Below are 45927 nucleotides of genomic sequence, written 5' to 3'. Positions count from 1 at the left end.
TGTAAGCAGGGCTCTTGCATTTCCTGCCCTCGACCCACGCCCCCGCCCCTCGCTGCCGGCGCCACGCGCCACGCGCCTGCTGAACAAGGAGCTAATCTTAGGCAGGTGTAAGGCTTTTGGGCTGGCGAGTACCCTTACTACGCCCCTGACGAGCTTCTGAAGGTCTCACTAGGAGCGTAGTAAGGATGCTCTTAATAGACGAGTTGTCGCAAGGCCATTTCAAACGCGCGCTGGGCAAAGCCGGCGGGCGCAAGATGCCACCTGCTCAGTCAATAATCCCGACGATGTATGCATCTTAAGTAGCCAGGTAATAGGCAGCAGCGCCTACATTGCCCCAGCCTTGAATGATGACACGCTTGCCAGCCACTGCCTGGCCTGCCCATAGCGCATAGTAGTGGCGTACAGCCTCAGCGACACCGTAACCGGTGATAAGGTCTGCTATGGTACACTTATGGGCCAAGCTAGGGGGGTAAGCAGCATCTTCGAGCACTTTAATCACATCTTTGCGAAGTTGGCCGAGCTTTTGAATTTTCTGGGGCTCGGTGGCGTGGTAATGGCCCTTTACAACACCTTCCCGCGGGTGCCAGAGTCTATACTCTTCGGTGAGAGGAATTACCTCGTGGATTTCATCCACGTTGAGGTCACCGCCAGTGCCATAGTAGGCTTTCAATAGCGGAAAGACGGCCTTGTACCAACGTTCGAGCACGCCGCGCTTGCATGGGTCTTGCGGGTCGAATTTGATGCCTGATTTGGCACCACCGATGGCTGGGCCCGATACCGTGAATTTTACTTCCATTGTCTTGGCTAGGCTCTCGACTTCGCGCTTATCGAGGCCCTTGCGCATGCGGGTGCCTCCCCCGGCCGCGCCGCCGCGCAGCGAGTTGATGACTACCCAGCCTTCTGCCTCGGTTTCGGGGTCTTGCCATTCAAAAACGATTTCAGGGCACTTCCACTCAAATTGAGCCAACAAGTTTTTCATATAACCAGAGCGCGTACTAAAAAGCGGGCCGGCTAGGGTAGCCAGCCCGCACGCTAGGAGTGGGACCAGAGTGGGAGGTTGGGGCAAGCTTGTTATTCGGGGCGTTCGAGGCGCTGGTCGGGGCTAGCGGCGGTAGGGCTGGCAGGTTCGAGCCACGACTGATAATAATTACCGTCGTCTAGCCGAAGCGCGGCTTCCGTTAGCATGAGCGGGCGGAAGGTATCAATCATCACGGCCCACTCGTCGGTGCCGGTTTTGCCGATGCTGCGCTCATAGGCGCCCGGCGCGGGGCCGTGCGGAATACCGCCGGGGTGCAGCGTGATATGACCTTGGGCGATGTTATTGCGCGACATGAAGTTGCCGTCTACATAGTACAGCACCTCATCGGAGTCGATGTTGGAGTGGTGATAAGGCGCCGGAATGGCCTGCGGGTGATAATCAAACAGACGGGGCACGAAGGAGCATACCACAAACGCTTTAGTTTCGAACTGCTGGTGCACGGGTGGCGGCTGGTGCACCTTGCCCGTGATGGGCTGGAAGTCGCGGATATTCATCCCGTAGGGATAATTATACCCGTCCCAGCCTACCACGTCGAATGGGTGGCTAGGGTACACCAACTCATGCAGTATGCCTTGCTTCTTGATTTTGACCGTGAAGTCGCCTAGTTCGTCGTGCGTTTCCAACTCTTCGGGCAGCTTGTAGTCGCGCTCTGAGTAGGGCGCGTGCTCTAGGAGCTGGCCAAAGTGGTTGCGGTAGCGCTTGGGCGTATAGATGGGGTGAAACGACTCGGCGATAAAGAGCCGGTTGTCTTCCGTATCAAACTCAATCTGGTAGATAATGCCGCGCGGCACCAGCAAGTAGTCGCCCGGCTCGAAGCAGATGTTGCCGAGCTGCGTGCGTAGCTTGCCGGTGCCTTTGTGGATGAATAGTAGCTCATCGGCATCGGCGTTTTTGTAGAAATAGGCCGTGAGCGAGTGGCGTGGTGCGGCCAGCACGATGTGCACGTCGCTATTCACCAGCACCGGCGTGCGGCTAGCCAGATAGTCATCTTGCGGTGGCACCTCAAAGCCCTTGAGCAACCGGGCCTTGATACTTTTTTCTATGGCGACTTTGGGCGTGAGGTCAGTCTCCCCCACGATTTCCTTCACCGTGGTGGGTCGGCGCAGGTGGTACATGAGCGACGACATGCCCTCGAAGCCGATGGTGCCAAACAGCTGCTCGTAGTAAAGCCCGCCCTCGGGCTTCTCGAATACCGTGTGGCGCGTGTGCGGCAGTCGGCCAAGCTTGTGGTAAATGGGCATTTGGGTGGGAGTAGAGTTAAGAAAAAGTGGCTAGCCCTAAAAACCGTGTGTCATGCTGAACTTGCGAAGCATCTTATTAGGTTCGAACGGCTTCGTTCTGGCGTGATAAGATGCTTTGCAAGCTCAGCATGACAGATAAAAGGGCCGGTGCTTACAGGTTGCCGCGGCGGTCCTGCTCGCGCTCCAGGCTTTCAAATAGCGCTTTGAAGTTGCCCGCGCCGAAGCTCTTGGCGCCCTTGCGCTGGATAATTTCGAAGAATACCGTGGGCCGGTCCTCCACGGGCTTCGTAAAAATCTGGAGCAGGTAGCCCTCTTCGTCGCGGTCGGCCATGATGCGCAGGGCGCGCAGAGCTTCTACATCCTCGTCAATGTTGCCGACGTGGGCGCGCAGGTTGTCGTAGTACGTGTCGGGGGTGTTCAAAAACTCCACGCCACGCGCCTTCAACTCGCGTACCGTGCTGATAATGTCGTCGGTAGCCACGGCAATGTGCTGCACGCCCTCGCCTTCGTAAAAGGTCAGGTATTCCTCAATCTGCGATTTTTTCTTGCCCTCGGCGGGCTCGTTGATAGGAAATTTCACGTAGCCGTTGCCATTGCTCATCACCTTGCTCATGAGGGCCGAGTACTCGGTCGTAATCTGCTTGTCGTCAAAGCTCAGGATATTGGCGAAGCCCATCACGTCCTCGTACCACTTCACCGTTTCGTTCATGCGGTTCCAGCCCACGTTACCCACGCAGTGGTCCACGTAGCGTAGGCCCACTTCGCTAGGGTTAAAACTCGACTGCTGAGCTACGTAGCCCGGCAAGAAGGCGCCGTGGTAGTTTTTGCGCTCGATGAACATGTGCACCGTTTCGCCATAAGTGTAGATGCCGGCCGTGCGCACCTCGCCAAACTCGTCGGTGAGGACCTTAGGCTCCTGGTAGCTGCGGGCGCCGCGGCTCATGGTTTTTTCGTAGCTCTCGAAGGCATCTTCTACCCACAAGGCCAGGATTTTAACCCCATCGCCGTGCTGGCGCACGTGTGCCGAAATCTCGTGGTCGGAGTGCATAGCAGTGGTGAGTACCAACCGGATTTTGCCCTGCTGCACTACGTAGCTGGCGCGGTCGCGCACGCCGGTTTCGGGGCCGGCGTAGGCTACTGTCTGGAAGCCGAAGGCCGCTTTGTAGTAGTAGGCAGCTTGCTTGGCATTGCCTACATAAAATTCGAGGTAATCGGTGCCGAGTAGCGGCAAAAAGTCAGTGGTAGCGCGCTGCTGTAGCTCCTGGGCGACGAGGGTTTCCATATGTGGCTAGGGGTGGATAGTGCTTAGTTACAACGCAATACTAACGCCCGTTAGTCGAGATGTCCAATATCGGCTACTTATGAGCCCAATAAGAATTTCTTATGGAGATTTGCGGTATGGAACTCCGCCAGCTGCGCTACTTTGTCGAGGTCGCCTCCGCGTTACACTATGGCCGGGCCGCCGAAAAATTGTGCGTGTCGCAGCCGGCGCTTAGCCAGCAGATTCAGCTTTTAGAAAGCGAGCTAGGGGTCGAGTTATTTGACCATCAGCAGCGCACACGTCAGCGCCGGGTAGTGCTGACTGAGGCAGGTAGCGCATTCTTGGCCGAAGCTCAGCAGCTGCTGCACCTAAGTCGGCAGGCCGTTGAAAACGTGCGCCGGGTAGGCTCGCAGCAAAAAACGGTGGAGCTGGGCTACTACCAATTGCTGCGTCCCGACCGGCTGGTAGGCATTGTGCAGCGCTTCAACCAGAGCTTTCCCGACGTGCAGTTTCATTTGCACGAGCTGCCGACTTTTCGGGCGGTGCAGGAGGCGCTGGTAGCCGGCCGCATTGAGTTGGGCCTCACCATGCTGCCGCTGCTGCACCCCGAGCTGGCGGCGCGGCCCTTTGGCCAGGGGGGGCTAGCGGTGGCGCTGCCGGCTGCGCACCCGCTGGCTGGTCTGCCCGAGGTGCCGCTAGAGGCGCTAGCCCACGAAAAATGGGTTGAAATCAGCCGGCCCCTGCACCCGGTGTACGAAGAGATTGAACACCTGTGTCAGCAAGCCGGCTTCAGTCGGCGCGGGGCCATTGTGCAGGAAGTATCGTCGTTGGAGCTGCTCAGCAACCTCGTGCGGCTAGGGCTGGGCGTGGCGTTTGTGCCGTCATTTTTCGACCTGAGCACGGTGCCGGGCGTGGTGGCCCGTCCGCTGCGCGTGGTGGGCAGTGAAAACGTGCTGCTTACGCAGTGCGTGGCTTACCTGGCTGAGCGGCCCGCGCCGCTGCTGCAAGCGTTGGTGGCGCTGGTGTGAGCAGTAGCGCGAGCCTTGTGGCTCGCATCCTCGCGCCGCCAGGGTCATTGAGGCGTCACTAAAACGCCAACTACAAAGCTCGCGCTACTGCGCCAGCAGCATTTCGGCCACCTGGCGACCGGTGCCCAGCGCCGCGTTGAGCGATGGATAGCTGACCCAGTCGCCGCAGCGAAAGAGCGTTTCGCCGAGCTGTAGCTCTTGCTGCACCGGCTGGCCAGGGCCATACACGGGCAGCGCCTGGGCGATGCGGTAGGTGCGCAGGTGCCGCCACATAGTAGCCAGCGGCCCAAACCAAGCAGCCAACTCGGTACGCAGGCGGGCAGTCAGTTCCTCGTCCGACAAGCCATGCTCGCCGTGGGTGCTTACCGATACCAGGCCCTGGCCAAGTGGTGCCACGCTAGCCCCGGTTTCGGCCGGGAAAGCCACATTGTGTACCAGCGCATCGGGCTGAGCATTGAGATGCAGGATGTTGCGGCCGTGACTGGGCGCGGGGCCCGCGGTGGCGAAGTATGTGCAGGTGGTGGGCCTAGCGACGGGGGTGGCCGGCGCGGGCAGGTCGGCGCCCAGCAGGCGGGCGGCAGCCGGGCCATCGGTGGCCAGCACTACGGCCGCAGCGTGCAGGGTTTCGCCGTTAGCCAGGTGCACGAGGCGGCCGCCTTCAGCTACGGCCGCCACGGGCGTGTTCAGGCGAATAGCATCGGCGGGCAGACGGGCGGCCAACTGCTCGGGCAGCTGCTGGATGCCCAGCGCCGGCACGGCCGCCGCACCCTGTGCAAACTGCTGAAATACAAATTCAAAGAAGTTGCTGCCGGTGTTCAGCTCGCGGTCGAGGTACACACCACCGAAGAAGGGCTTGAAAAAGCTGTTGATAATCTGCTCGCTCCAGCCGTAACGGCGTAAATAGTCGAGGGTAGTGCTGCCGGGCCGGGCCAGCAGTTGCTCGGGCGAAGCGCCCGCTAGCTGCGCCACTAGCTTGCCAATCAAGAGCTTGTCTTTGAGCGTGCCTATGGGCGAGGCTAGCGCGGCGAAGGCCATGCCAGGGGCGTGCAGCGGGTTTTCGAGCATAGTTTCGCTGCCGTCGGCCAGCCGGATGAGGGCACCCGAGCGAAACGACTTCAACTGCAGTGCACCGTAGTCGAACATACGCCGCGCCTCGGGGTAATTGGTTAGCAGAATCTGAAAGCCGCGGTCGAGCCGAAACCCATCGGGCGTGAGGTCAGTGCGCACGCGGCCACCTACGCCGTCGGCGGCTTCGAGCACCAGCACCGAGCGGCCGGCCCGGTGCAGCCAGTTGGCGCAGGCTAGGCCGGCCATACCCGCGCCGATAATAATAACAGGGGATTGGATATCAGTCATTTAAATTAGTTTAGAATAGCTTGGGCATTTTGTGTTCCTTCCACTTCTTGCGCGTTTTCATGGTGTAGAACTCGGCCACCCCACTGCGGTCTAAGGTGAGCTGCCAGGCCCCTAGCACCTGGCCCCGCTGCCGGCCCACCGATTTGAGGCCCGGATGCTGCTGCCGCAGCAGCTGGGCGTCGGCTAGAGTAAGGTCGTGGCCGGGCTGACCGTGACAGCGCAGGCAGAGGTTGTTGGCCAGCACGATAGGCCGCTGGTAGTAAAAGGTATCGGCGGCCGGCCGGCCGATGAGGCGCATGGTATCGGGCCGCAGGCCGGCGGCAGCCACGGCAGCCGGCGTGGCACTGGCCGGAGCAGGCTGCCACTCGGCGCGGCGGGGGCTAGCGTGCCACTTGCGCGCCATCGAATCGACCTGCGGGTAGCTCTGAGGGCGACAAAAGTTAGCAGCTTGTGCCAGGCTGCCCTTGGCCAGCTCGCGGGCCAAGGTGCGGCGCAGCAGCGTGTCGGCGTAGGCCGTGATAGAGTCGCCGGCCCAGCGCGTGGCGTGGAGCAAGTCGTTGGGCATGATGCGCTTGACTTCCCAATTGGCGGTTTCTTCGGCTATCTGCTTAGTGCCGGGCAGGTGCTTTACCTGGTCGGGCCGGCAGGCGGCCAGCCCTAGCGCTACGAAAAGAACAACATTGATTTTCGGTAAAACCATACTGCGGCAACTGCTTTAGTAGGGCGAAGGTTGCAAGGACAATGCGTGAAGGGGTGAATGAGCGAATGGGCGCAACATCATTCCGCCATTCGCTCATTCACCCCCTCACGCATTGCCAGGCAGCAGCCACGCCCGCAGCGCATCGTAGCTAGGGGCTAGTGGCACGCTTTGCTTGGGTTTTTCCAGCAAATAATGCAGGGTGCTGGGTAGCTCAATCTTGCGACCGATAAGCGGCTCGACCACCTCCGGAAACTTCACCGGGTGGGCCGTGGCCAGCAGAAAGCCCGCGGCGGCCGGGTACTCGGCCAGATATTTTTCCAGCGCAAAAAAGGCCACCGCGCCGTGCGGGTCGAGCAGGTAGCCGCGCTCGGCTTCCACCCGCCGAATGGTAGCGCTGGTATCGGCGTCGCTCACGGTATAGCCGTTCAGTAGTTGGCTGATGGCCGCGTGCTCCTGCTTGAAGAGCTCCAGGATGCGCACAAAATTGCTAGGGTGGCCCACGTCCATAGCGTTAGAAATGGTAGCCACCGCAGTTTTGGGCGTGAAAATGGCCGTGCGCAGGTATTCCGCGCCGGCATCGTTGGCATTGCAGGCCGCGATAAAGTGGCCCACCGGCAGGCCCGAAGCGTGGGCTAGCAGCCCGGCGCAGAGGTTGCCAAAGTTGCCGCTGGGCACCGAAACAACCGGCGGGGCGCCCGGCGCCCACTGTTGCATCGCAAACAAATAATACAGCTGCTGCGGCAGCCAACGCGCCACGTTGATGCTATTGGCCGAGGTGAGGGTGCGGCGGCTGGTCAGGTCTTCATCCAAAAAAGCCTGCTTCACTAAGCGCTGGCAGTCGTCAAAGTTGCCGCTAACCTCCAGCGCCGTAATATTTTGCCCTAGCGTAGTGAGCTGCAATTCCTGCAAGGGGCTCACCTTGCCCGAGGGGTACAGAATGACCACCTCCACGCCCGGCACGCCCAGGAAGCCGTGCGCCACGGCCCCGCCTGTATCGCCGGAGGTGGCCACGAGCACCGTCACCGGCTTGGTTTCGCCCCGCGAGAAATAACCCAGGCAGCGGCTCATAAACCGTGCACCCACATCCTTAAACGCCAGCGTGGGCCCGTGGAACAATTCCAGCGCGCCAATTTGCTCGGTAATGGGCACCAGCGGAAAGGCGAAATCAACCGTTTCGGCGCAGATGCGGCGCAGGTCGGCCTCCGGGATGGTAGCGCCCACGTAGGGCCGCATTACCTCGTAGGCAATGTCGGCCTGCGAAAGGCTAGCCAGGTTTTTAAGGAGTTCGGTTGAAAACTGCGGGATGCTTTCGGGGAAATACAGGCCCCCATCGGGCGCCTGCCCAGCAATGGTAGCCGTGCGAAAATCGACGGGTGGCGACTGGCGGTTGAGGCTGTAGTAATTCATTTTTCTAGCTGTTAGCTCTTTGCTGCCAGCTGTTAGCTTTTTCAATGAGGCCGGTAGCTAGCAGCTACTAGCCAAAAGCTAACAGCTAAAAATTAACCACCCGGGCGCCCTGGCTGGCAATAGGCCCCACGTGCAGGTGAAAGTCGATGCCCATTTTACGGTACACACTGCCTAGCGCCTCGGCGGCGGCGCGGGCGGTAGCCTCGTCTTTATTGAGCATAAAAATCGACGGGCCCGAGCCCGAAATACCGCCGCCCAGCGCGCCAGCGGCCATTGCCAGCCGCTTGGCATCGCCCAGGCCGGGAATGAGTGAGGCGCGGGCAGGCTCTACGATGTAGTCTTCGAGGGCGCGGGCAATCAAGGCGTTATCCTGGGTGAGAAAGCCGGCTACCAGACCGCCCACGTTGGCCCACTGCCGCACGGCCAGGGCTAGCGGCACCGAGGTAGGCAGCACGGCGCGGGCTTCTTTGGTTTTCACCTCAAACTGCGGGTGCACCACTGCCACCCACAGTGGCGGCGCGGGCAGGGCTAGCACATCGAGCGCCGGCGTCACGGCTCGCACCAGCGTGAAGCCGCCGCAAATAGCGGGCGCGATGTTGTCGGCGTGGCGCACACCCGAGGCTACGGCCTCGCCGTACATGGCCATGTCAATCAGCTCTTTGTGCGAGAAGCGGTTGCCGAGCAAGGCATTGGCGGCCACCACGGCACCCGCCGCGCTGGCCGCGCTGCTACCGATGCCACTGCCGGGCCGGATGCCCTTGGTAATCTCCACCTCGAAGCCTAGCGGCTCGGGCACGGCGCGCAGCAGGGCTAGCAGGGCGGCGCCCGCCACGTTGCGGCTAGGGTCGGTGGGCAGGTCATAGTCGTCGAGGTGATGAATGACGAGGCCGGGCTGCTCGCGGCGCGTGAGGCGCACGGTGTCGTAGGGCGCGGTGAGGCACAGGCCCAGCACATCGAAGCCGCAGCCGACGTTGGCGATGGTGGCCGGCGCGTGCACGGTGACGGAGGATGGTAATGACATTAGCTAACGTGTCGCCTCACCCCCCGGCCCCTCTCCGAAAAAGAGAGGGGGGGGCCGAGATAGCGCGGACATTCGTAAACAGTAAAGTAAATCGTCTGGCTTCCCTCTCCTTTGCGGAGTGGGGCCGGGGGTGAGGCGTCTACAGTCGCGCCGCCCGGATGATATCGGCAAACACACCGCTGGCTGTGACCTCGGCCCCGGCCCCGGCGCCCTTCACCACCAGCGGCTGCTCGGGGTAGCGGTCGGTATAGAAGAGCACCAGGTTGTCTTTGCCGCGAAGCTCATAGAGGTCGTGGCCGGGCGCAATCTGCTGCAAGCCCACTGACGCTTTTCCATCGGCGTACTGGGCCACGAATTTGAGGCGCTTGCCCTGGCTGGCGGCTGCGTCGAAGAGGGCGCGGAAGTGCGGCTCATGCACCGCCAGCTGCCCGTAGAAAGCAGCCACGTCGCCTTCGAGGCAGCTAGCGGGCAGGAAGCTTTCGTTGGCTACGTCGCTCATTTCCAGCTGCTGGCCGGCCTCGCGGGCCAGGATGAGGATTTTGCGGGCCACGTCCGAGCCGTTGAGGTCGAGGCGCGGGTCGGGCTCAGTGTAGCCTTCGGCTTGGGCCTGGGCCACCACCTCGGCAAAGGGCCGGGTGCCGTCGTAGTTGTTGAACACGAAGTTGAGCGTGCCCGACAGCACGGCCTGCATACGGCGCACCACGTCGCCGCTGCGCGTGAGGTCGCCGAGCGTGCCGATGACGGGCAGGGCCGCGCCCACGTTGGTTTCAAACAGGTATTTCGTGTTAAAATCGCGGGCTAGCTGCTTGAGCTGGCGGTAGCTGGCGTAGGTGCCCGAGGCAGCAATTTTGTTGCAGGCCACCACGGCCACGCTCTTGGCGAGCAGCGGCGCATATTGCTCGGCAGCGGCCGGGTTAGCCGTCACGTCCACGAAAATGGAATTGCGCAGGTTCTTGCTGATAATGAGCTGGGTAAGCTCACCGAGCGAAAGCCTGGGCGCTTTGTCCAAGTCTTCAGGCCAGGTGCGGAGGTCGAGGCTGCCTTCGTCGCTTACCAGGCAGTGGCGGCTGTTGGCGATGGCTACCACGCGCAGGTCGAGGCCGAGCTTCTCGCGCAAATACTCCTGCTGCTGGGCTAGCTGGCCGAGCAGCTTACCGCCCACGTTGCCAGGGCCTAGTATGAAGAGGTTGACCTGTTTATACGTGGCTTCAAAAAACTCTTCGTGCAGTACGTTGATGGCCTTGCGCACATCGTCGGCCCGAATCACGGTCGAGATATTACGCTCGCTAGCCCCCTGCGCAATGGCCCTAATGTTCACCCCGTTGTGCCCCAGCGCGCTAAACAAGCGCCCGCTGATGCCAGGGTGGTTGCGCATATTGTCGCCCACCAGCGCCACGATGGCTAGCCCCGTTTCGGGCCGCAACGGCTCCAGGCGGCCGGCCGAGATTTCGGCCGCAAACTCGTCATTCACTACCTCTTGCGCGGCGGGCACGTCGCCCTCGCTCACGCCCACGCAGATGGAGTGCTCCGACGAGCTTTGGGTAATGAGCACCACGTTGATGCGGGCCCTGGCCAGTGCCGCAAACAGCCGCGCCGAAAAGCCCGGCACGCCCACCATGCCGCTACCCTCCAGGTTAAGCAAAGCCAGGTGGCCGATGCTCGATAAGCCGCGCACCACCCCGATGCTCGGCGGCGGGGCCACCTCTACCAGCGTGCCGTAATCGGCTGGCGCAAAGGTGTTTTTAATCCACATCGGGATGCCGCGCCGGCGCACCGGCTGCACCGTGGGCGCGTACAGCACCTTGGCCCCGAAGTGCGACAGCTCCATGGCTTCCTCGTAGCTGATGCGTGCGATGGGCCTGGCCGAGCGCACCAGGCGCGGGTCGGCGGTGAGCATGCCGCTCACGTCGGTCCAGATTTCGAGTTTCTCGGCCCCTAGCGCGGCCGCCAGGATGGCGGCCGTGTAGTCGGAGCCGCCGCGGCCCAGCGTGGTAGTGTGCCCTTCGGCATCGGCCGCGATAAAGCCAGGCGCCACCCACAGGCTAGCTCCGTTTTCTTGCTGAAAATAGGTAACCTGGCGTTGGGTAATTTCCTCATCGACCTGCGCCATGCCGAAGTGCGAGTTGGTGCGAATAAGCTGGCGGCTATCGGCCCAGGCCGCGGCAATGCCCCGGGCCTGAAACGCAGCCACAACCAGCCGCGACGACAGCAGCTCGCCGTAGCTCATCAGCCTATCGAGGGTGCGCGGCGAAAGCTCGCCCAGCGCAAAAATGCCGTCGGCCAGCAGCGCCAGCTCGGTAAACTGGGCCGTGAGCCAGGGCTGAATCTCGGTTTGGCTGGCTGCCTCGGGCAGCAGGCTTTCGGCGGCGTTGAGGTGGCGGGCTTCGAGCTGGCGCAGCGTTTGGCGGAAGGCTTCGTCGCCGGCCGCTGCGGTGCGGCCCACGCTAATGAGGGCGTCGGTGGTGCCGCCCAGCGCCGATACGACCAGGGCCACTGGTCCGTGGGCCAGCGCGCTCGTCACGATGGCAATTACTTTCCCGATGTTTTCGGCGGAGGCCACCGACGTGCCCCCGAACTTCAAAACTTGCATACGCTCAGGTGTCGAAAGCACGGCTGGCCGCAGCGAGCCGTGCAGTAGGAGAGAGGGGCCTAGCGTGGGTGGGAGGGAGAGCCCTAGGCCAGCGTAAAGAATTGGCGCGGAACGCCGACCGCAAAGGACGTTGTTACCAGGCCGTATCTTTGCAAACTACTGACTATTTTTTCTGACCACAAAATGCTGGATAAACTCGAAGCCATCCGCGAGCGCTACGATAATGTGAACCACGAGCTGATGCAGCCCGAGGTGATGAGCGACATGAAGCGCTTCAAGTCCCTGAACAAGGAGTTCAAAGAACTAGGTAAAATTGTGACTGCGTACCGCGCTTACCAGCAGGTGCTCAGTAATATAGAGGGTGCCCGTCAGGTTATTTCGACGGAAAAAGACGAGGACTTCCGCGAGATGGCCAAAGCCGAGCTCGACGAGCTGCTGCCCGAGGCCGACCGCATGGAGGTAGCCATTAAAGAGTTGCTGATTCCGAAAGACCCCAACGACTCGAAAGATGTAATTATGGAAATCCGGGCCGGGGCGGGCGGCGACGAGGCCTCGCTCTTCGCCGGCGACCTGCAGCGCATGTACCTGCGCTTTGCTGAAAAGCAGGGCTGGAAAATGGAGCTAGTAGACGCCATGGAAGGCACCGCCGGTGGCTACAAAGAAATCGTCCTCGCCGTGAAAGGCGAGGACGTGTACGGCAAGCTCAAGTTTGAGAGCGGCGTGCACCGCGTGCAGCGCGTGCCGGCCACCGAAACCCAGGGCCGCATCCACACCTCGGTAGCTTCTATCGTGGTAATGCCTGAGGCTGAAGAATTCGACATCGAGCTGGATATGAATGATATCCGCAAGGATTTGTTTATGTCTTCCGGCCCCGGTGGGCAGTCGGTAAACACGACGTACTCGGCCGTGCGCCTCACCCACATTCCTACGGGCATCGTGGCCCAGTGCCAGGACCAAAAATCGCAGCTCAAGAACTTCGACAAGGCGCTGCAGGTACTGCGCTCGCGCATCTTCGAGATTGAGCTGGCCAAGAAAAACGAGGCCGAAGGCGCCATCCGCAAGGGCATGATTGGCAGCGGCGACCGCTCCGACAAAATTCGCACCTACAACTACCCGCAGGGCCGCGTGACCGACCACCGCATCGGCTACACCGTCTACAACCTGCCCAACGTGATGGACGGCAATATCGACGACTTTGTGGAGCAGCTGCGCCTGGCCGAAAGCGCCGAGCGCCTGAAAGTGGGCGCGGAATAAACGCCGCTCGTTTGCAATGCTTCCAGAACGTCATGCGGCGCTTGCCGAAGCATCTTTACCGCGCCGCTAGGGTGTCGTTTAGTAGAGATGCCTCGACAAGTGCCGCATGACGTTCTTGTTTGCCAGAATACCAAAGGTTAGCCGGTATCGTTGCAGCTTAGTCGCTGCGTCTGCTCTATGATAAAGAAGCTACTTTTTCCCGTTCTTCTGTTGCTCAGCGCCGTTCTTAGCCTGACTATGCCCGGCTGCAAGCCCCGCGAAGAAGAGCTGCAGACCTCGGGCGGGCTAGCCTTCTCGGCCGATACGGTGAAGTTCGACACGGTTTTTACCACCATCCGCACCGTTACCAAGCGGCTATGGGTGTACAACCGCAACCCGCGGGCGGTGAACGTGGACCTCATCAGCCTCGACAACCCGGCGGCCTCGCCCTACACGCTCATCATCAACGGCGATATGAAGCAGACGGCGAACGGCATCTACATCCGGGGCAATGACAGCCTGCTCATCCTGGTGCGGGCGCAGCTAAAAGACGGCGGGCAGAGCGGCCCTGCCAAGAACCTCGTGGTGCAGGAAAACTTGAATTTCCGCACCAACGGCCAAGACCAACGCGTGCTGCTGCGCTCGTTTGGCCAGAATATCTACCTGCACGATGGCACGTCTCAGCCTTTGGCATTGCCCTGCGGCACTGTCTGGACCAAAGACCGGCCGCACGTGCTCTACGGCACGGTGGTAGTGCCCCAGGGCTGCACGCTGCGCATCAAGCCCGGCACGCGCATCTACGCCCACGCTGGGGCGATGCTCATTGTGCAAGGCACCTTGCTCGTGAACGACCCTAGCGACTACCAGCCCGGCACCGGCCCCACCGACACCGTAAAGGCTACCAACGCCAACATCGTGCGCTTTGCCGGCGACCGCAGCGGCGAGGCACAGTATGCCACGGCGCCGGGGCAATGGACGGGCATTTTGTTCGACGCTACCAGCCACGGCAACGTTATTCGCTACGCCCAGATTCAGAATGCCGCCTACGGCGCGCTGCTGTTCAACCCCGGCAACGCGGCCCCCCAGCCCGACTTGCTGCTGCAAAACAGTGTTATCTGCTACATCTCGGGGGCTAGCGCCAACTTTGCCGGCGCGGCCACCCAACTGGCCAGCTACAACCTGCTTGGCATTACTGAGGGGGCCGGCATCCTGAGCTTGTCGGGCAAAGTCACCGCCGAGAATACGCTCTTCAGCGATTGCTACGAATATGCCCTGCGCGGCTACGGTGGTGGCAGCTACTCGCTCAATTACTGCACGATAGCGAATTATCCGGCCGCCTCGGCGGTGCGCAAAACGGCCTCGCTGACGTTCACCGACCTCTCGGCGCTCGACGGCAAGCCCCGCAACCCCTCTGGGCTGACCGTTAGCCTGCAAAACTCCATTGTGTGGGGCTCTAGCGACGACGAGCTGTACCTGGAAAATTACGAAGAGTATAAAGCGGGCGTGAGCGTGCAGAATACGCTGCTCAAAAGCCAGCTCTACGCGGCCACTACCGATGCGAGTGGCGTCCCGGGCCTGGGCAAGGCCGGGCTGAATAACCTCTTAAACCAGGACCCGAAATTTGTGCGGTCACTAGGGGGGAGCTTTGGCGACTACCGGGCCAGCGCCGGCTCGCCCGCGCTGGCCCGCAAAACGGCCGTACCGCCCTTCGTGCCCCGCGACTTGCTGAACCTGCCCCGCAATACCAGCACCCCCGACCTCGGGGCCTACCGCGTCACCAAGCCCTAGCCCGCTTCATGCGCTTCATTCAAAAACGCCTGCGCCTGCCGGCCGTCGCCGAGGGCTTTCACCTCATCACCGACTTGCTGCTGAGTGAGTTGCCCGAGCTCGAAACGCTGAGCGTAGGCACCGCCAATTTCTGCATCCAGCATACGTCGGCCAGCCTTTTCATTACCGAAAACGCCGACCCCACGGTGCGGCGCGACTTTCAGGAGTATTTCCGCCGGCTAGCCCCCGACAATGCGCCCTACTTTCAGCACACCCTCGAAGGGCCCGACGACATGACGGCTCACCTCAAGGCGGCCATGCTCGGTACCTCCGTCACGGTGCCCATTGCCGACGGCCGCCTGCTGCTCGGCACCTGGCAGGGCGTGTGCCTGGGCGAACACCGCCGCCAGGGCGGCCGCCGCTGGGTAGTAGCCACCCTCATGGGCGAGTAGCGCGAAGCCAAAGCTTCGCGCTACAGCACGCGCATCGTCGTGGTGTAGCGCAGCGTATCGAAGAGCACCAGCTTTTGCACGCCGCTGGCGCTGTACTGGCTGAGGTGGCCGTTTTGCAGCATGAGGCGCAGGTCTTTTTGCCCGAAAAACAACGCGTTATCCTGCCGAAGCCGGGCTACTATTTCCTGAGGCTGGCTAGCCTGGCTGGTTACATCGAGGCGCAGCACGGGCGCGTTGTCGTGGCCCGGGCGCAGGCGGTAGGTGCGGCGCACGGCCCCACCGGGCAGGCTAGCCGAATCCACGGCGTAAGCGCCGCGCAGGGCGGCTTTGTTGATGTCGGCCTGGTAAAATACCTGGAGCTCATCGGCCCATTTTACCTGCGGCACGCGCACGGTTTCGGGGGGGCTGCCGCGCAGGCTCACGCGCTTCTCCACGCCGGGGCGGCTGGCCGTGAGCTGCCGCACCTGCGCATCGAGCAGGCCCCGCACGTCGAAATAAGCCCCATGCTGGTGCGCGGCGCCGGGCGCGGCCGGGTCGGTGGCCGCGCCCTTGTCGCAGCTGCTCAGCGCGAGTAGTGCGGCCGTACTCAGGAAATAAAAGCTGCTTCTACAACCCATCTTAACAAGGTGTCCCGCACTGCGCGCCGAAGGACGACTTCAGCCCAACACTGCGGGACACATGCGAGAAAGAAAAATTCAACTCAATTTGTTCGCGCTAGCCCTGGGCTAGGGGCGCAGCAGGCTTTGACCCGTCATTTCGGCGGGCCGGGGCACGCCCATCAGCTCCAGAATGGTGGGCGCGATATCGCCGAGCTTGCCATTGGCCAGGGTACCCTGGTACGTATTATCGGCTAAAATGCAGGGTACCAGGTTAGTAGTGTGGGCCGTATTGGGCGAGCCGTCGGCGTTGCGCATGTACTCGGCGTTGCCGTGGTCGGCAATAACGATAGTGGCGTAGCCGGCCGCTAGGGCCGTTTCTACCACGTCGTGGGCGCAGGCATCGGCGGTTTCCACGGCTTTCACCACAGCTTCAAATACGCCGGTATGGCCCACCATGTCGGGGTTAGCGAAGTTGATGACCACAAAATCGGCCGAATTGGCTTGCAGCTCGGGCACCAGGGCGTCGCGCAGCTCGTAGGCGCTCATCTCGGGCGCCAGGTCGTAGGTCGCCACTTTGGGTGAGGCACGTAGGATGCGCGTTTCGCCTTCAAATTCTTTTTCGCGGCCACCCGAGAAAAAGAACGTCACGTGCGGATATTTCTCCGTTTCGGCCATGCGAATCTGCGTCTTGCCGTGCGCCGCCAGCACCTGCCCGAGCGTGTTGTCGAGGTTATCCTTCTCAAAAATCGGCGTCACCCCCACAAACGTTTCGTCGTAGGTCGTCATGGTGAGGTAGCGCAGGTTGAGGCGGTGCATCTGGTAGGCGTTGAAATCCTGCTGCGTAAGTGCCTCCGTGATTTCGCGGCCCCGGTCGGTGCGGAAGTTGAAGCACAGGACCACATCGCCTTCCTTAATAGTGGCGAGCGGCTGGCCATCGGCGCCCACCTTTACGATGGGCTTCAAAAACTCATCCGTAACACCCTCCTTGTACTGCTCCTGAATGCTTTGAATCAGGTTTTGCGAAGGCGTGCCCACGCCGTTCACGAGCAGGTCGTAGGCTATTTTGACGCGCTCCCAGCGCTGGTCGCGGTCCATGGCGTAGTAGCGGCCCACGATGGAGGCGATTTTGGCCCCCGTGCGCTCATTGTACTGCTCCAGGTCGTTGACGTAGTGTACGCCGCTCTTGGGGTCGGTATCGCGTCCGTCGGTGAAGGCGTGCACAAATACCTGGTGCACTTCGGCTTCGTGCGCGATGGTGCAGAGCGCTTTCACATGGTCGATGTGTGAGTGCACCCCGCCATCCGACAGCAGGCCAATAAGATGGAAGGCTTTATTGTTTAGCTTTGCATACTCCAGCGCTTCTTTTAGCGCCGGCACCTGCCCTATCTTGCGCTCCCGGATAGACTTGGCAATGCGTACCAGCTCCTGGTCTACCACGCGGCCTGCGCCAATGTTCATGTGGCCCACTTCCGAGTTGCCCATCTGGCCGTCGGGCAGCCCTACGGCCTCGCCTGAGGCCTGCAACGTGCTGTGCGGAAAGCGCTTGAGTAAGTCGTGAAAGTAAGGCGTCTGTGCTTTATCAACGGCCGAAGCCTCTACATTCGGGGCGATGCCCCACCCATCCAGAATAACTAAGAGGACCTGCTTGTTCATGCCAGCAAAAGTACGCCTCGCACCCTAAAGCATCTTCTTTCCGTAGTAGGCTCCGGCCCGCTAATCAGGCTTCAGAATTCCTTCAAACTCGTTCTTGCTGGCATAGTTTTAGCTTATGCCGCCCCAAGCGCCTCCGACCTGCTCGCGAAGCTTTTTGCTATGAACCGACTTTTTACCAAATTTTTTCTTTTCGGCTGGCTTCTGCTGGCAACCGGGCTAGTGGGCTTGGCACAAGGAGCCGACCAGCTATCGGTGGTGCGCTCGGCCATTGCCAGCGGCTCGTCGCGCGACTTGGCTCGCTACCTCGCCCCATCGGTGGAAGTAGGTTTCGATGGCGATAAGCAGAGCTACAATGCCACGCAGACTGAATTGGTGATGAAAAACTTTTTTGCTAAAAACCCACCTTCCAGTTTTGATATCATCCACCAGGGAGCCAGTGGCGAAGGAATATTATATGCCACCTGCCATTATGTAGGCCGCAACGGCAACTACCAGGTGTTTATCAAGCTCAAGCCCAAGCAGCCCAGCCCAACGATAGATACCATCGATTTTACCAAGGAATAACCTGAGCGATTTACCTGAAGCCCGGCCGCTACGCAAGCGGCCGGGTTTTTTGTGCGCCCGCCGCCCGGCGTACCTTTGCCGGGTGTCAGCAACCCCCGCCCCTTACCTCACGCCCGCAGCGCTCATCACGTTCATTCGCACGGCCCTAGCCGAGGATGTGGGCGACGGCGACCACTCGGCCCTGGCCGCCATTCCGGCCGACGCCCGCAACCGCGCCAAGCTGCTGGTAAAAGCCGAGGGTGTGCTAGCCGGCGTGGCGCTGGCTGAATTGATTTTCAAGGAAGTAGACCCCGCGCTCACCATGAGTGTGCAGCTCGCCGACGGCGCTAGGGTGCGCCACGGCGACGTGGCCTTCACGGTAGAAGGGCCCGCCCGCAGCATCCTCACGGCCGAGCGGCTGGTGCTCAACTGCATGCAGCGCATGAGCGGCATTGCCACTTACACGGCGCACCTCACCGCGCTGCTGGCCGGTACCAAAGCCCGCCTGCTCGATACCCGCAAGACGACACCCAACTTTCGCCTGTGCGAAAAGTGGGCAGTGCTCATCGGGGGGGGCGTCAATCATCGCTACGGGCTTTTCGACATGATAATGCTGAAAGACAACCACGTAGATTATGCTGGCGGCATCGCGGCGGCTATCGCGGCCACCCACGACTATCTGCGTAGCACGGGCCGGCAGCTACCCATCGTGGTCGAAACCCGCACCCTAGCCGAGGTAGAGCAGGCCCTGAGCGCGGGTGGTATCGAGCGCATTATGCTCGACAACATGGCCCCTGCCCAGCTGCGCGAAGCCGTGGCCCTGGTGGCCGGCCGCCTGCCCCTGGAGGCTAGCGGCGGCATCACGGAGCAAACCATTGCTGAGGTAGCTGCTACGGGCGTCGACTACATCTCGGTCGGGGCCCTCACGCACTCGGCCAACATCCTGGATTTGAGCTTAAAAGCCTACTAACCCCTGTCATATTGATGAAGGAGGCATCTTATCACGGCGGCCTTCGTCAGAATTAATCAGTACCCGTGTCCCGCGAGCGTGATAAGATGCTTCGCAGGCCCAGCATGACCAGATAGCATGATACCTCCTAATCAACGCGGCGGTGGCGGCGGCTTTCGCCAGCAGCAGGCGCCCCAGTCGCTGCCCGGCACCATTAAAACCAAGAAATACCAGTTTGACCCGAATACCTATACCCGCATTGCGATGGGGGAGGTGTGGCGCAAAGAGTGGTGGTACACACTTATTCCGTTTGCGGTAGGCGTGCTGCCGGCGGCCATCTGGCATTCGTGGTGGTGGCTGCTGCTGGGGTTGGCCCTGGCGCTCATTTTTGTGCTTATCCGCTCATCGCTCGTCACGGGCGTGACGCAGATGGAGCAGAGCAAGCCCTTGTTTGAGCGCATGAACTACGAGGCCGACCAGCGCCAGCTCATTCTGCGTCAGAGCGAGCAGCGGGCCATGGCCCTGCCCTGGGACCAGATTGGCCGCGTGCGCCGCGAGCCCGATGCCTACCTGCTCTACCTGAAGCCCGGTGCGCCGCCCGCCGAGCTAGCCCCCTGGCGCCGCTGGATAGCCAGCACATTTGACGTGCCGGTGTTTCTACATTTGCCCCTGCGCTTGTTCAACAACGACAACGACCGCAAGCTGTTTGAGGCGCTGCTGCGCCGCAAAGGCCTGCTGGCCGATGCACCTGCCGCCTAGCGCTGGCCGTATAGTGCGGCCCTTCTCACGACTTTCTATTTAGTTTCCGCAAGGATTTTTTTGACCCGTATGAAAAAGCTGCTCCTTTATCTGGCTCCGGCCGCCATGCTGTTAGTTGCTTCGTGCAGCAGCGAGCCCTCCGATTGGCGTCCTGAAAATAAAGTGTCGGATGATATGATTCCGCCCGGCACGCGCCCCACCGACAACTTCGACCAAGGCACGCCCGAGGCGCCCAGCCAGGACAAAGGCGGCGCCATCAGCCGGCCCCTCAACTCGGGCACGCGCCTGGAGCCGCGTCCCGCCCCGTCGGCCAACGCCGTAATGTCGGGCGATACCCAGGAAGGCACGGCGCTAGCACCCGGCCAGGGCGTTAGTAGCGCTAAAAAGAACGCCAGCGATTCGCCTACGCCCGACACCGCCCAGGGCCAGGCTGGCGCCCGTCGCAAGTAGGCCAGCGCCGACTCATCTCGGCCTCTAGCTCACCAGCACTAGAAATACTGCTTCTTAAGCTTGCAGCAATGTTGCGAAATTAATCGCAACATTGCTGCAAGCTTTGCTGTTTAAGAGCCTTATGTGGATTGCGATAGTTTTATTGACCGCAGCGGTGCTGGGGGCGGGCTTGTTAGTAAGTAGGGTGCCGGCGGCGCGCACTGCGCAGTGGCTCAAGCCCCTGCTGGCTTTTAGCGGGGCTTATTTATTTGCGCTCACTATCACGCACATCCTGCCCGAAGCCCTGACGCTGCTGCCAGCCACGCCGCAGCGCGTGGGCTACTGGGTGCTGGCCGGCTTTTTTGGGCAATTATTGCTAGAGGTGCTCTCGCAGGGCATTGAGCACGGCCACGTGCACGCCCCCGATGCCACCGAAAAAGGCCGGGTGCCGCTGCTGCTGGTGCTGGCCTTAGTAGTGCACTCGGTGCTCGAAGGCAGCATCCTGGTGCGGGGCGCCGGCAGCGGCGAAATCGGTGAGCATTTTTATGCGCTGGTGCTGGGGGTGGCCCTGCACCATGTGCCGGCCGCCGTGGCGCTGGCCACGCTGCTGCGGCTGCGGCTGGGCTCGTTCAGGCGAGTGCTGCCATGGCTGCTGGTGTTTGCGCTAGCCTCCCCGGCGGGCCTTGTTTTCAGCAATTACATCGTGCTGGAGCAACTGCTGGGCAGCGGCGTTTACGCCGCGCTGCTGGGCTTTGTGGCGGGCACGTTTCTGCACGTGTCAACTACTATTCTGTTTGAAACCAGCCCCGAGCATCGCCTCAACTGGCCCAAGCTCACGGCCACGCTAGGGGGCTTACTGCTGGCGCTGGCAGTAGGAGGGTAGAAGCAAATAAGTAAGCGGCGTGAAGAATCACCACTTAGGAAATTCTTCACGCCGCCTGCTTATTTCTTTCCGGCTCTCAAACTCATTCTCCCAGCAGCGGCCCGGAGCCGTGCAGGAAGTTTTCGAGCTGGCGGGCGCGGGCGGTTTCGCGGGCCAGGGCGGCTTGCAGCCCCAGTAGGCGCTGGCGCATCAGCAGCACCAGGTCGATGGCCTCAGGGGCGAGGCCCAGGCCGTGGTGCAGGCGCGCCAGGCGAGGCAGCAACTCGTCGGGCTCTTCTACCTCGATGGTATCGGGGGCCGGGGCGGGGCGCAGCAGGCCCAGGTCGACAAACTGGCGCAGTTCGGCGCGGCCCAGGCCGTAGCGGGCATCAACTTCCTGAAAAGTGAGCAGCAAAACGCGGGTTTCCATAAGAATAAGGGGCTAGCTGAGGGGTAAGAATTGACGGGGCTATGCTTCGCCGCGCAGCTTGGCCAGCTGCTGAAGGAGCCCGCGCTCTTCCTCTGTAAGGTTGGTGGGTAGCTGCACGTTGAGGCGCAGGTAGAGGTCGCCGTGCTGGTCTTTCTCGCGATACACCGGGAAGCCTTTGCCGCGCAGGCGTAGGCGGCTGCCGTTGGCCGTTTCGGGCTTGAGCTTGATTTTAACGGGGCCGCCGAGGGTTTCCACCGTTTGCTCGCCCCCTAGCAGGGCGCGGTATAGCGGCACGGGCACATCCTGGGTCAGGTCGTCGCCGGTGCGGGCGTACCGGGCATCGGGCAAGATGCGGAACGTAATGAGCAGCGAGCCGTTGGGCCCGCCGTTGCGGCCCGGGCCGCCCTGGTCGCGCAGCCGGATAGTCTGCCCGTCGGCCACACCCGGCTGAATGGTGATGCGCAGGTTCTTGCCATTCACCGTGATGGTGCGCGGCCCGCCATCGTAGGCTTCCTGCAAGCTCAGCTCCAACTCGGCCTGGTAGTCCTGGCCGGCGCCGGGCCGGGTGCTGCGCCCGCCACCGCCTGCGCCGCCCATGCCACCGAAGAGCGAGCTGAAGAAATCCGAAAAGTCGGCTTCTTCGCCGCCAAACTGCCCGCCGCCAAACCCCCCAAAGCCCCCGGCGGCGCCTCCGCCGCCTTGCGCATACTGGCTCCAGTCGAAGCCGCCCGCGCCCTGGCCGCGCCCGGCGCCCGCCTGCTGGTAGCGGGCGTAGTCGGCCCCTAGCTGGTCGTATTTCTGCCGCTTCTCGGCATCGGAGAGCACTTCGTTGGCTTCGTTTATTTCCTTGAATTTTTGCTCGGCCGTGGCGTCGTTGGGGTTCACATCGGGGTGATACTGACGCGCCAGCTTGCGGTAGGCCTTCTTTATCTGCTCGGTCGTCGCCGTTTTTTCGACGCCCAGAATTTTATAATAATCTTTATAGTCCATGGTGAAGAACAGTCAGCGAGGCAACAAGTAGCCAGGTGGGGCTTTCATTGAACGCGGAAAAAGCCGGTTGTGTTGAGCCAGCAAAAATGCGTTGGGTAGTGTAGATTTGTATTTTACACATACTCCAGGCTTTAAACAGGCGTGCTTGTAAGCTAAAAATCAGCTAAATTTTGCTTGCCGCCGGTCTGATACTCAGCTCTGGCACAGTTTTGTGTACTTTTACCTTCGCAGTTTTTTTATAGTATTCTTAACCAATTCTTTTACAGTCGATGAAGCTACTTATTCCGGCCTTGCTACTCGGTAGCGCTATGCTGGTTACACTCGAAAGCCAGGCGCAAACGCAGCCCACGCCCGCAGCTGCTACGCCCGCGCCGGCAGCCACTACGCCCACCTCGCCCGCTACCCAAAACCCGGCGGCCCGCCGGGTGCTAGCCCCCCGCCGCGTAGTAGCGCCGCGCCGTGCCGGCGCCGCAGCGCCCACCCGCGCCAAAACCAACGGCGTGATGGCAAAAGACGGCCTGACCCTGCAAGACGGCCGCATGGTGCTGACCGAGCTCGGCCGCACGGCGCCCATTGAGCAAGATAAGCGCCTGCTGAATGGCACGCTTATTACTACTAAAGGCCAGGTTACCAGCGTAGAGGGTGCAACCACGCAGCTGGCGGAGGGGGACTATGTATCGTTGACCGGCCGAATTACCAGCAAGCGCGAGATGGTAGAAGCCGATAGCGTGCGCAAGCTCGTAGCCTACGACCTCAAGCACCCCGGCAAGCGCAAGGAGCTGGAGAAAGCCCGCGAAAAAGCCGAAAAGGAGCGCGAAAAAGCGGAGAAAGAAGCCGCCAAAGCAAAGGCCAAAGCCGGCCGCTAGCGCCAGGGCTGCGTGTAGCCAACCATAATGGCCAGGCCCTCGGCATCGTCGCGGGCCTCTACTACCTCGTCGATGACAAATTGGACTTCGGCCTCGGTCCAGTCCTCGTCTTCGGCGGCCTGCACGAAGCTGTCGAGAGCCGAAAAGCGGTTGGCGCCTGCGGGCGGCGTCCAGGTTAGCTGCTTGCGAATATTCATGGTGCAAAAATGGTGCATTGCGGCCCTTGCCACCCGGCAGGGGCCGCTTTTAGTTGTTGCTGTTACTTGTTACTTAGCAGGCATGCTGCCAGCGGCTGGGCCTAGCGGCCCTTGTGCGCCACTGGGCCCATGCGCAGCACTTTGAGCCGCACGGGCACCACGCCCGCATCAATGAGGTCGAGCTTGCGGGCGGCGCGCTTCGACACATCGACAATGCGGCCTTTGGCGTGCGGGCCACGGTCGTTCACCACCACTTTTACCGAGTGGCCGTTGCGGATGTTGGTCACTTTGATGCGGGTGCCAAAGGGCAGCGTATTGTGGGCGGCCGTGAGCCGGCCGGGCCGGTAAATCGCGCCGCTGGTTGTGGCCCGGCCATTGAACTTATCGGCGTAGTACGAGCCCTGGCCCGATTCGGTGAACGCCGATTTGCTGGTGCCACAAGCCGAAACCAGAAAGGCTAGTAGACTGATAATGAAAAAAGTGTGAGCTAGCCTGGTGGAGGAGTGGTGCATAATTAGGGTATTCATCGGGGCTTCACGCAGTATGCAGGAATTAACGCTCATCTTTCGGCTGAAATCATTTCCTTCCCTTAACACCTAACTCATGAAAAATACCCTTAAACTCGCTGCTGGCCTTGTACTGTCGGGTCTGTTCTTTACTGCTCATGCCCAAACTACTCCTATGAAAGAAGGTAGCAAAATGGAAGAGAAGAAGGAGAGCAAAATGGAGGAGAAGAAAGAGAATAAGATGATGCACAGCAAAATGCATGGTAAAATGCACAAAGAGAAAATGGCCGGCGAAAAGATGAAGGCCAAAATGTAGGCTTTCGCCTAGCGCCGCACCAACTCGGCCGCCCGGTTCAGCAGCTTGCGAAAGCTGCCGGGCCGGGCGGCTTTTTTGGGGGCAGCCGCTGGTGGGGGGCTAGCCGGGGCCGGCGCGGGTGCCACGCGCAGCGCCTGCAAAGCGGCGTAGCTACCCTGAAACACGTTGAAATCGACGGTGCCCCGAATGCCGGGCACGTAGGCTTCGTCGGAGTGCTGCCAGATAATCCAGCGCTCGGCGGGCAGGGCGGGGCGGTCTACTTCGTAGTGAGCCAGCCACAGCGGGTAGTCGTCGAAGTGCCCGGCCAGGTAGTGGCGGTAGAAAGTGTAGTTGGAATACAGAATGGGCCGCACCTTATAGTGGGTTTCGACAGTCTGCAGCCACTCGCGAACTTCGCGGCGCATTTCGGCTACGTCGTGAAAGCGCGGCGCTTCCACGTCGAGCACCGGGGGCAAGTCGCCGGGCCGGATGGGCACCGTGCGAATAAAGAGGCTGGCCTGCTCGTGGCCGTCGCGGCTAGGCTGAAAGTAGTGGTAGGCCCCGCTCAGAATGCCCGCCGCCCGGGCCTCGCGCCAGTTGCGCCCAAAGCGTGCATCGCGCAGGGTGGCCCCTTCGCTGGCCTTGATAAAGGCAAACCGCACGTGCTGGCGAGCCACCTCGGGCCAGTCGATATGCCCCTGGTAGGCCGATACGTCAATGCCGTGCACCGAGTAGCCGGCTAGCAGCGGCGTGCTCTCGTGGCCCGTGAGGTAGCGGGTGGTGAGCGTGGCCCAAGTGCGCCGGGCGTAGCGGTTGAGCTGGCGCTGGTGGCGCAGGTAGTAAACGCCGCCACCCAGCAGCCCCAGCAGCAGCCCGGCCAGTACCCAGCGCCGCCAGCGCCCGCGCCGGGGGGCGCGGCGCGGCGCGGTAGCCGGGGCAGCAGCAGACAACGACTTGGCGGGCATGGGCATGGGCAGCAGGCCAAAAGTAACGCACGGCCCGCCGCCGGGCGTATGCCGGGCGCGGCCGTAGCTTGCAGGTATAAAGCCGCCAGCTTCATGGCTGGTTCATTTTCTGCTGCTGCTTATGCCCGATGCCCGCGATGCCAACGGCCATTTAATCCGTGAGTTACACGGCGTAACCCTGGCCACTATTCTCGACTACTTGGTGGCACACTACGGCTTTACCGGCCTCGACGAGCGCATCAAGCTCAATTGCTTTGCCGTGAACCCGAGCGTAAAATCCAGCCTCACTTTTCTGCGGCGCACGCCCTGGGCGCGGGCCAAGGTGGAGGACCTGTACGTGCGCCTGCGCACGGCCGAGGTATTGGGCCGGCCCTTGCCCTAGCTTTTTGAGTATATGGCCGACTTGCGCGAAAAATCGGGCCCGCTAGCCCTGCTCGTGGGGCTGATAAGCTTCATAGCCTTTGAAGTAGCTGCTTTTTACTTGTTGAGCTTTGCCACAGCGGGCCTTGGCGAGTCCAATCAATACCAACCCAACAACACCATCGTCAGCAACTGGGTCAAGACGGTGACGTTTCTGGTGCTGCACCTGGCGCTGGTGCTGGCGGCCGTGCTGGTGCTCAGCAACAAGCTGCCGCGCCGCTACCGGGGCCAGCTGGTGGGCTGGCTGCTGCTGAGCCTGCTGGTAGGGTTCGGGCTGCTCATTCCGCTCTTTTACTGAACGGAAATAACAAAGCCTCTGCTCATCGCAGAGGCTCTCAAGAGGGTGAAACCAAGGGCGCCGGTCGGTCCCGGCGTTATCGCGGAAAGAGAAAGTGGCCGGTCGGTCCCGGCCGTATCGACGGGCCGGGCAGCCTAGCTGCCCGGCTGGATGTCAATCTCGCGGGGCTGGCTAGCCTCCGCATCGCGGAACGGGATGGCCACGCGCAGCTCCCCATTGTCGTGGGTAGCGTTGATGCTCATCAGGTCAAGGTTTTGGGGCAGGTCGAGGGTTTGCACAAACAGCGGAGCGGCAAGCTGGTCCTCGGGCGTGTGGCGGAACTCGCCATATACGGTGAGCTTGCTGTCCTTCAGCACTACGTGAAAGCTTTCGGCCGGCACGCTCGGCATGGCCACGTGCAGTACCACACCCTTCGGGCGCTGGTTGACGTGCAGCTTCGGCTGAGCCACGCCACCGCCGATAGTGTTCAGCAGGTCGAGCTGGGGGGCGATAGTACGGATAAATTCGCGGCTGATAAGTTTCATAACAAAGAGCCTTATTAGGTGGCTTCGGGTCTGTTTAATCAAACCACGTACCAGCTTCTACAAGATGCTGCCTGTGCTGACATCCAGACGTTGTGACTGCTTTTCACTCAGTAGGTTAGCCTAAAAGTGACACCCTGGCCGGAAATCCGCCGATGTGGCAGTAGCTGGTGCTTGCCAGGTCATATACAGGAGGTGCAAATGAGGATGACAAAGTCTGAGCCGCGCTAAAAACGACTGGTCAGGCCAAAGTGAATTTTGGAATTTGACAGCGAAAAGCCGGTATTCAGAAACTCCGACCGGCCCACCGAATACACAAATTGAAACAAGCCCGCCGCCGTGCGAAAGCTCAGGCCGGCCCCTAGCCCGGTGGGCGAGTCGAGGGTGTGCGTGCTAAGCTGGGTAGTGGTAAAGTTGTAGGCTTGCAGCAAGGCCTGGTCGGCAAAGACAAACACGTAGCCCTCGGGACCGGTAAACTGCCGCAGCTCTATCGTGCCCACCCCGTAGGCATTCGTGTAGAACTGATTTTCCTGGAAGCCGCGCAGTGAGTTGAGGCCCCCTAGCCGAAACAAGTCGTTGAGGAAAAACTGCTGGTTGAACAAGCCTTCGCCGCGCGCCCGCACCAGTAGCACGCCCTGCCGGCCCAGTGCCCAGTAGCGCTCGGCGCGCCCGCTAAAGCTGTACTGCGTCGAGCGTAGCGCCAGGCCGTCGTAAAGTGCTTCACTGATAGAGGCGTTGCGCCGAATAGTCTTGGTGCCCACGCCGCCTTGCGCGCTCACAAACAGCCCCCGGTGCGGAAAATACAAGTCATCGAGGTCGGCGCGCGAGTAGCCCAGGCCGTAGGAATTATACTCCGAGTCGAGGTAGTTGGGCAGGGTGCCCAGGTTGGCGTAGGCGGCGCTATCGAGCAGCAGGCGCGAGCTGCGCTGCTCGGCAAAAAACGTGAGCCGGCCGGCCCGCGCCGTGGGGTAGCTCACCTGCAGGCGCGGACGGATAGTGAGATAATTGCCGGTTTGCTTATAGAGGTTGAACGTGGCCCCCACTTCGAGGGGCGTGCCGAAGATATTAGGATGTAAGTAGCTGGCATCGAGTAGCTGCGAGATGGCGTCGGTCTTGCGCCACTGCAAGCCCACCTGCTTGCCGCCGCCGCGCAGGTTGCGTAGGTTGATGGTCACATCGCCGGTAAACTGCACCCCACTAGCCCCGTTGGTATTGGGCAAGAGCCCCACAATGGCATCGAACTGGTTGGACGGACGCTCGTCGAGCAGCAAATACACCCGCGCCCGGTTCTTGGCAAACCGCACCTCGGGCTCGGCGCGCAGGCGCACGTAGGGTAGCTGGCGCAGCAGGGCCGCGGCGGCAACCACGCGCTGCTGGCTGTAGGGCTGCCCCGGCATCAGCTGCAGGTATTTAGTGAGAAAGCGCTTCTTGGTTTTGCTGGTGCCGACTATTTGCAGCGAGTCGAAGTAAACCGCCGGCCCGCGCTTGAGCACCACCCGGCCCGCGATGTCGCGCCCGCTCATGCGCAGCGAGTCGATGCCGATGGTGGCGAAAGGGTACCCCTGGTTTTCGGCTTCCGTGAGCACGCGTTCTTGCAGTGCGGCCCAGTCGGCCGGGTGCCAGGGCGTGCGCCGAAAGAACTTTTCGCGGTAGCCGGCGCGGGTCAGCAGGCCATCACCGAGGTTGCCATTATGCAGGTAGGCCCATTGAAACTGCTCGCCCACGTAGAGGCGCACGCGCACTGTGTCGCGGCCCCAGCGCATTTCGTCGGCCGAGGCTGTGAGGTAGGCATCGGCCTGGAGGGCTAGCACCAGCTCGCGCACCGTGCGCAGCGCCGTGAGCGAATCGGGCACGGTAGTGCGCGGGTGCAGGCGGCGCACCAGTGCCTGCCCGCCCGGCTCGGCTTCTAGTTTCAGTATCCGCGGCCGGCTTAGCTGGCGGGCCTTGGGGGCGGCTGGCTGGGGGCTAGCCGGGGGCGGCAGGGGAGGGGAAGCCAGGCCCGGCGCGTTGGGTACGGCCACGCCCGGCCCGGCATCGGGCGTTTGGGCACGGGCTAGCCCGATGCTGAGCAGCACCAGCCAGCAGCCGCACAAAAACAGGGTAGCGAGTCGGGCCATCGTCGGGAACGCAAACGCGCCGGGCGTTTTTTAATTTCAGGAGCCCGATTTTTGTTGAATTCGGCGCAGTCGCTGACTGTTATAAGCTATTCGCGCCCGCAAAAATTGCGCTTTCTACCCGCTCATGCCCGGCCTCTACCTCCACATTCCGTTTTGCAAGCAGGCCTGCCACTACTGCGATTTTCACTTTAGCACCTCGCTAGGGTTGAAAAGCCGCTTTGTAGAGGCCCTGGTGAAGGAAATGGCGCTGCGCCAACAGTACCTGCCCGACCCCGCTGCGCCGCTCGAAACCATCTACTTTGGCGGCGGCACGCCCTCGCTGCTCACGGCCGCCGAGCTAGCCCGCATTTTTGAGGCTATTCATACCCACTTTGTGGTGGCGCCGCAGGCCGAAATTACCCTCGAAGCCAACCCCGACGACCTCAGCCCCGCCAAGCTGGCCGAGCTGGCGGCCTCGCCCATCAACCGCCTCAGCATCGGCTTGCAAAGCTTCCACGAGCCGCACCTGCGCCTGATGAACCGCGCCCACTCGGCCCAGGAGTCTTGGCAGGCTGTGCGGGCCGCACAGGCGGCGGGCTTCGAGAATATTTCCGTGGACCTTATATATGGTGTGCCAGCCCCGAGCCACGCCATCTGGCAGGAAGACCTGGCTAGGCTGTTTGAACTGCAGGTGCCGCATGTGTCGGCCTACGCGCTTACTATTGAGCCCGACACGGCTTTTGGCCGCCGCCTCCAAAAAGGCACCTTCGTGGCGCCGCCCGATGAGTTTGTAGCCACGCAGTTTGAGATGCTGCTAGGCCAGCTGCGAGCACACGGTTACGAGCAGTACGAAATCAGCAACTTCTGCCAGCCTGGCCGCGAGAGCCGGCACAATGCCAACTACTGGCGCGGCGTGCCTTACCTCGGGCTAGGCCCCAGCGCGCACTCGTTCGATGGCCGCAGCCGCCAGTATGCGGTAGCCAACAACCCGCAGTACGTGGCCGCCGTGCTCGAGCGCGGCGAAGTGCCCGCCACTGTGGAGCAGCTTTCGCCCCTCGACCAGGCCAACGAATACTTGCTCACTACCCTGCGCACTAGCCGGGGCTGTGACCTGGCGCACCTGCGCGACGCCTTGGGCCTCAATCTGCTAGCTGAGCGCGCCGATTACCTGGCTAGCCTTACGGCCCAGGGCATGGCTACGCTCGATGACCAGGTGCTGCGCCTCACCGATGCCGGCAAGCTACTCGCCGACCACATTACGTTGGCGCTATTTGCCGACGCGCCGGCCGCTGCGGTGTAGCTTGCGGCGGCAGCCGGGCGGGCTGCCGTATCCTTCGTCCCACCTTTCCCTGCACAGCCGTGAAGCTTTTGAGCGATGCCCTGGTCAGCAACGACGACTTTTTTGTGGAGCAAGTCCAGCTCACGGCCATCGTCTTCGACAATACCGACGACGTAACCATCTGGGCCACTACGTTTCGTGATGACGACGACCATTTCTTCCACCTCGGCCTGCCCTTCCAGGCCCTCGACACGCTGCTGCGCGTGGCCGGCGACCGCGCCGAGGCCTTGGCCGAAGAAGTAGCCGACGCCCTGGCCACCACCGAGCAGTGGCCCTGCTTGCTCGAATATACCACCGAGGACAGCCCACCCGTACCGCTGCCCGGCGTGGCGCTCAAGCTGGCCGTCACCTTCCCGGCCGATGCCGACGAAGCCGACGACCCCCAGCCGCACAACATCTTCTACCTCGAAGGCATCTACGCCCGGCTAGCCCCCTGATTCTAATAGTTAAGTTATTAATGGTCAATGGTTAATTAAGTGCGTTGAGCTGGTATGTCATTAAGCATTACTAAATTAACCATTGAAAATGTGGTACCTCATTCCGGGGCTAGGGGCCGATGAGCGCGTTTTTCGGCGCTTGCGGCTGCACGGCACCGTTCACATCTTAAACTGGCTGGCTCCACAGTCGCCTACCGAGCCGCTGATGCACTACGCCGCCCGACTGGCCGAGTCGGTGCCCCTAGCCGAGTCCTGCTGGCTGGTGGGCGTATCGTTTGGCGGGCTGCTGGCCCAGGAAATAGCCCGGCTGAGGCCCATGGCCCGGGTAGTGCTCATTTCCAGCCTCGGGGGCCCGCATGAGCTGGCGCCGGTGCTGCGGCTAGCGGGCGCGGCTGGGCTGCACCGGCTGGTGCCGTTTGGCTTAATAAGCTGCCTGCCGCGGCTGGCCCAATGGTTTTTCGGGGCAAGGGGTGGCACCGAGTATCGCCTGCTACACCAGATATTGCGCGACACCGACCCCGTTTTCGCCAGTTGGGCTACCGGGCAACTGTTGGCTTGGCAGGGACCGGGCTTGCCCGGCGCGGTGCGCCTGCATGGCACGCGCGACCGGCTCCTGCCCGCCGGGGCGGCCCCCATCGACTATGTCGTGCCCGGCGCGGGGCATTTTCTTATTGTGAGTCACGCCGCACAGGTTAGCCAAGCGCTCAACGAGCTAGCGAGCCAACTCAAATAATAAGCCGGGAGGGGCCGCTGTTTTTCGGCTAGCCGTCAGTAGCTTAGTGCTGATTTTCAGTCGTAAAACTTATAGCTTATGCCCCAACGCTACTTTCTTAAAGGCCTGTTACTAGGTGCTGGCTTGTTGGCGGCGGGCGCTGTCCACGCGCAGCAGCTAGCCCCCGATTCGGTGCGGCACCCGCACCCGCTGCTCTTTAAAGCCGGCCTGCGCCTCACCCATTTTCGCTACGCGCACGATAGCAAGTCGTGGCAGTTTTTGCTGCCGCTCTCACTAGGGGCCGAGTTTCGGGTAGCGCCGCGCCTGGGCTTCTACACCCAGCTCGAAACAGACCTGTCGGCTAGCTCCAGCAGCGGGCGCCGTCGGGGTGCCCAGGCCAATGCCGTAACAGCCGCGGGCGTGGCGCTCGGGGTGCGCTATTATTATGGGCACGCAGCGCGCACTGCCTCACCCTTCGGCCGCTACCTGGCACTAGAGGGCAGCGCCGAGTGGGAGCAGCTCACCGATGCCCGTTGGGTAACGACCAGCGGGAGCGGTCGCCGGCGCACGACGCCGGCCGTGCTCACACCGGGCGTGTATGCGCTGTGGGGCGTGCAGCACCGCCTACGGGGCCATTCCTGGTACGACCTAAGCGCTGGCGCCGGTGTGCTAGCCCCTGCCTACTACAACTTCGAGCGCCCTGCTAGCCGCTGGAATGTGGGTGGGCAGGCTACCATCCGGCTTTTCTTCGGACTTTAGCGCTGCCGTGCTACTGATACTCGCTGACAACACAAAAAAGGCTGCTCCGGGAAGGAGCAGCCTTTTTCAAGCTGGTAAGCAGCGGTGTAGCAATTAAGCGGCAGCGGCTTCAGTAGCAGCGGGCACTACCGACACGAACGAACGGTCACCGCGGCCAATTTTGAACTGCACGGTGCCATCAACCAGCGCAAACAGCGTGTGGTCTTTGCCGATGCCTACGTTGGTGCCAGGGTGGTGCTTGGTGCCACGCTGACGCACGATGATGTTGCCAGCGATGAGCGACTGCCCACCGAAGATTTTCACGCCGAGGCGTTTGCTATGCGATTCACGGCCGTTGTTAGACGAGCCTACGCCTTTTTTGTGTGCCATGGTATATTAAATTTTGAATGCTGAATTTTAAATGTTGAATGAATAAGGTTGAGTTACTAGTAGCACACTCAAAACTCAACACTCACCCTTCAAAATTACTAGCCGATGCTGTTAATCAGAACTTTGGTAAACTGCTGGCGGTGGCCATTCAGCTTCTTGTAGCCCTTACGGCGCTTCTTCTTGAACACCAGCACTTTGTCGCCCTGCACATGGGCTACGATAGTGCCTTTCACGGCTACGTCCAGGGTAGGAGCGCCTACGCTGATGGTGCCGTTGTCATCGGTCAGCAGGGCGTTGCCCAGCTCTACCGAGTCGCCGACATTACCGGCCAGACGCTGGGCGTAAACAAATTTATTAGCCTCAACCTTAGTCTGTTGGCCGGCGATATTAACAATGGCGTACATCTTATTTCCGCTGGAGGTTTCTCAAAAGGGAACGCAAAAGTACGGCGCCTTTTCGGTAAAACCAAACCTAAGTCATTAATCATCATCCACTGGGCAAAAAATAGCCCTGCTTCAAGCAGTTTTTTTGTGGAAGAGGCTAAGTGCCTGAAAGCAAGATGATGCGGATAACGGCCCCTTTTATGTGGACAAACGATGTTATCAACAGAAAAAATGTGGATAAGTAGCTAAAAATCGGTCGTTTCGCCCCAATTACTTCATGCGCTACTCAGAGTAAGCTGGCTTAGCTTTCAGAGCCGGCAAGGGTAAACGGCATTTTCGGCTAGGGGGTTGCGCGGCTATCTTTGAAGACCGGCCGGACCGGAACCGAACAACCGCTAGCCCTTTTGGTTAGCTCGCTAGCTCGTCACTTCGTCAATCCCGAAATCCGTTACGTTTTATGGAGCCTCTACTCGCCGAAAACCCCAACCGGTTTGTCCTCTTCCCCATCCAGAACCCGCAGGTGTGGGAGTTCTACAAGAAGGCGGAAGCTTCGTTCTGGACAGCCGAGGAAATCGACCTCTCGCAGGACCAGAAAGACTGGAACGGCCTGAACGACAACGAGCGCCACTTCATCAAGCACGTGCTGGCCTTCTTCGCGGCCAGCGATGGCATCGTGAACGAGAACCTGGCCATCAACTTCATGCAGGAAGTGCAGATGCCCGAGGCGCGCTGCTTCTACGGCTTCCAGATTATGATGGAAAACATTCACAGCGAGACCTATTCGCTGCTGATTGATACCTACATCAAAGACCCCAAGGAGAAGGACTACCTCTTTAATGCCCTTGAAACCGTGCCGGCCGTGCAGCGCAAGGGCCAGTGGGCGTTGACGTGGATTAACTCCGAGAACTTCGCCGAGCGCCTCATTGCCTTTGCGGCCGTGGAAGGCATCTTCTTCTCGGGCTCGTTCTGCTCCATCTTCTGGCTCAAGAAGCGTGGCCTGATGCCGGGCCTGACCTTCTCTAACGAGCTGATTTCGCGCGATGAGGGGCTGCACTGCGACTTTGCCTGCCTGCTTTATAGCTACCTGCAAAACAAGCTGCCCGAAGCCCGCGTGCAGGAAATCATCCGCGATGCGGTGACCATTGAGCAGGAGTTCGTGACCGACGCGCTGCCCGTCAGCCTCATCGGCATGAACGCCCGCACCATGAGCCAGTACATTGAGTTTGTGGCCGACCGCCTGCTCGTGTCGCTAGGGTGCAGCAAGATTTACAACGCCAGCAACCCCTTCGATTTTATGGAAATGATTTCGGTGCAGGGCAAAACCAACTTCTTCGAGAAGCGCGTGGCCGAGTACCAGAAAGCCGGCGTAATGACCGAGCGCGCCGACAATATGTTCTCGCTCGACGAGGATTTTTAAGGTTTACTACCAGTTAGAAAAAGCCCTGACTTCTTTTGGAAGTCAGGGCTTTTTTGTGGGAATGTATTAACGTTCTGGCGGGAGCGCTACATCCCCAGCTCCGTCAGCCCCGGGTGCTCAGCTGGGCGCGGCCCTAGCGGCCAGTGAAACTTGCGCTCGCTCTCCGCAATGGCCACATCGTTGATGCTGGCTTCGCGGCGCTGCATGAGGCCTAGCGCGTCAAATTCCCACTGCTCATTGCCGTAGGCGCGGAACCACTGGCCGGCTGCGTCGTGGTACTCGTACTGGAAGCGCACCGCAATGCGGTTTTCGTGGAAGCCCCATAATTCCTTGATGAGGCGGTACGCGTGCTCCTTCTGCCACTTGCGGGTGAGGAACTGCTCAATGGCTTCGCGGCCGCTGAAAAACTCGCTACGATTGCGCCACTGGCTGGCCTCGGTGTAGGCCAGGGCCACGCGGGCGGGGTCGCGCGAGTTCCAGGCGTCTTCGGCCAAGCGCGCTTTTTGGGTGGCGGTTTCGAAGGTGAACGGCGGGAGGGGCGGACGGGCGTCGGACATAAGCGGGATGACTTTTTGGGCAGTGCAGTATGTACAAGCGGCTGCTGCCGTTGGTTTGACTACCATCCTGCCCGCTCATGACTTCTGCACCAACCCAATGATGTTGGCCCGGTCAGGTTGCCCCTAGCCGGACGCCCCGCGTCTTCTGCCGCCGGCTGGTAGTGAATGGCAAACGGCTTTTTCAAAGCTGCTTTTGTAAAGCCTTTGGGCCGCTCGTGACTAGCGCGGCGCTGGTAACAGGTGCCGTGTCGGCACTAGGGGCTAGCGCCTGTCTGCTAGCCTGCCACCACTAAGAGAGGCCACTGGATATACGCAAAAAAAGCTTAGCGCACGGCTTGGCTGCCCGGCTGTTTTCGCAAAAAACGGCCGGGCAGCCTCATTTTCAGGCTATGTGGAAAACTTCTAAAGTTTTCCCTTTGCACTCCCAAACAAGGGAACTAATTTCCGGCTTTAAAGCACCGCGGCTTCGATAGTGAGGCTAGCTACATTAGTATTCTCCGCTCACCCCAGCTCCCGTTATAACATGCTTGTAATCAAACGCGATGGCCGCCGCGAGTCGGTCAAGTTCGACAAAGTCACCGCCCGCATCGAAAAACTTTGCTACGGGCTTAATCAAAATTTCGTGTCGCCGATTGAGGTGGCCAAGAAGGTCATCGACGGCATCTATGATGGCGTGACGACCGTCGAGCTCGACAACCTGGCGGCCGAGACGGCCGCTTCGCTGACCACCCGGCACCCGGACTACGCCATCCTGGCGGCCCGCATCGCGGTGAGCAACCTGCACAAGGTGACCTCGAAGTCGTTTTCGAGCACCATGAAGCGCCTCTACACCTACGAGGACCCCAAGAATGGCGACAACGCCTCGCTGATTGCCAAGGACGTGTGGGAGGTGATTCACAAGCACGCGCACACCCTGGACTCGGCCATTATCTACGACCGCGACTACAACTACGACTTCTTCGGCTTCAAGACCCTGGAGCGCTCGTACTTGCTGCGCCTCGATGGCAAGGTGGTGGAGCGGCCCCAGCACATGCTGATGCGCGTGTCGGTGGGCATCCACAAGGACGACATCGACTCGGCCATCAAGACCTACAACATGATGAGCGAGCGCTGGATGACCCACGCCACGCCGACCTTGTTCAACGCCGGCACGCCCAAGCCGCAGATGTCTTCGTGCTTCCTGCTCACGGTGAAGGACGACTCGATTGAGGGCATCTACGAGACGCTGAAGGACTGCGCGCTGATTTCGCAGAGCGCGGGCGGCATTGGGCTGGCCGTGCACAACGTGCGCGCCACGGGCTCTTACATCAAGGGCACCAACGGCAACTCCAACGGCCTGGTGCCGATGCTGAAGGTATTCAACGACACGGCCCGCTACGTGGACCAGGGCGGCGGCAAGCGCAAGGGCGCCTTCGCCATTTACCTGGAGCCTTGGCACGCTGACATTTTCGAATTCCTGGACTTGAAGAAGAACCACGGCAAAGAGGAAATGCGCGCCCGCGACTTGTTTTACGCCCTCTGGACGCCCGACTTGTTCATGAAGCGCGTGGAAGCCAACGGCGACTGGACGCTGATGTGCCCCCACGAGTGCCCCGGCCTCGACACCACCTGGGGCCCCGAGTTTGAGAAGCTCTACACCAAGTACGAGCGCGAAGGCCGTGGCCGCAAGACCATCAAGGCGCAGGAGCTGTGGTTCCACATCCTGGAAAGCCAGACCGAGACGGGCACGCCCTACATGCTCTTCAAGGACGCCGCCAATGGCAAGAGCAACCAGCAGAACCTCGGCACGATTAAGAGCAGCAACCTCTGCACCGAGATTATGGAGTACACCGACAAGGACGAGATTGCGGTGTGCAACCTCGCCTCGCTGGCGCTGCCCCGCTACCTCGTGGAAGACAGCCACGGCAACCTGCGCTTCGACCACGATAAGCTGTTCGAGATAACCTACCAGACTACCTTGAACCTCAACAAGGTAATCGACGTGAACTACTATCCGGTGCCCGAAACCGAGCGCTCCAACTTCCGCCACCGCCCCATCGGGCTGGGCGTGCAGGGCCTAGCCGATACGTTTATTGCCCTGCGCATGCCCTTCGAGAGCGACGAAGCCAAGGGCCTGAACGAGGACATCTTCGAGACGATTTACTTCGCGGCCATGACGGCCTCGAAGGACCTCGCCATCAAGGATGGCGCCTACGAAACCTTCCCCGGCTCGCCCCTGAGCGAGGGTAAGTTCCAGTTTGACCTCTGGGGCGTAACGCCCAAGTCTGGCCGCTGGGACTGGGACACGCTGCGTGGCCAGGTAGTGGAGCACGGTGTGCGCAACTCGCTGCTGGTAGCCCCTATGCCTACCGCCAGCACCGCCCAGATTCTGGGCAACAACGAGTCGTTTGAGCCCTACACCAGCAACATTTATGTGCGGCGTGTGCTCAGCGGTGAGTTTATGGTGGTGAACAAGCACCTGCTGAAGGACCTGGTGAAGCTGGGCCTCTGGAACGAGCAGATGAAGCAGGACATCATCGCGGCCAATGGCTCGGTGCAGGGCATTGCCCGCGTGCCGCAGCACATCAAGGACCTGTACAAGACGGTGTGGGAGATTTCGCAGCGCACCATCATCGACATGGCCGCCGACCGGGGCGCCTACATCTGCCAGAGCCAGAGCCTGAACCTGCACGTGCAGAACCCCAACTTTGGCAAGCTCACCAGCATGCACTTCCACAGCTGGAAGCGCGGCCTCAAAACCGGCATGTACTACCTGCGCACCAAAGCCGCCGCCGACGCCATCAAGTTTACGGTGGAAAAGCAAGCCGCCGAAACCCTGGAGCCCATGTACGCCGACGTCGCCCAGAACCAAAGCGACATGGCCTGCTCGCTCGATAATCCGGATGCCTGCGAGGCATGCGGGTCGTAAGTAAATCGTAGTAAATAAAAGAAAAGGCGTGTTATCAACACGCCTTTTCTATGGCCTTAAATTCACTAAAGAATGAGTATCGCGTTCATTGTTGGTAACGGATTTAATTATCTTGTTGAAGATATCATCCGCAAAATACCTACTCGCGACCTAACTGCAAAGCAGATTCTAACTAAAAGAGAGACAGCCGATAGCATTCGGGCTATTACAGCTCTGTGGAAGAAGTTTGACGATGCTTTTAAAGCTTTTCACGAGCATTTTGCTGAAAAAGGTATCAAAATATCTGACGAGGATTTGATAAGGTTGATTTATACAGTTATCAACCTGTTTTCGAGCATGGATGGCTTTGAAAAAATCCTGCCTAAAGAAGACATAGCAAAACTTAACACGGTATTTAGTGGCTTCCTGCTAAATAAAATTAGGGAGATAGCGAAGGAATTTCAAGAGCATGAGAACAGTGCTGCTTATGGTCGTGTAAGAACCTACTTTCCGAATCTTACAACTGAATTAGAGCAAATGATTCGGGATAAAAACCTCTCTAAGGTTAGTATTTTCACTACAAACTATGATGGTATCTTGGACACTCTGACAACGTGGCCTCGTGGTGGATTTATGTTCAGTGATGGGTTTGCAAAGTCTGGTCCGCTGAGCACATTAGAGATGGTTCCAGAATATACTCATGGCAACAAGCTAATTCTAGCTCATTTGCATGGGTCTTACAAGTTCTCTAAAATCTACGGGCGCACATATAAAAAGCGAGATGGCTTCGATAATGAGGAGCCTGTTATGGTGTTCAATAACCCTAAGATGAAAGAAGAAATTGTCAGAAATGACAATGTTCTTTCAGAGTATTTCGACCTTCTTGGAACCTGTCTCTCGAAGTATGATAACTTAGTAATACTAGGTAATTCGATGGAGGCAGAACCCCATATTAAAAAACTGATTGCTCGAAACTTCAATAGAAATGGAACATCTCTTACAGTGTGTTCTAGGAGCCCCGACGCGATAGCTGCTGAAGTGAAGCCTTTCTATTCTAGGAAGATTCACGAGGAAACTACAAGGGGTGTAGAAACGGAAGGGGATTTAATAAACCTTTTCGATAGGTTAACTACTATTTAGCCTTCTGACTTATGATGCCTCCCCAGCCGCTGCCGCCCCCGGTAGCGGCTGGCGTGTTTTTGGGGGAGCGGGCGGGGTGCAGGTGGTACCCTAGCCGCTTGGAAACCTCGGCTTCGGCGGGCTAGCTGCGTAGTAGCTTTGCGATATGTTCACGAACTACGATATTGACTTCGGTAAGCTCAATTTGAATTGGTTACACAGCGTCAGCATTGAGCTAGACGAGATAACCGACTTGATAGAAGTATCGGAACGTGCCCAAACCTACCTGCAAGCCAATGGGCAAATTGAGGTAACGGGCTACACGAACCGCCGCAAGTTTATTTCCGTTATTTTTACCATCACCGGGCAGCAGCTCGTTGTCGATGATGTAAACCTCCCTAGTTATGAAACCATCCAAGACGTTATCCTCCGACGACTCGCCGAAGAAACCGAATAACCTCTCAATGAATGGGAAAACCCCCGAAGAATGGGAGGCCGGCCGCATCAGCGGGCCACTGACGAAGCGAGAGTTGTTTGTCTATTTGAAAAAGATAGGCAAGCTGCCCGCAAGCGCCGAGTACAAACAAGCCTCCTAGTGTTCAGCGTTAATGAAACCCTTCGCCGAACTAGATACCGTGCAACTGCAAAAAGCCCATCCGGAATGCGGCCTGGCGGCTGGCGCATTGGGTACTGTCGTGCTAGTGCACGCCCAAGGCGAAGCCTACGAAGTTGAGTTCATTGGTCTTGATGGGCACACGCAAGCCGTCTTAACACTGCCCGCCGCTGAAGTAGCCGCCATAGTGCAGCCGTGGCGGCAGGCTGCTTAGTCCGTATCTGATTCCCGAGTTTCCCAGCCGCTGCCGCCCCGGTAGCGGTTGGCGTGTTTTTGGGGCTAGCTGATTGAAGCAAGTACTAGCTTTGGTGCATCGTTTAGTGCTGCCTGCCCATGCACCCGTTGTTTGCTTACCTGCGCCGCTTCGTGCCCACCCTTACGGAGGCCGAGTGGCTGCTACTGGCCGGGGCCGTGCGCCCGTGCCACCTGGCGCGGGGCCAGCACTTTGTGCAGGCCGGCGGCTACCGGCCCGAAGTAGCCCTGCTGCTCCATGGAGCCTGCCGCCTGTACTACCTGCGGCCCGATGGCGAGGAGCGCACCACGTACTTCTTCTTCGAAAACCACCTGCTGGCCGACTACGCGAGCTGCCTGACGGGCCAGCCGAGCCAGCTCAACATTCAGGCCCTGACCGATACCGACCTGGTGGTGTTTGACTACGCGGTGCTGCGGCGGCTCTACGACGAGTGCCCGGCCTACGAGCGGTTTGGGCGGGTGCTGGCCGAGTACCACCTGCTGGGCACCGATGCCCGCCTCGTCGAGCAGCTTATGCTCTCGCCCGAGGAGCGCTACCGGGCGCTGCTGGCCAGCGGCAAAACCAAGATTCTGGAGCGGGTGCCGCAGCACCTGGTGGCCAATTACCTCGGCATCACGCCGGTGTCGCTGAGCCGCATTCGGGCGCGGGTGGCGCGGGGGCACTAGCCGCGGGGCGCTGGTTTTCTTATCTTTTGTTATCGTTGGGGGGCTAGCGGCCGCCGGAATTTTGGGTATTGAAATTCACCAATCAAAACCCCCGCTAGGCCCATGAAATCGCTGCTGAAACTCGAAGAGCTCGCCCAGCTGCTGCTGGCTGTATTTGTATTTGCCCACTTGCCCTATGCCTGGTGGGTGCTGCCGGCCACCTTCCTGCTGCCCGACCTGAGCATGCTGGGCTACCTGGCCGGCCCGCGCGTGGGCGCCGCCAGCTACAACCTGGCGCACCACAAAGCCCTGGCCATCGCCGTGGCAGGCTGGGTGCTGGGGCAGCCCGTGCTGGTGCTGGTGGGCACGGTACTGCTGTTTCACAGCGCCTTCGACCGGCTACTCGGCTACGGCCTCAAGTATTCCACCGGCTTTCAGGATACGCACCTGGGCCGGGTAGGCAAAACGACCGCCGCGGCTACGGCTAGCCCGGTACTTGCCTAAGATGGGGTAGGCGTGATATACAAACACAATATCATGTTGTCCCCGCATTCAGGCTGAACCCTGCGGAGGATACCTGACCCATTTCACTATCCACCAGCTGCTGCCTTGGTAGCGGCTGGCGTGTTTTCGGGGTGAGTAAGTGGGCAATCTTATATTGATTGTGGCCTTAGCGTTGGCTGGTAACAAGAGGATAGGGCGAGGCCGGCCTGAAGGCTATTGAGCCACGTTTTGGCTGTTAACATTTTAGCTGGCGGGCGCGTAGAAATACTACCTGTTCACCTTCACTCTCAAAACACCATGGCTAACCGTTTCATGTATATTCTTGCCGCTGGCCTGCTGCTGGGCGGCTGCAATCAAGCAGAGGAGAAGCAGCGCGAGGCTGATAACGCGCACAAAGACGCCGACAAAGCGCAGGCTGATGCCGACGCTGAGCGCGCCCGTGCCGACGCCAAGCAAGTGCGGGCTAATGCCGAGACCAAGGCGGAAGACCTGGAAAAGCAAGCCGATGCTGTGCAAAAAAGCGCCGGCGACCACCCCAGCGTAGTAACAGAAGAGAAAACGACCACCCACTCCCAAACCACGCAGACTCGCAGGCACTAGCTTGCCCTAGGTCGGGCTATTCATCACCCAGCCGCTGCCGCTTTGGTAGCGGCTGGCGTGTTTAGAGGGGGTAGGGGCTGAACGAAGCTTGTATCTTGGGCGCCCGGGAGGCGCTTAGTTCGGTGGCTTTCCTCATAGCCAGCACACGTTGATACAGGTATGAGCAGCTATTTCAAAACAGCCGCCGGGGTAGTAGGCCTGGGCTTATGGGCTACTTCGGCCGCCTACGGCCAGGCCCCGGCCAGCTCGGCCGCCGCCCCGCCCATGAGCGCGGACGCGAAAGCCGCCGCTGACCAAGAGGCAGACAAAAAAGCGGCCGACTGGGTAGCCTCGCTCCAACTAAACGACGCCAAGAAGGCGGCCGCCGTGCAGCAGGTAATTGCCACGCACCTGCGCGCCATTCGGGCGTACAGCAACGCGCACCCGTACACGGAAACGCCCGCTGGCATCAACCCCACTACCGGCAAGCCGCTCAGCACCATGGACCGGCAGCTTATCGCCGTGTCGGCCATGCCGAAAGCCATTCACGAAAACCTGATGAGCGGCCTGCGCCAGCAGCTGACGCCCGAGCAGGTCGAGGCCGTGCTGGATAAATACACCATTGGCAAAGTGGCGTTTACGCTGAATGGCTACAAGGCCATCGTGCCCAACCTGACGCCCACGGAAGAGCAGGTGATACTGACCAACCTGAAGCAGGCGCGGGAGCAGGCCGTCGATTTCAAGAATATGAAAGAGATATCAGCGGTTTTTGAAATCTATAAATCCAAGAACGAGGAGTACCTGAACACCCACGGCCGCAACTGGCGCGAGCTGTTTAAAGCCTACGTAGACGCGGCAAACGCCAAAAAAGCCGCCGACAAGGCCAAGGCGCAGGAGGCCGCTAAAACCCCGCAGAAGTAAGGCGAGCCGGTAGTTTCGCTTGCGCCCGGCACTAGGAGCATTGTGGAGATAGGTGGCATGGGGGGCGCCTTTGGCGCCGGCTAGGCCGAGTGCCCCTGCGGGCCGGTGGGCCAGGTGGTGGCTTGACGATGCCCCCACGGGGCGGTTACTTTTAGGGCGCTGGTCCGTATCAGGGGCCATGATTATTCGAGATAAAAGCAATTGGTGGCGGCTGCTCTTTGTGTGGCACGGCTCGGTGCTGCCCCAGATTTTGCCGCGGCTAGGGGTGTTGTTTGGGCTGTCGGTGGGGGTAGTGCTGCTGCACGGGCAGGTGCTGCACTACAAAGTGCCGCTCACGGCCGCGCCGTTTACCTTGTTTGGGGTCACGCTGGCCATCTTCCTGGGCTTTTACAACAATGCCAGCTACGACCGTTTCTGGGAGGGGCGCAAGCTTTGGGGGGCGCTGCTGAATACCACGCGGTCGCTGGCGCGGCAGGCCCTCACGCTGGGCGCCTACCCCCAGCCAACCGAGGCAAGCGTGCACTTTGTGCGGCTGCTTATCGCCTTCACCTACACCCTCAAGCACCAGCTGCGCCACACCGACGCGGCCCCCGACCTGGCCCGGCTGCTGCCCGCGCCACTGGCGCAGGCGGTGCAGGCGGCCACCTACCAACCCTTGCGGCTCTTGCTGGAAATGGGGCGCTGGGTGCAGCAGGCCCGCGAAAATGCCCAGCTCGATACCACCACCCAGCTGGCATTCGACCACAATTTCAACCAATTGTCCGACATCGTGGGGGGCTGCGAGCGCCTGGCCGGTACCCCCATCCCCTACACCTACAGCGTGATACTGCACCGCACGGTGTACCTCTACTGTTTTCTGCTGCCCTTCGGCCTGGTCGATAGCCTGGGTTGGCTCACGCCGCTCATCGTGGTGTTTGTGGGCTACACCTTCATGGCGCTCGATGCCATTATGCGCGAGCTGGAGGAGCCCTTCGGGCTGGGCGCCAACTCGCTGGCCTTGAATGCCATGAGCTATATGATAGAAACAACGCTGCTCGAACTGGCCGGCGAATCGCTGCCCGCCCAGCCCCTGCGCCCCGGCCGCTACCTCTTCGACTAGCCGGGTAAGCTAACGGACGCTGCAATCGCCCGTAAATTTGGGGTATGCAGACGCTCACCAGCCGGCCGCCGGTTCCGATATACCCGTTTGAGCCCGACGAGCTGACCGGGAGCAGCTTCTTCTCTATTGTGCGCTCGGAAGGCGAGCTGCCCTACGAGGCCGACGTGCTGCTGCCGCACCGCAAGGCCTATTACATGCTCGTGTTTACGAAGCACACCCGCGGCCGGCACTGGGTCGATGCCGTGCCCTACGTGCGCCAGGACCACGCGCTGTACTTTTCGAGCCCTAGCCAGATGCTGGTGAAGGAGGAGCCGACGCCGTTTTGGGGCACCCGGCTTCAATTCACGAACGAGTTTCTGGCCTTGCAGCAAAACGCGGCCCTGCGCCACCTGCCGCTCATCCAGAACCCGCACCACGGGCACGAGCTGCTGCTGACGCCGGCCGACGAGGCCATCGTAGACGACCTGCTGGCCAAGCTCGAAGCCGAGCACCAGCGCCCCGGCGAGTGGCAGCACCAGATGCTGAGCGCCTACCTGCTGGTGCTGCTCACCTACCTGAGCCGGCTCTACACCGAGCAGTTTCCGGGCGGCGAGCCCTCGGCCGACCAGCGCCTGCTGAAAGCGTATCAGGCGCATATCGAGGACAACTTTCGCGAGCTGCACGAGGTAGGCGCCTACGCCGAGCTGCTGCACATTTCGGCGGGGCACCTGAGCGAGGTGGTGAAGGCGCAGAGCGGCAAGTCGGCCATCAAGCACCTGCACGAGCGGCTGGTGCTGGAGGCCAAGCGCCTGCTGTTCTACACCCCCCAGGCGCTCAAGGAAATCGCCTTCGACCTGGGCTTTTCGGAGCCCTCGTATTTCAACCGCTTTTTCAAGCGCGAAACCGGCCTGACTCCGGCCGAGTACCGGGCCAGCATCCGCAAAATGTACCAGTAGTACCGCGAAATGGGTGCCAGCCGCCCCGCTAGGGCCCGGTAATTTTGTGCTGTTAATCACTTGATTTTTAACAGCCATGAAAAAAGCACTCATCACCGGCGCCAACAAAAGCATCGGCTTCGAAGCCGCCCGCCAGCTCCTGCAGCAGGGCTACTATGTGTACCTGGGCAGCCGCGACGCCCACAACGGCCAGCAGGCCGCTGACCAACTGAAGGCCGAGGGCCTCGCGCAGGTCGAGCCGCTTCAGCTCGACGTAACCGACAGCGACTCCATTGCCGCCGCCCGCGCGGCTCTGGGCCAGAAAACGGACGTGCTCGACGTGCTCATCAACAATGCCGGCATCTTGGGCGGCATGGCGCAGCCCGCCACGAGCACCAGCCTCAGCACCATCCGGGAGGTGTTTGATACCAACGTGTTTGGGGTAATTGAGGTGACCCAGGCCTTTCTTGACCTGCTGCGCAAGTCGCCCGCGCCGCGCATTGTCAACGTCACGTCGGGCCTGGGCTCACTCACGCTGCACACCGACCCTAGCTGGAAATACTACCCCGTGAAAGGTGCTGCTTACCAGCCCTCCAAAGCGGCCCTGAACGCCTACACCATCATGCTGGCCTACGAGCTGCGCGACACGCCCTTCAAGGTAAACGCCGTGGACCCCGGCTACACTGCCACCGATTTCAACCACCACAGCGGCCCCGGCAGCGTACAGGATGCAGCAGCCCGCGTAGTAAAGGCCGCCGTGCTAGGCCCCGATGGCCCCACAAGCCAGTTTTTCAGCGACGATAATAACCCCGAAACTGGTATCAGTCCCTGGTAGCTGGCCGGCGCTGAGCTGGCAAAAAGGTGAAGTATTCACCAGTAGCCTGGCTAAGATGCCGCAGACCTTTGTGCCGCTCGGCGCGGCCAGCCAGGCCCTAGCCGACAGATAACCCCAGCGTTTCATTTTCCACCCAAGCTTTCGTTTATGTCAACCCTAACCATTGCTCCCAAGTCGGCCCAGCCGCTCACCGTCAACCGCCTGGGCTACGGCGCCATGCGCCTCACCGGCCCCGGCATCTGGGGCGAGCCTGCCGACCGGCCGCAGGCCTTGGAAGTGCTGAAAACGGCCATCGCCAACGGTGTCAACTTCATCGATACGGCCGACTACTACGGCGACGACATCACCAACCGGCTCATTGCCGAGGCACTCTATCCCTATGCCAAGGACTTGGTAATCTGCACCAAGGTGGGCGCCACCCGCAACCCCGCCGACAAAAGCTGGCCGCCCTTCAACCGGCCCGAGCAGCTGCGCCAGAGCATCGAGCGCAATCTGCGCACCCTCAAGCAAGAGGCCGTGCAGCTGGTGCACTTCCGGGTGATGCCGGGCGCCGCGGTGCCGTTCGAGGAGTCGATGGGCGCCATGTATGATATGCAGCGCGAAGGCAAAATCCAGCACGTGGGCGTGAGCAACGTGACCCCCGAGGAGCTGACCGCTGCCCTGGCCCTGGGCGACGTAGCCAGCGTGGAAAACATGTACAGCTACGCCCAGCGCACCACCCTAAACGACGGCCACGGCGAAACCCGCGGCGGCGAAGTGCTGCCGCTGTGCGAGCAGCACGGCATTCCGTTCGTGCCCTTCTTCTCGCTGGTGCACGGCCTGCCCAAGGCCGGCAACAAGCTCGCCGAGCTAGCCCAGCAAAAAGGCGTGACCGAGGCCCAGCTCAACATCGCCTGGCTGCTGCACAAGTCGCCCCTGCTGCTGCCCATCCCCGGTACTTCGTCGGTGGCCCACCTGCGCGAAAACCTCGCCGCCGCTAGCATCGAGCTGAGCGCCGAGGACATGGCCTATCTGGGGTAAAGGCCCTATGGCTTCCAGGGCTATCACCCTAAAAGCCCATCAGGCTGCGCTTGTCGAAGCTTCTCTATCACGCCACGCCCCTAGGGTGTCGTG

The 45927-nt window shown here is 60.6% G+C and carries 49 protein-coding genes and 1 pseudogene; 30 read left to right on the top strand and 20 right to left on the bottom strand.

Going from position 1 to position 45927, the window contains the following annotated elements; all coding sequences use genetic code 11:
* Positions 1-301 precede the first annotated feature (301 nt).
* The 3 genes and pseudogenes from J4D99_RS21255 to hppD all read right to left on the bottom strand — a co-directional run.
* Positions 302-979, bottom strand: a pseudogene (locus tag J4D99_RS21255) (Glu/Leu/Phe/Val dehydrogenase dimerization domain-containing protein); the annotation flags it as partial.
* A gap of 92 nt (positions 980-1071) precedes the next feature.
* Complete coding sequence (locus J4D99_RS21250; protein ID WP_208133762.1) at positions 1072-2280, bottom strand: homogentisate 1,2-dioxygenase; 1209 nt, start codon at positions 2278-2280, stop codon at positions 1072-1074.
* Positions 2281-2431: 151 nt separating this feature from the next.
* The gene (gene hppD, locus J4D99_RS21245) at positions 2432-3562 is read right to left on the bottom strand and encodes a 4-hydroxyphenylpyruvate dioxygenase (RefSeq protein ID WP_208133761.1); all 1131 of its coding nucleotides are present in this window, start codon (positions 3560-3562) and stop codon (positions 2432-2434) included.
* A 116-nt stretch (positions 3563-3678) separates the two neighbouring features.
* Between hppD and J4D99_RS21240 the strand changes: the two genes are divergently transcribed.
* Entirely contained in the window at positions 3679-4569 is an 891-nt protein-coding gene (locus J4D99_RS21240; RefSeq protein ID WP_208133760.1) for a LysR family transcriptional regulator, read from the top strand.
* An 84-nt stretch (positions 4570-4653) separates the two neighbouring features.
* On the opposite strand, the gene J4D99_RS21235 is transcribed toward J4D99_RS21240, so the two are convergent.
* The 5 genes from J4D99_RS21235 to thrA all read right to left on the bottom strand — a co-directional run bounded on the left by J4D99_RS21235 (position 4654) and on the right by thrA (position 11643).
* The gene (locus tag J4D99_RS21235) at positions 4654-5925 is read right to left on the bottom strand and encodes a protoporphyrinogen/coproporphyrinogen oxidase (protein WP_208133759.1); all 1272 of its coding nucleotides are present in this window, start codon (positions 5923-5925) and stop codon (positions 4654-4656) included.
* Positions 5926-5935: 10 nt separating this feature from the next.
* Positions 5936-6625 carry a c-type heme family protein gene (locus J4D99_RS21230; RefSeq protein WP_208133758.1) on the bottom strand — a complete coding sequence of 230 codons (690 nt, stop codon included), beginning with the start codon at positions 6623-6625 and terminating at the stop codon, positions 5936-5938.
* Between the two features lie 105 nt (positions 6626-6730).
* Positions 6731-8032, bottom strand: a complete 1302-nt coding sequence (gene thrC / locus J4D99_RS21225; protein WP_208133757.1) for a threonine synthase — start codon at positions 8030-8032, stop codon at positions 6731-6733.
* Between the two features lie 85 nt (positions 8033-8117).
* Positions 8118-9053 (bottom strand): homoserine kinase, encoded by a 936-nt coding sequence (locus J4D99_RS21220; protein ID WP_208133756.1) that lies wholly within the window; start codon positions 9051-9053, stop codon positions 8118-8120.
* A 139-nt stretch (positions 9054-9192) separates the two neighbouring features.
* Positions 9193-11643, bottom strand: a complete 2451-nt coding sequence (thrA, locus tag J4D99_RS21215; protein WP_208133755.1) for a bifunctional aspartate kinase/homoserine dehydrogenase I — start codon at positions 11641-11643, stop codon at positions 9193-9195.
* A 183-nt stretch (positions 11644-11826) separates the two neighbouring features.
* Between thrA and prfA the strand changes: the two genes are divergently transcribed.
* From prfA to J4D99_RS21200, 3 genes are all read left to right on the top strand, one after another.
* On the top strand, positions 11827-12897 hold the full coding sequence (gene prfA, locus J4D99_RS21210; protein WP_208133754.1) for a peptide chain release factor 1: 1071 nt from the start codon (positions 11827-11829) through the stop codon (positions 12895-12897).
* A 210-nt stretch (positions 12898-13107) separates the two neighbouring features.
* Positions 13108-14664: a hypothetical protein gene (locus tag J4D99_RS21205; protein WP_208133753.1), complete on the top strand. Its 1557-nt coding sequence runs from the start codon at positions 13108-13110 to the stop codon at positions 14662-14664.
* Between the two features lie 8 nt (positions 14665-14672).
* Positions 14673-15095, top strand: a complete 423-nt coding sequence (locus J4D99_RS21200; RefSeq protein ID WP_208133752.1) for a secondary thiamine-phosphate synthase enzyme YjbQ — start codon at positions 14673-14675, stop codon at positions 15093-15095.
* A 20-nt stretch (positions 15096-15115) separates the two neighbouring features.
* Here the strand turns inward: J4D99_RS21200 and J4D99_RS21195 are convergent, their stop codons facing one another.
* Both J4D99_RS21195 and gpmI read right to left on the bottom strand, forming a co-directional pair.
* Positions 15116-15712: a hypothetical protein gene (locus J4D99_RS21195; protein ID WP_208133751.1), complete on the bottom strand. Its 597-nt coding sequence runs from the start codon at positions 15710-15712 to the stop codon at positions 15116-15118.
* A gap of 108 nt (positions 15713-15820) precedes the next feature.
* Positions 15821-17347 (bottom strand): 2,3-bisphosphoglycerate-independent phosphoglycerate mutase, encoded by a 1527-nt coding sequence (gene gpmI / locus J4D99_RS21190; RefSeq protein WP_208133750.1) that lies wholly within the window; start codon positions 17345-17347, stop codon positions 15821-15823.
* A 159-nt stretch (positions 17348-17506) separates the two neighbouring features.
* On the opposite strand from gpmI, the gene J4D99_RS21185 reads away from it, so the two are divergent.
* The 5 genes from J4D99_RS21185 (at position 17507) to J4D99_RS21165 (ending at position 20910) form a co-directional block, all read left to right on the top strand.
* Positions 17507-17911 (top strand): DUF4783 domain-containing protein, encoded by a 405-nt coding sequence (locus J4D99_RS21185; RefSeq protein ID WP_208133749.1) that lies wholly within the window; start codon positions 17507-17509, stop codon positions 17909-17911.
* 82 nt (positions 17912-17993) lie between these two features.
* The gene (nadC, locus tag J4D99_RS21180) at positions 17994-18860 is read left to right on the top strand and encodes a carboxylating nicotinate-nucleotide diphosphorylase (protein ID WP_208133748.1); all 867 of its coding nucleotides are present in this window, start codon (positions 17994-17996) and stop codon (positions 18858-18860) included.
* 117 nt (positions 18861-18977) lie between these two features.
* On the top strand, positions 18978-19598 hold the full coding sequence (locus J4D99_RS21175; protein WP_208133747.1) for a YcxB family protein: 621 nt from the start codon (positions 18978-18980) through the stop codon (positions 19596-19598).
* A 69-nt stretch (positions 19599-19667) separates the two neighbouring features.
* Entirely contained in the window at positions 19668-20048 is a 381-nt protein-coding gene (locus J4D99_RS21170) for a hypothetical protein (RefSeq protein ID WP_208133746.1), read from the top strand.
* 121 nt (positions 20049-20169) lie between these two features.
* Entirely contained in the window at positions 20170-20910 is a 741-nt protein-coding gene (locus J4D99_RS21165; RefSeq protein WP_208133745.1) for a ZIP family metal transporter, read from the top strand.
* 82 nt (positions 20911-20992) lie between these two features.
* Here J4D99_RS21165 and J4D99_RS21160 read toward each other — a convergent pair whose 3' ends face one another.
* Positions 20993-21319: a chaperone modulator CbpM gene (locus tag J4D99_RS21160; RefSeq protein ID WP_208133744.1), complete on the bottom strand. Its 327-nt coding sequence runs from the start codon at positions 21317-21319 to the stop codon at positions 20993-20995.
* 39 nt (positions 21320-21358) lie between these two features.
* Positions 21359-22309, bottom strand: coding sequence for a DnaJ C-terminal domain-containing protein (locus tag J4D99_RS21155; RefSeq protein WP_208133743.1), 951 nt, complete (start codon positions 22307-22309; stop codon positions 21359-21361).
* A gap of 269 nt (positions 22310-22578) precedes the next feature.
* Here J4D99_RS21155 and J4D99_RS21150 point away from each other — a divergent pair, with 269 nt between their 5' ends.
* Positions 22579-23175: a DUF6799 domain-containing protein gene (locus tag J4D99_RS21150; protein WP_208133742.1), complete on the top strand. Its 597-nt coding sequence runs from the start codon at positions 22579-22581 to the stop codon at positions 23173-23175.
* Here the strand turns inward: J4D99_RS21150 and J4D99_RS21145 are convergent.
* Positions 23172-23372, bottom strand: coding sequence for a hypothetical protein (locus J4D99_RS21145; RefSeq protein WP_208133741.1), 201 nt, complete (start codon positions 23370-23372; stop codon positions 23172-23174). The genes J4D99_RS21150 and J4D99_RS21145 overlap by 4 nt on opposite strands.
* A 101-nt stretch (positions 23373-23473) precedes the next feature.
* Positions 23474-23899: a septal ring lytic transglycosylase RlpA family protein gene (locus tag J4D99_RS21140; protein WP_236018791.1), complete on the bottom strand. Its 426-nt coding sequence runs from the start codon at positions 23897-23899 to the stop codon at positions 23474-23476.
* Positions 23900-23975: 76 nt separating this feature from the next.
* On the opposite strand from J4D99_RS21140, the gene J4D99_RS21135 reads away from it, so the two are divergent.
* Positions 23976-24194, top strand: coding sequence for a hypothetical protein (locus tag J4D99_RS21135; protein WP_208133740.1), 219 nt, complete (start codon positions 23976-23978; stop codon positions 24192-24194).
* Between the two features lie 8 nt (positions 24195-24202).
* Here the strand turns inward: J4D99_RS21135 and J4D99_RS21130 are convergent, their stop codons facing one another.
* Positions 24203-25144, bottom strand: coding sequence for a glycoside hydrolase family 25 protein (locus tag J4D99_RS21130; RefSeq protein ID WP_208133739.1), 942 nt, complete (start codon positions 25142-25144; stop codon positions 24203-24205).
* A gap of 115 nt (positions 25145-25259) precedes the next feature.
* Here J4D99_RS21130 and J4D99_RS21125 point away from each other — a divergent pair, with 115 nt between their 5' ends.
* Both J4D99_RS21125 and J4D99_RS21120 read left to right on the top strand, forming a co-directional pair.
* On the top strand, positions 25260-25520 hold the full coding sequence (locus J4D99_RS21125; RefSeq protein ID WP_208133738.1) for a VF530 family protein: 261 nt from the start codon (positions 25260-25262) through the stop codon (positions 25518-25520).
* 12 nt (positions 25521-25532) lie between these two features.
* Complete coding sequence (locus J4D99_RS21120; protein WP_208133737.1) at positions 25533-25856, top strand: hypothetical protein; 324 nt, start codon at positions 25533-25535, stop codon at positions 25854-25856.
* 134 nt (positions 25857-25990) lie between these two features.
* Here J4D99_RS21120 and J4D99_RS21115 read toward each other — a convergent pair whose 3' ends face one another.
* Both J4D99_RS21115 and J4D99_RS21110 read right to left on the bottom strand, forming a co-directional pair.
* Complete coding sequence (locus J4D99_RS21115) at positions 25991-26380, bottom strand: Hsp20/alpha crystallin family protein (RefSeq protein WP_208133736.1); 390 nt, start codon at positions 26378-26380, stop codon at positions 25991-25993.
* A gap of 224 nt (positions 26381-26604) precedes the next feature.
* Positions 26605-28494 carry a BamA/TamA family outer membrane protein gene (locus J4D99_RS21110; RefSeq protein WP_208133735.1) on the bottom strand — a complete coding sequence of 630 codons (1890 nt, stop codon included), beginning with the start codon at positions 28492-28494 and terminating at the stop codon, positions 26605-26607.
* Between the two features lie 124 nt (positions 28495-28618).
* Between J4D99_RS21110 and hemW the strand changes: the two genes are divergently transcribed.
* From hemW to J4D99_RS21090, 4 genes are all read left to right on the top strand, one after another.
* Positions 28619-29773, top strand: a complete 1155-nt coding sequence (hemW, locus tag J4D99_RS21105; RefSeq protein ID WP_208133734.1) for a radical SAM family heme chaperone HemW — start codon at positions 28619-28621, stop codon at positions 29771-29773.
* Positions 29774-29832: 59 nt separating this feature from the next.
* Positions 29833-30249, top strand: a complete 417-nt coding sequence (locus tag J4D99_RS21100; RefSeq protein ID WP_208133733.1) for a hypothetical protein — start codon at positions 29833-29835, stop codon at positions 30247-30249.
* Positions 30250-30337: 88 nt separating this feature from the next.
* A complete protein-coding gene (locus J4D99_RS21095; protein WP_208133732.1) occupies positions 30338-30982 on the top strand; it encodes an alpha/beta hydrolase in 645 nt (214 codons plus the stop codon).
* Between the two features lie 78 nt (positions 30983-31060).
* The gene (locus J4D99_RS21090; protein ID WP_208133731.1) at positions 31061-31720 is read left to right on the top strand and encodes a hypothetical protein; all 660 of its coding nucleotides are present in this window, start codon (positions 31061-31063) and stop codon (positions 31718-31720) included.
* Positions 31721-31813: 93 nt separating this feature from the next.
* Here J4D99_RS21090 and rpmA read toward each other — a convergent pair whose 3' ends face one another.
* A complete protein-coding gene (gene rpmA / locus J4D99_RS21085; protein WP_208133730.1) occupies positions 31814-32089 on the bottom strand; it encodes a 50S ribosomal protein L27 in 276 nt (91 codons plus the stop codon).
* Between the two features lie 98 nt (positions 32090-32187).
* Complete coding sequence (gene rplU, locus J4D99_RS21080) at positions 32188-32493, bottom strand: 50S ribosomal protein L21 (protein WP_208133729.1); 306 nt, start codon at positions 32491-32493, stop codon at positions 32188-32190.
* A gap of 436 nt (positions 32494-32929) precedes the next feature.
* Between rplU and J4D99_RS21075 the strand changes: the two genes are divergently transcribed.
* Positions 32930-33889 (top strand): ribonucleoside-diphosphate reductase small subunit, encoded by a 960-nt coding sequence (locus tag J4D99_RS21075; protein ID WP_208133728.1) that lies wholly within the window; start codon positions 32930-32932, stop codon positions 33887-33889.
* A gap of 86 nt (positions 33890-33975) precedes the next feature.
* Here J4D99_RS21075 and J4D99_RS21070 read toward each other — a convergent pair whose 3' ends face one another.
* A complete protein-coding gene (locus J4D99_RS21070) occupies positions 33976-34446 on the bottom strand; it encodes a nuclear transport factor 2 family protein (protein ID WP_208133727.1) in 471 nt (156 codons plus the stop codon).
* Positions 34447-34969: 523 nt separating this feature from the next.
* Between J4D99_RS21070 and J4D99_RS21065 the strand changes: the two genes are divergently transcribed.
* From J4D99_RS21065 to J4D99_RS21010, 12 genes are all read left to right on the top strand, one after another.
* Positions 34970-37354: a ribonucleoside-diphosphate reductase subunit alpha gene (locus tag J4D99_RS21065; RefSeq protein WP_208133726.1), complete on the top strand. Its 2385-nt coding sequence runs from the start codon at positions 34970-34972 to the stop codon at positions 37352-37354.
* Between the two features lie 72 nt (positions 37355-37426).
* Positions 37427-38473, top strand: a complete 1047-nt coding sequence (locus tag J4D99_RS21060) for a hypothetical protein (protein WP_208133725.1) — start codon at positions 37427-37429, stop codon at positions 38471-38473.
* A gap of 145 nt (positions 38474-38618) precedes the next feature.
* Positions 38619-38909 (top strand): hypothetical protein, encoded by a 291-nt coding sequence (locus tag J4D99_RS21055; protein WP_208133724.1) that lies wholly within the window; start codon positions 38619-38621, stop codon positions 38907-38909.
* A gap of 151 nt (positions 38910-39060) precedes the next feature.
* Positions 39061-39279, top strand: a complete 219-nt coding sequence (locus J4D99_RS21050; RefSeq protein WP_133656047.1) for a DUF4926 domain-containing protein — start codon at positions 39061-39063, stop codon at positions 39277-39279.
* Between the two features lie 119 nt (positions 39280-39398).
* Positions 39399-39983 (top strand): Crp/Fnr family transcriptional regulator, encoded by a 585-nt coding sequence (locus J4D99_RS21045; protein ID WP_208133723.1) that lies wholly within the window; start codon positions 39399-39401, stop codon positions 39981-39983.
* 102 nt (positions 39984-40085) lie between these two features.
* A complete protein-coding gene (locus tag J4D99_RS21040) occupies positions 40086-40466 on the top strand; it encodes a DUF4260 domain-containing protein (RefSeq protein ID WP_208133722.1) in 381 nt (126 codons plus the stop codon).
* Positions 40467-40763: 297 nt separating this feature from the next.
* Positions 40764-41066: a hypothetical protein gene (locus J4D99_RS21035; protein WP_208133721.1), complete on the top strand. Its 303-nt coding sequence runs from the start codon at positions 40764-40766 to the stop codon at positions 41064-41066.
* Positions 41067-41225: 159 nt separating this feature from the next.
* Positions 41226-41966, top strand: coding sequence for a DUF3826 domain-containing protein (locus tag J4D99_RS21030; protein WP_208133720.1), 741 nt, complete (start codon positions 41226-41228; stop codon positions 41964-41966).
* A 178-nt stretch (positions 41967-42144) separates the two neighbouring features.
* Complete coding sequence (locus tag J4D99_RS21025; RefSeq protein WP_208133719.1) at positions 42145-43065, top strand: bestrophin family protein; 921 nt, start codon at positions 42145-42147, stop codon at positions 43063-43065.
* Between the two features lie 44 nt (positions 43066-43109).
* A complete protein-coding gene (locus tag J4D99_RS21020; protein ID WP_208133718.1) occupies positions 43110-44000 on the top strand; it encodes an AraC family transcriptional regulator in 891 nt (296 codons plus the stop codon).
* A gap of 76 nt (positions 44001-44076) precedes the next feature.
* On the top strand, positions 44077-44814 hold the full coding sequence (locus J4D99_RS21015; protein ID WP_208133717.1) for an SDR family oxidoreductase: 738 nt from the start codon (positions 44077-44079) through the stop codon (positions 44812-44814).
* Between the two features lie 147 nt (positions 44815-44961).
* Positions 44962-45834: an aldo/keto reductase gene (locus tag J4D99_RS21010; protein WP_208133716.1), complete on the top strand. Its 873-nt coding sequence runs from the start codon at positions 44962-44964 to the stop codon at positions 45832-45834.
* The last annotated feature ends 93 nt before the right edge of the window (positions 45835-45927 follow it).

The sequence above is a fragment of the Hymenobacter sp. BT559 genome (assembly GCF_017571525.1).
Lineage (GTDB): Bacteria > Bacteroidota > Bacteroidia > Cytophagales > Hymenobacteraceae > Hymenobacter > Hymenobacter ginsengisoli.
This window is presented reverse-complemented; position numbering and strand designations above follow the sequence as displayed.

Excerpts from the sequence above, each read along its gene's own strand:
- J4D99_RS21250 (WP_208133762.1), bottom strand. The coding sequence starts at position 2,280 with ATGCCCATTTACCACAAGCTTGGCCGACTGCCGCACACGCGCCACACG.
- hppD (WP_208133761.1), bottom strand. The coding sequence starts at position 3,562 with ATGGAAACCCTCGTCGCCCAGGAGCTACAGCAGCGCGCTACCACTGAC.
- J4D99_RS21240 (WP_208133760.1), top strand. The coding sequence starts at position 3,679 with ATGGAACTCCGCCAGCTGCGCTACTTTGTCGAGGTCGCCTCCGCGTTA.
- J4D99_RS21235 (WP_208133759.1), bottom strand. The coding sequence starts at position 5,925 with ATGACTGATATCCAATCCCCTGTTATTATTATCGGCGCGGGTATGGCC.
- J4D99_RS21230 (WP_208133758.1), bottom strand. The coding sequence starts at position 6,625 with ATGGTTTTACCGAAAATCAATGTTGTTCTTTTCGTAGCGCTAGGGCTG.
- thrC (WP_208133757.1), bottom strand. The coding sequence starts at position 8,032 with ATGAATTACTACAGCCTCAACCGCCAGTCGCCACCCGTCGATTTTCGC.
- J4D99_RS21220 (WP_208133756.1), bottom strand. The coding sequence starts at position 9,053 with ATGTCATTACCATCCTCCGTCACCGTGCACGCGCCGGCCACCATCGCC.
- thrA (WP_208133755.1), bottom strand. The coding sequence starts at position 11,643 with ATGCAAGTTTTGAAGTTCGGGGGCACGTCGGTGGCCTCCGCCGAAAAC.
- prfA (WP_208133754.1), top strand. The coding sequence starts at position 11,827 with ATGCTGGATAAACTCGAAGCCATCCGCGAGCGCTACGATAATGTGAAC.
- J4D99_RS21200 (WP_208133752.1), top strand. The coding sequence starts at position 14,673 with ATGCGCTTCATTCAAAAACGCCTGCGCCTGCCGGCCGTCGCCGAGGGC.
- J4D99_RS21195 (WP_208133751.1), bottom strand. The coding sequence starts at position 15,712 with ATGGGTTGTAGAAGCAGCTTTTATTTCCTGAGTACGGCCGCACTACTC.
- gpmI (WP_208133750.1), bottom strand. The coding sequence starts at position 17,347 with ATGAACAAGCAGGTCCTCTTAGTTATTCTGGATGGGTGGGGCATCGCC.
- J4D99_RS21185 (WP_208133749.1), top strand. The coding sequence starts at position 17,507 with ATGAACCGACTTTTTACCAAATTTTTTCTTTTCGGCTGGCTTCTGCTG.
- J4D99_RS21175 (WP_208133747.1), top strand. The coding sequence starts at position 18,978 with ATGATACCTCCTAATCAACGCGGCGGTGGCGGCGGCTTTCGCCAGCAG.
- J4D99_RS21170 (WP_208133746.1), top strand. The coding sequence starts at position 19,668 with ATGAAAAAGCTGCTCCTTTATCTGGCTCCGGCCGCCATGCTGTTAGTT.
- J4D99_RS21165 (WP_208133745.1), top strand. The coding sequence starts at position 20,170 with ATGTGGATTGCGATAGTTTTATTGACCGCAGCGGTGCTGGGGGCGGGC.
- J4D99_RS21160 (WP_208133744.1), bottom strand. The coding sequence starts at position 21,319 with ATGGAAACCCGCGTTTTGCTGCTCACTTTTCAGGAAGTTGATGCCCGC.
- J4D99_RS21155 (WP_208133743.1), bottom strand. The coding sequence starts at position 22,309 with ATGGACTATAAAGATTATTATAAAATTCTGGGCGTCGAAAAAACGGCG.
- J4D99_RS21150 (WP_208133742.1), top strand. The coding sequence starts at position 22,579 with ATGAAGCTACTTATTCCGGCCTTGCTACTCGGTAGCGCTATGCTGGTT.
- J4D99_RS21145 (WP_208133741.1), bottom strand. The coding sequence starts at position 23,372 with ATGAATATTCGCAAGCAGCTAACCTGGACGCCGCCCGCAGGCGCCAAC.
- J4D99_RS21140 (WP_236018791.1), bottom strand. The coding sequence starts at position 23,899 with ATGAATACCCTAATTATGCACCACTCCTCCACCAGGCTAGCTCACACT.
- J4D99_RS21135 (WP_208133740.1), top strand. The coding sequence starts at position 23,976 with ATGAAAAATACCCTTAAACTCGCTGCTGGCCTTGTACTGTCGGGTCTG.
- J4D99_RS21130 (WP_208133739.1), bottom strand. The coding sequence starts at position 25,144 with ATGCCCATGCCCGCCAAGTCGTTGTCTGCTGCTGCCCCGGCTACCGCG.
- J4D99_RS21125 (WP_208133738.1), top strand. The coding sequence starts at position 25,260 with ATGCCCGATGCCCGCGATGCCAACGGCCATTTAATCCGTGAGTTACAC.
- J4D99_RS21120 (WP_208133737.1), top strand. The coding sequence starts at position 25,533 with ATGGCCGACTTGCGCGAAAAATCGGGCCCGCTAGCCCTGCTCGTGGGG.
- J4D99_RS21115 (WP_208133736.1), bottom strand. The coding sequence starts at position 26,380 with ATGAAACTTATCAGCCGCGAATTTATCCGTACTATCGCCCCCCAGCTC.
- J4D99_RS21110 (WP_208133735.1), bottom strand. The coding sequence starts at position 28,494 with ATGGCCCGACTCGCTACCCTGTTTTTGTGCGGCTGCTGGCTGGTGCTG.
- hemW (WP_208133734.1), top strand. The coding sequence starts at position 28,619 with ATGCCCGGCCTCTACCTCCACATTCCGTTTTGCAAGCAGGCCTGCCAC.
- J4D99_RS21095 (WP_208133732.1), top strand. The coding sequence starts at position 30,338 with ATGTGGTACCTCATTCCGGGGCTAGGGGCCGATGAGCGCGTTTTTCGG.
- J4D99_RS21090 (WP_208133731.1), top strand. The coding sequence starts at position 31,061 with ATGCCCCAACGCTACTTTCTTAAAGGCCTGTTACTAGGTGCTGGCTTG.
- rpmA (WP_208133730.1), bottom strand. The coding sequence starts at position 32,089 with ATGGCACACAAAAAAGGCGTAGGCTCGTCTAACAACGGCCGTGAATCG.
- rplU (WP_208133729.1), bottom strand. The coding sequence starts at position 32,493 with ATGTACGCCATTGTTAATATCGCCGGCCAACAGACTAAGGTTGAGGCT.
- J4D99_RS21075 (WP_208133728.1), top strand. The coding sequence starts at position 32,930 with ATGGAGCCTCTACTCGCCGAAAACCCCAACCGGTTTGTCCTCTTCCCC.
- J4D99_RS21070 (WP_208133727.1), bottom strand. The coding sequence starts at position 34,446 with ATGTCCGACGCCCGTCCGCCCCTCCCGCCGTTCACCTTCGAAACCGCC.
- J4D99_RS21065 (WP_208133726.1), top strand. The coding sequence starts at position 34,970 with ATGCTTGTAATCAAACGCGATGGCCGCCGCGAGTCGGTCAAGTTCGAC.
- J4D99_RS21060 (WP_208133725.1), top strand. The coding sequence starts at position 37,427 with ATGAGTATCGCGTTCATTGTTGGTAACGGATTTAATTATCTTGTTGAA.
- J4D99_RS21055 (WP_208133724.1), top strand. The coding sequence starts at position 38,619 with ATGTTCACGAACTACGATATTGACTTCGGTAAGCTCAATTTGAATTGG.
- J4D99_RS21050 (WP_133656047.1), top strand. The coding sequence starts at position 39,061 with ATGAAACCCTTCGCCGAACTAGATACCGTGCAACTGCAAAAAGCCCAT.
- J4D99_RS21045 (WP_208133723.1), top strand. The coding sequence starts at position 39,399 with ATGCACCCGTTGTTTGCTTACCTGCGCCGCTTCGTGCCCACCCTTACG.
- J4D99_RS21040 (WP_208133722.1), top strand. The coding sequence starts at position 40,086 with ATGAAATCGCTGCTGAAACTCGAAGAGCTCGCCCAGCTGCTGCTGGCT.
- J4D99_RS21035 (WP_208133721.1), top strand. The coding sequence starts at position 40,764 with ATGGCTAACCGTTTCATGTATATTCTTGCCGCTGGCCTGCTGCTGGGC.
- J4D99_RS21030 (WP_208133720.1), top strand. The coding sequence starts at position 41,226 with ATGAGCAGCTATTTCAAAACAGCCGCCGGGGTAGTAGGCCTGGGCTTA.
- J4D99_RS21025 (WP_208133719.1), top strand. The coding sequence starts at position 42,145 with ATGATTATTCGAGATAAAAGCAATTGGTGGCGGCTGCTCTTTGTGTGG.
- J4D99_RS21020 (WP_208133718.1), top strand. The coding sequence starts at position 43,110 with ATGCAGACGCTCACCAGCCGGCCGCCGGTTCCGATATACCCGTTTGAG.
- J4D99_RS21015 (WP_208133717.1), top strand. The coding sequence starts at position 44,077 with ATGAAAAAAGCACTCATCACCGGCGCCAACAAAAGCATCGGCTTCGAA.
- J4D99_RS21010 (WP_208133716.1), top strand. The coding sequence starts at position 44,962 with ATGTCAACCCTAACCATTGCTCCCAAGTCGGCCCAGCCGCTCACCGTC.